Origin of the sequence: Ottowia sp. (assembly GCF_047975795.1) — a bacterium.
Classification (GTDB): domain Bacteria; phylum Pseudomonadota; class Gammaproteobacteria; order Burkholderiales; family Burkholderiaceae_C; genus Ottowia.
In genome coordinates, this window is record NZ_JBKEEE010000074.1 from 1 (window position 1) to 50,913 (window position 50,913).

The 50,913-nt window shown below is 59.6% G+C and carries 43 protein-coding genes, 1 tRNA gene and 2 pseudogenes; 32 read left to right on the forward strand and 14 right to left on the reverse strand.

From position 1 onward, the window contains the following. The 5 genes from ACK5NW_RS11065 to ACK5NW_RS11085 all read left to right on the forward strand — a co-directional run. The coding region (locus tag ACK5NW_RS11065; protein WP_416927992.1) for a hypothetical protein at positions 1–674 on the forward strand (674 nt) is incomplete at its 5' end. Next, positions 671–1,531, forward strand: coding sequence for a hypothetical protein (locus tag ACK5NW_RS11070; protein ID WP_416927995.1), 861 nt, complete (start codon positions 671–673; stop codon positions 1,529–1,531). The genes ACK5NW_RS11065 and ACK5NW_RS11070, both read left to right, overlap by 4 nt. Positions 1,532–1,734: 203 nt before the next feature. Further along, the gene (locus ACK5NW_RS11075; RefSeq protein WP_416927997.1) at positions 1,735–2,895 is read left to right on the forward strand and encodes a BMP family ABC transporter substrate-binding protein; all 1,161 of its coding nucleotides are present in this window, start codon (positions 1,735–1,737) and stop codon (positions 2,893–2,895) included. Between the two features lie 181 nt (positions 2,896–3,076). After that, the gene (locus ACK5NW_RS11080; protein WP_416927999.1) at positions 3,077–4,159 is read left to right on the forward strand and encodes a BMP family ABC transporter substrate-binding protein; all 1,083 of its coding nucleotides are present in this window, start codon (positions 3,077–3,079) and stop codon (positions 4,157–4,159) included. Between the two features lie 113 nt (positions 4,160–4,272). Continuing rightward, the gene (locus ACK5NW_RS11085; RefSeq protein ID WP_416928001.1) at positions 4,273–5,217 is read left to right on the forward strand and encodes an IS1595 family transposase; all 945 of its coding nucleotides are present in this window, start codon (positions 4,273–4,275) and stop codon (positions 5,215–5,217) included. Between the two features lie 22 nt (positions 5,218–5,239). On the opposite strand, the gene ACK5NW_RS11090 is transcribed toward ACK5NW_RS11085, so the two are convergent. Further along, complete coding sequence (locus tag ACK5NW_RS11090; protein ID WP_416928003.1) at positions 5,240–5,992, reverse strand: hypothetical protein; 753 nt, start codon at positions 5,990–5,992, stop codon at positions 5,240–5,242. An 8-nt stretch (positions 5,993–6,000) separates the two neighbouring features. Further along, positions 6,001–6,537 carry a hypothetical protein gene (locus tag ACK5NW_RS11095; protein ID WP_416928004.1) on the reverse strand — a complete coding sequence of 179 codons (537 nt, stop codon included), beginning with the start codon at positions 6,535–6,537 and terminating at the stop codon, positions 6,001–6,003. Positions 6,538–6,815: 278 nt separating this feature from the next. Here ACK5NW_RS11095 and dcd point away from each other — a divergent pair, with 278 nt between their 5' ends. Next, a complete protein-coding gene (gene dcd / locus ACK5NW_RS11100) occupies positions 6,816–7,391 on the forward strand; it encodes a dCTP deaminase (protein WP_416928006.1) in 576 nt (191 codons plus the stop codon). 56 nt (positions 7,392–7,447) lie between these two features. Here dcd and ACK5NW_RS11105 read toward each other — a convergent pair whose 3' ends face one another. From ACK5NW_RS11105 to ACK5NW_RS11130, 6 genes and pseudogenes are all read right to left on the reverse strand, one after another. Then, entirely contained in the window at positions 7,448–7,969 is a 522-nt protein-coding gene (locus tag ACK5NW_RS11105; RefSeq protein ID WP_416928008.1) for a hypothetical protein, read from the reverse strand. Between the two features lie 54 nt (positions 7,970–8,023). Then, positions 8,024–8,516: pseudogene (locus ACK5NW_RS11110) on the reverse strand (IS3 family transposase); the annotation flags it as partial. 101 nt (positions 8,517–8,617) lie between these two features. Next, on the reverse strand, positions 8,618–10,408 hold the full coding sequence (locus tag ACK5NW_RS11115) for a vWA domain-containing protein (RefSeq protein ID WP_416928010.1): 1,791 nt from the start codon (positions 10,406–10,408) through the stop codon (positions 8,618–8,620). Between the two features lie 125 nt (positions 10,409–10,533). Next, positions 10,534–11,454, reverse strand: coding sequence for an ABC transporter permease (locus ACK5NW_RS11120; RefSeq protein ID WP_416928012.1), 921 nt, complete (start codon positions 11,452–11,454; stop codon positions 10,534–10,536). Continuing rightward, the gene (locus ACK5NW_RS11125) at positions 11,454–12,515 is read right to left on the reverse strand and encodes an ABC transporter permease (protein WP_416928014.1); all 1,062 of its coding nucleotides are present in this window, start codon (positions 12,513–12,515) and stop codon (positions 11,454–11,456) included. Before ACK5NW_RS11125 ends, ACK5NW_RS11120 begins: the two co-directional genes overlap by 1 nt. Beyond that, positions 12,502–14,091 carry an ABC transporter ATP-binding protein gene (locus ACK5NW_RS11130; RefSeq protein WP_416928016.1) on the reverse strand — a complete coding sequence of 530 codons (1,590 nt, stop codon included), beginning with the start codon at positions 14,089–14,091 and terminating at the stop codon, positions 12,502–12,504. The genes ACK5NW_RS11125 and ACK5NW_RS11130 overlap by 14 nt, the downstream gene beginning before the upstream one ends. Before the next feature lie 394 nt (positions 14,092–14,485). Here ACK5NW_RS11130 and ACK5NW_RS11135 point away from each other — a divergent pair, with 394 nt between their 5' ends. Beyond that, positions 14,486–15,133: a DUF2726 domain-containing protein gene (locus ACK5NW_RS11135; RefSeq protein ID WP_416928018.1), complete on the forward strand. Its 648-nt coding sequence runs from the start codon at positions 14,486–14,488 to the stop codon at positions 15,131–15,133. A 154-nt stretch (positions 15,134–15,287) separates the two neighbouring features. After that, positions 15,288–16,247 carry a delta(1)-pyrroline-2-carboxylate reductase family protein gene (locus ACK5NW_RS11140; protein WP_416928020.1) on the forward strand — a complete coding sequence of 320 codons (960 nt, stop codon included), beginning with the start codon at positions 15,288–15,290 and terminating at the stop codon, positions 16,245–16,247. Here the strand turns inward: ACK5NW_RS11140 and ACK5NW_RS11145 are convergent. Together ACK5NW_RS11145 and ACK5NW_RS11150 are read right to left on the reverse strand one after the other, a co-directional pair. Further along, complete coding sequence (locus ACK5NW_RS11145; RefSeq protein ID WP_416928022.1) at positions 16,244–17,488, reverse strand: lytic murein transglycosylase; 1,245 nt, start codon at positions 17,486–17,488, stop codon at positions 16,244–16,246. The two genes, ACK5NW_RS11140 and ACK5NW_RS11145, sit on opposite strands and share 4 nt — an antisense overlap. Positions 17,489–17,588: 100 nt before the next feature. Further along, on the reverse strand, positions 17,589–20,282 hold the full coding sequence (locus ACK5NW_RS11150) for a GNAT family N-acetyltransferase (protein ID WP_416928024.1): 2,694 nt from the start codon (positions 20,280–20,282) through the stop codon (positions 17,589–17,591). A 354-nt stretch (positions 20,283–20,636) separates the two neighbouring features. On the opposite strand from ACK5NW_RS11150, the gene ACK5NW_RS11155 reads away from it, so the two are divergent. From ACK5NW_RS11155 to lon, 10 genes are all read left to right on the forward strand, one after another. Then, complete coding sequence (locus ACK5NW_RS11155; protein WP_416928026.1) at positions 20,637–21,197, forward strand: cytochrome b; 561 nt, start codon at positions 20,637–20,639, stop codon at positions 21,195–21,197. A 66-nt stretch (positions 21,198–21,263) separates the two neighbouring features. Next, the gene (locus tag ACK5NW_RS11160; RefSeq protein ID WP_416928028.1) at positions 21,264–21,842 is read left to right on the forward strand and encodes a YceI family protein; all 579 of its coding nucleotides are present in this window, start codon (positions 21,264–21,266) and stop codon (positions 21,840–21,842) included. Between the two features lie 136 nt (positions 21,843–21,978). Further along, a complete protein-coding gene (locus ACK5NW_RS11165; RefSeq protein ID WP_416928030.1) occupies positions 21,979–22,554 on the forward strand; it encodes a YceI family protein in 576 nt (191 codons plus the stop codon). Between the two features lie 272 nt (positions 22,555–22,826). Then, positions 22,827–23,984 (forward strand): efflux RND transporter periplasmic adaptor subunit, encoded by a 1,158-nt coding sequence (locus tag ACK5NW_RS11170; protein ID WP_416928075.1) that lies wholly within the window; start codon positions 22,827–22,829, stop codon positions 23,982–23,984. Positions 23,985–23,993: 9 nt separating this feature from the next. Continuing rightward, complete coding sequence (locus ACK5NW_RS11175) at positions 23,994–27,248, forward strand: efflux RND transporter permease subunit (protein ID WP_416928032.1); 3,255 nt, start codon at positions 23,994–23,996, stop codon at positions 27,246–27,248. A gap of 119 nt (positions 27,249–27,367) precedes the next feature. Beyond that, a tRNA-Leu gene (locus ACK5NW_RS11180) sits at positions 27,368–27,454 on the forward strand. A gap of 29 nt (positions 27,455–27,483) precedes the next feature. Continuing rightward, positions 27,484–28,800 (forward strand): trigger factor, encoded by a 1,317-nt coding sequence (tig, locus tag ACK5NW_RS11185; protein WP_416928034.1) that lies wholly within the window; start codon positions 27,484–27,486, stop codon positions 28,798–28,800. An 86-nt stretch (positions 28,801–28,886) separates the two neighbouring features. Continuing rightward, complete coding sequence (gene clpP / locus ACK5NW_RS11190; protein ID WP_416928036.1) at positions 28,887–29,498, forward strand: ATP-dependent Clp endopeptidase proteolytic subunit ClpP; 612 nt, start codon at positions 28,887–28,889, stop codon at positions 29,496–29,498. Between the two features lie 123 nt (positions 29,499–29,621). Further along, a complete protein-coding gene (clpX, locus tag ACK5NW_RS11195; protein ID WP_416928038.1) occupies positions 29,622–30,890 on the forward strand; it encodes an ATP-dependent Clp protease ATP-binding subunit ClpX in 1,269 nt (422 codons plus the stop codon). Positions 30,891–31,082: 192 nt separating this feature from the next. Beyond that, positions 31,083–33,527 (forward strand): endopeptidase La, encoded by a 2,445-nt coding sequence (lon, locus tag ACK5NW_RS11200; protein WP_416928040.1) that lies wholly within the window; start codon positions 31,083–31,085, stop codon positions 33,525–33,527. 62 nt (positions 33,528–33,589) lie between these two features. On the opposite strand, the gene ACK5NW_RS11205 is transcribed toward lon, so the two are convergent. After that, positions 33,590–34,966 (reverse strand): NAD(P)/FAD-dependent oxidoreductase, encoded by a 1,377-nt coding sequence (locus tag ACK5NW_RS11205; RefSeq protein ID WP_416928042.1) that lies wholly within the window; start codon positions 34,964–34,966, stop codon positions 33,590–33,592. Positions 34,967–34,985: 19 nt separating this feature from the next. Beyond that, on the reverse strand, positions 34,986–35,768 hold the full coding sequence (locus ACK5NW_RS11210) for an IclR family transcriptional regulator domain-containing protein (RefSeq protein ID WP_416928044.1): 783 nt from the start codon (positions 35,766–35,768) through the stop codon (positions 34,986–34,988). A 136-nt stretch (positions 35,769–35,904) separates the two neighbouring features. Between ACK5NW_RS11210 and pobA the strand changes: the two genes are divergently transcribed. Next, positions 35,905–37,107, forward strand: a complete 1,203-nt coding sequence (pobA, locus tag ACK5NW_RS11215) for a 4-hydroxybenzoate 3-monooxygenase (RefSeq protein WP_416928046.1) — start codon at positions 35,905–35,907, stop codon at positions 37,105–37,107. 3 nt (positions 37,108–37,110) lie between these two features. Here pobA and ACK5NW_RS11220 read toward each other — a convergent pair whose 3' ends face one another. Beyond that, positions 37,111–38,037, reverse strand: a complete 927-nt coding sequence (locus ACK5NW_RS11220; RefSeq protein ID WP_416928048.1) for a LysR substrate-binding domain-containing protein — start codon at positions 38,035–38,037, stop codon at positions 37,111–37,113. Positions 38,038–38,203: 166 nt separating this feature from the next. Here ACK5NW_RS11220 and ACK5NW_RS11225 point away from each other — a divergent pair, with 166 nt between their 5' ends. From ACK5NW_RS11225 to ACK5NW_RS11270, 10 genes and pseudogenes are all read left to right on the forward strand, one after another. Beyond that, entirely contained in the window at positions 38,204–38,935 is a 732-nt protein-coding gene (locus ACK5NW_RS11225) for a substrate-binding domain-containing protein (RefSeq protein ID WP_416928050.1), read from the forward strand. Then, entirely contained in the window at positions 38,932–39,960 is a 1,029-nt protein-coding gene (locus ACK5NW_RS11230; protein WP_416928053.1) for an amidohydrolase family protein, read from the forward strand. Before ACK5NW_RS11225 ends, ACK5NW_RS11230 begins: the two co-directional genes overlap by 4 nt. A gap of 2 nt (positions 39,961–39,962) precedes the next feature. Continuing rightward, positions 39,963–40,646 carry a 4-carboxy-4-hydroxy-2-oxoadipate aldolase/oxaloacetate decarboxylase gene (gene ligK, locus ACK5NW_RS11235; protein WP_416928055.1) on the forward strand — a complete coding sequence of 228 codons (684 nt, stop codon included), beginning with the start codon at positions 39,963–39,965 and terminating at the stop codon, positions 40,644–40,646. Positions 40,647–40,656: 10 nt separating this feature from the next. After that, positions 40,657–41,589 carry an amidohydrolase family protein gene (locus ACK5NW_RS11240; RefSeq protein WP_416928057.1) on the forward strand — a complete coding sequence of 311 codons (933 nt, stop codon included), beginning with the start codon at positions 40,657–40,659 and terminating at the stop codon, positions 41,587–41,589. Positions 41,590–41,729: 140 nt separating this feature from the next. Beyond that, positions 41,730–42,098, forward strand: a pseudogene (gene ligA, locus ACK5NW_RS11245) (protocatechuate 4,5-dioxygenase subunit alpha); the annotation flags it as partial. Between the two features lie 150 nt (positions 42,099–42,248). Continuing rightward, complete coding sequence (locus ACK5NW_RS11250; RefSeq protein WP_416928077.1) at positions 42,249–43,097, forward strand: class III extradiol dioxygenase subunit beta; 849 nt, start codon at positions 42,249–42,251, stop codon at positions 43,095–43,097. Positions 43,098–43,140: 43 nt separating this feature from the next. Continuing rightward, on the forward strand, positions 43,141–44,100 hold the full coding sequence (locus ACK5NW_RS11255; protein ID WP_416928059.1) for a Gfo/Idh/MocA family oxidoreductase: 960 nt from the start codon (positions 43,141–43,143) through the stop codon (positions 44,098–44,100). A gap of 42 nt (positions 44,101–44,142) precedes the next feature. After that, entirely contained in the window at positions 44,143–45,174 is a 1,032-nt protein-coding gene (locus ACK5NW_RS11260) for a TRAP transporter substrate-binding protein (RefSeq protein WP_416928061.1), read from the forward strand. 151 nt (positions 45,175–45,325) lie between these two features. Beyond that, positions 45,326–45,844 (forward strand): TRAP transporter small permease, encoded by a 519-nt coding sequence (locus tag ACK5NW_RS11265; protein WP_416928063.1) that lies wholly within the window; start codon positions 45,326–45,328, stop codon positions 45,842–45,844. Further along, positions 45,844–47,163 (forward strand): TRAP transporter large permease, encoded by a 1,320-nt coding sequence (locus tag ACK5NW_RS11270; protein WP_416928065.1) that lies wholly within the window; start codon positions 45,844–45,846, stop codon positions 47,161–47,163. The genes ACK5NW_RS11265 and ACK5NW_RS11270 overlap by 1 nt, the downstream gene beginning before the upstream one ends. 327 nt (positions 47,164–47,490) lie before the next feature. Here ACK5NW_RS11270 and ACK5NW_RS11275 read toward each other — a convergent pair whose 3' ends face one another. Then, positions 47,491–47,820 carry a hypothetical protein gene (locus ACK5NW_RS11275; protein WP_416928067.1) on the reverse strand — a complete coding sequence of 110 codons (330 nt, stop codon included), beginning with the start codon at positions 47,818–47,820 and terminating at the stop codon, positions 47,491–47,493. Positions 47,821–48,090: 270 nt separating this feature from the next. Between ACK5NW_RS11275 and ACK5NW_RS11280 the strand changes: the two genes are divergently transcribed. From ACK5NW_RS11280 to ACK5NW_RS11290, 3 genes are all read left to right on the forward strand, one after another. After that, positions 48,091–49,071: a plasmid recombination protein gene (locus ACK5NW_RS11280; RefSeq protein WP_416928069.1), complete on the forward strand. Its 981-nt coding sequence runs from the start codon at positions 48,091–48,093 to the stop codon at positions 49,069–49,071. A 167-nt stretch (positions 49,072–49,238) separates the two neighbouring features. Further along, on the forward strand, positions 49,239–49,556 hold the full coding sequence (locus ACK5NW_RS11285) for a hypothetical protein (RefSeq protein ID WP_416928071.1): 318 nt from the start codon (positions 49,239–49,241) through the stop codon (positions 49,554–49,556). A gap of 107 nt (positions 49,557–49,663) precedes the next feature. Next, positions 49,664–50,851 carry a replication endonuclease gene (locus ACK5NW_RS11290; RefSeq protein WP_416928073.1) on the forward strand — a complete coding sequence of 396 codons (1,188 nt, stop codon included), beginning with the start codon at positions 49,664–49,666 and terminating at the stop codon, positions 50,849–50,851. Positions 50,852–50,913: the final 62 nt, after the last annotated feature.

The window sequence follows — 50,913 nt, forward strand, 5'->3', positions numbered from 1 at the left end:
TAAGCACCAAAGATCAAATGGTGGTGTACATCATGGGTTGGCTGCTGGCCGGTTACCTGTTTGCGCACCAGTTGCTCAGCGTGTGGCGCAAGCCCGAATCTGCCCTGCTGTATCTGATGCAGCCAGCCTCTACGCTGGAAAAATGGCTGCTGATGGCCAGCACCCTGCTGCTGGGCTTTACGCTGCTGTACAGCGCGGTGTTCGCGGCGGTGTTTTCAGTGGCCAGCGAACTGGGCCACCACCTGAACGTGCTGACCTGTCAGACGCAGTCGTATTGCGAGCTGTCTTCGATCAAACCGGCCGTCACTTTTGTGCCGCTGCGCCCGCACCCCATGGTGCTGAACGTCATGGGCTGGCATGCCCAAGCGGCCTGGGCGCTGGTGTACGTCGCGTTAACCGGCTACGCCGCCGCCGGGCTGGTGATGTTCAAACACCACGCGGCCTTGCGCACCCTGGTGCTGGCCATTGGGCTGTGCATCGCCTTGTTTTTGGTGCTAATTCCGGTGGGCGGCGAGGTGAACTTTAAAGTGCTGGGCGTCTGGTTACAACCGGCAGAACTGCGCGTCTGGGCTTCATGGGCCGCCTATACCCTGTCCCTGACCTGCTGGCTGGGTGTGCCTGCCTTGTTCTGGCTGGCCAGCTACCGCGCACTGCGCGAAAAGGACGTGGCATGAGGCGCAACCAACGTTGGGCGCTGCCCTTGGTGCTGCTGGCCTTTGCAGTGTTGGCAGGCAGCATGATGCTGTCGGCAATGCTGTTTCCTGACCAATCAACATCCAGAACTTACCGCTGGCCTGCTGCTGATACCGCCACCCTGCGCCGGGTGGTGGTGGCACCCGCCGTGGGCCGTGGAGTGCAGACACAACTGGAATGGTCGGACGATGCAGCGCTGGAAATCACCGCCAACGAAAATCAATCGTTTGAACCGGCCTTGGTCTTGCGCCAGCAAGGCGATACCTTGTACATCGACCAGCGCCTTCCAGTGCCTGCCTCAAACGAACGGCGGCACCGTCAAATTAGACACCTGACGCTGCGCCTGCCCATGCAGGTCCATCAGATCGAGGCCGATGAAATCAGCCTGCACGAAAGCGCCCCAATGCGCCTTGCACTGCAAGGGCGCAGGGTCAATGTCAATCTGGCTGGCCTGCACCGCAACATTGAGCACCTGCGCATCACAGGGCTGAACGATGGGTGTGAACTGCTGGCAAGCTGGCGCGGCCCCCGCCTGACAGTGCGCGCAGGCCAGGTGCACCAGTTGCAAATCGAAACCTTGTCAGGCCACGTCGAGCTGAATGATTTTGGTGGTGTTGATGTCGTCACACTGCACAGCCCGCCCGAGACAACTTTGCTCGTGGACAAAGTGGGCGATTTGCCCAAGCTGCAATGGCACGCCTTGTCATCCGAGCGCAGCGCTGCGCTGAATGAACTGTCCAGGCAACGTGCCGCAGCATCGGTCGGGACAGCCAGCGACGATGACCATGCATGTCCATCGCCTGACATCAGGATGAAACGCAGCCCTGCAATGAATTAGAAAACAGGCTGTTTTCGCAATATTGGCTTATTAGCTATTAAAAATATAGTCATTTAAAACATTGGGGCAGTTACGTCAAACGCGCCAAGCACATCGCCGCACCCGGTCAGCATCGGCATCCACCACCCAGCCTCCACCATAATGACGGCTTTCAACGATCTGGCGCAAGGAGCCTCCGCATGACCGCAAGCATGACTGCAAACATGAACCATTTGCACAAGCGTTCGTTGTTGAAACTGGCCGCACTGGCCGCCGCCGCCAGCGCCCTGATGGCCTGCGGCAAGAAAGACGAACCCGCGCCCGTTGCCACACCGGCCCCGGCAGCATCAGCCGAAGCGCCCGCCCAGCCTGAGCCGCTGAAGATTGCCTTTGCCTACGTCGGCCCTGTGGGCGACGGTGGCTGGACGTTTGCGCACGACAACGCCCGCAAGGCGCTGGAAAAAGAATTCGGCAGCAAAATCACCACCACCTACGTCGAAAGCGTGCCCGAAAGCGCCGACGCCGAGCGCGTCATCCGCGACATGGCCAGCAACGGCCACAAGCTGATTTTTGGCACCACCTTCGGCTACATGGAACCCATGCTGAAAGTGGCCGCCGACCACAAGGACGTGAAACTCGAGCACGCCACCGGCTACAAAACCGCCGAAAACATGCGCACCTACGACAGCCGCACCTACGAAGGCGCGTACATGGCGGGCGTGATCGCCGGGGCCATGACCCAAACCGGCACGCTGGGCGTGGTGGCCTCGATCCCGATTCCGGAGGTCATCCGCAACATCAACAGCTTTACCCTGGGCGCGCAAAGCACCAACCCCAACGTCAAAACCAAAGTGGTGTGGGTCAACGAATGGTTCAACCCGCCCAAGGAAACCGAAGCCGCCACCTCGCTCATCAACGGCGGGGCCGACGTGCTGATGCAAAACACCGACTCGTCCGCCGTGCTGCAAACGGCTGAGAAGATGGGCAAGCGCGGCTTTGGCTGGGACAGCGACATGACCGCCTACGGCCCCAAGGCGCACCTGGGATCAGCCGTGATCGACTGGACGCCCTACTACATCAAGGCCGTCGGCGATGTGCTCAATGGCGCTCCATGGGCACCTGGCCACACCTGGTGGGGCGTGAAAGAAGGTGCCATCGACCTGGTATCGCTGGCCGGAGACATCCCCGCCGAAGCCAAAACCAAACTCGACGAAGTCAAGGCCGGGTTGAAGGCTGGGACATTCCATATCTGGAAAGGCCCCCTCACCGACAACACCGGTCAGGAAGTGCTGGCTGCGGACGCCGTGGCCGATGACGACTTCATGCGCGGCATCAAGTTCTACGTGCAAGGCGTCGAAGGCACGGTGCCGGGCGGCGACAAGTAAATCAAACATCGCGCCGGACGATATTTCGGCACATCCAGCGCGGCGCTTGGGGTCACAGACCCACGTTTTCTCATGCCCAGTCGCCAACCCCACTGCATGCGACAATCCCGCCCCGCGTGGCACCCCTTGCTCCAGGATGTCGCGCGTCGTTTCAGATCCCGGGGCCATGTAGAGGACCACCATGTACAAAAACCTCGCTGCCGCGCTTGTGGCTGCCTGCTTTTCGCTTCCCACCTTTTCGCAAATCCAGCCTGCGCCCGCGTCGGCTGCCATCAAGGTGGCGTGGGTGTATGTGTCGCCCATTACTGAAGCGGGCTGGACGCAGCAGCACGATCAGGGGCGGCGCGCGGTCGAAAAGGCGCTGGGCCATCAGGTGCGGACCACGCATGTGGCCAACGTGCCCGAAGGGGCCGACGCCGAGCGCGTGATCCGCGACTTGGCGCAGCAGGGCCATCAGATCATTTTTACCCCCAGCTTTGGCTATATGGAGCCAACGTTGCGGGTGGCGCGTGATTTTCCTGATGTCAAGTTCGAGTCCATCACCGGCTTAAAGCAAGCCCCCAATGTGGCCACAGCCAATGCACGCTACTACGAAGGGCGCTATCTGGCGGGCGTGGCTGCCGGGCGCATGACCCAAACCGGTCTGGCCGGCTATGTGGCCGGTTTTCCCATTCCTGAGGTGTTGCAAGGCATCAATGCCTTCACGCTGGGTATGCGCAGCGTCAATCCCAAAGCCGAAGTGCGCGTGGTGTGGTTGAACGAGTGGTTTAATCCAGCGCGCGAGCGCCTGGCCGCGCAGGCGCTGATGGATCAGGGGGCCGACGTGCTGGCGTTTCACACCGGCTCCACCGCCGTCATGGCGACGGCTGAAGAGCGCGGCAAACTGGCCGTGGCCTACCACTCCGACATGCGGCGCATGGCCCCCACAGCGCAAATCGTCGCAGTCACGCACCAGTGGGGCGACTATTACACCCAGCGCGTGCGCCAGGCACAGGCGGGCACCTGGCGCAGCGGTAATGTGTGGGGCGGGATCAAAGAAGGCATGGTGCGTGTCGAGGCTTTTGGCCCCAAAGTGCCCAAGGCCGTGCAAGATGAGGTGCTGAAGTTGCAAGCCGATATCGCCGCAGGCCACCTGCACCCGTTTCACGGCCCCATCAAAGACAACGCAGGCACCGAGCGCGTGCCGCCAAGCCAGACGCTGGACGATGCGCAAATTCTCGGCATGGACTGGCTGGCTGAGGGCGTACGCGGAAGTCTCAAATAAGTCAGACTCGACCTGGTGTCCTGAGTTGCAAATGTTTTCAAGCAAAATACGGGAATTATATACTTGACAAACCCTGATGCATAGGGCACACTTCAGTCATCGGAGCACAAACCATGGCTGAACCAATCCTCAACCAACCCCACTTCCAAGACGCAGACAAGGCGCGCGAGTATCTGGAAGCCCTGCGCTGGCCCAATGGCGTTGTGTGCCCGCACTGTGGCTCAATCGGTGAGCACTACAAGTTGCAAGGCAAAGCCCACCGCCCCGGCGTTTACAAGTGCACCGATTGCGCCTCTCAATTCACCGTCACGGTCGGCACCGTGTTCGAGCGCAGCAAGATCGCCCTGAATGTCTGGCTCCAAGCCGTGCACCTGATGTGCGCCAGCAAGAAAGGCATCAGCGCCAAGCAGTTGGAGCGCATGCTTGGCGTGACCTACAAAACGGCCTGGTTCATGTCGCACCGCATCCGTGAGGCCATGACGGCTGAATCGGGTGGCCTGCTGGGCGGTGGCGGCTCCACGGTTGAGGTTGACGAAACCTATTGGGGAAACACCCATCAATCCAAGATCGGCAAACTGGTTGGCACCAAACAGGGCGGCCACCAGAAAGAAAAGATTGTCTCGCTGGTTGAACGCGGCGGTAAGGTGCGCTCGATTCATGTCGAAATGGTCACGGCGGCCACGTTGAAGGAGGCCATCGCCAAGAACGTGGACAAGAACACCCACATTCACACCGACAGCCACTACGGTTACCGCAAAGCCACGCAAGGCTACGCGAGCCATGAAACCGTGAACCACACCATCCAAGAGTACGCTCGTGGCAACGTCACGACGAACACCATAGAAGGTTATTTCTCAATCCTTAAGCGTGGGCTGGTCGGCACGTTTCATCACGTCGGCGAGCAGCACTTGCAGCGTTACGTGCATGAGTTTGACTTCCGCTACAACACCCGCAGCGCCCTCGGCTACAGCGATACTGACCGCGCCAATCTGGCGCTCAAAGGGATCGCTGGCAAGCGGCTGACGTATCAAAGGACTTGTTCGCAACGGGCCGTCTAAGTTTGAGCGGCTAATCGCCAAACTAATGCGATAGCTCTTGCGCTTCTTGTTTAATGAGCGATTCAAAGGCAAGTTCATCAAAAATCAGTGCTCGATCTGTGTAGTAAGCAGCTCGTTCAAACTGCTTCTTGCCTACAGCAGCTTGGTTTTCAGCAACCGCAATAACATTTACCGGACGCTTGTCCGACTTGTATTTTTCATGAATTACTTCTGCCTCAAGAAGTCGCGCAGAGGATGTGGCAGCTATAATTATTATTGGCGTTTTTGTCTCGATCAAATAATCAGCCACAAATCCGCCAGCTATAGGAAGCTCAGCGTTTTGCTTAGCTGGCGCATTCATTTCATTCACGATATTATGAACGATAGCTTGCAATCGTTCACGAAAGTCATTCTGAACTCGTTCACCGCGCGGCATGGATACTGCATATAACTGCTGAGCGACTTCGGCTACACGAAATATATACAATGGAATGTCTGTCTCGGAAGCTGTAGTGACGGATAAAATCTCATCGTCATCGAGTCCAACTGGTGATAAAAATTGAAGCTCTTCCATCCACCGTGCAAACGCCTCGCTTTCTATATCTCCACCATTGACAGCGGCAAAGAACGCAGCCTCCCCATTGTCATCGATCGTAAAGCCGCCATCGTTCTTGCGAACGCGAACGACGACCTGATCGCCACCCTGGTACTGAAGTGGCGTAATCACTCGTGCTAAGCGCTTGCTCTCTATTTCAACCTTAAAAAGGTCGCAAATAGATTTCTTTAAGTAATCCATAACAAAGCCTAAGCAATTAGCTTCATTTGGCCGCCATCACTAGATTCCGGCAACGCTATCCCACATTTTATACAAAATAATTTAATAAGCTCAATTCTATCGAGAGGATCGCGTGGGTCAAGTAGTTTTCCATAATCTTTTGTTATATCGAACTCTGGCGCGCCTGGTAGCTGCCTATTTAGATAATCAGAATTCGTTTTGCACGGAAGTTTACAATGAATTCCTTTATGACTTGGGTGCCAATGAAATTCAAAAATCGGATAAAAACCACCTCCAGAAATCTTCAAAAACAGGTTTGCAAGAAATAATCTATCTGTTAATTCGTTTCCATCGCGCCAAAGCATAAACGCGGCATGATTGCCGGAAACGTCGATAAAACCCGTTGTGTGAACACGCGCACCTCCAACCTTGTGATACGGTCGAGGATGTTTGTTCCGCTTGTGCGTCTTAAAATCAGGAAACTTTGAAAGCCGTTTTTCCTCGGCTTTCTGGAGTCGTAGCTGTTTAGGGATCATGGCAAGAACTTTGGCGTACCATTGCATCATGCCACCCGTTCAACAGCCCGTGAACCACCAAAACGTCAAACCCCGCTCGCGTGAGGACAATGTGTTGCGCAGAATGCTCAACACCCCGCCTCAGCCCAAGCAGGCACCAAAGCCAGCCGCGGCCAAGACGCCCAAGAAGTAGCCGCTAGGTCAACGGCCTACCGTAGCCCGTTGCAGGCTATGGTTTGTTAAGTATATATCTCCCCAAAATACAGCTTTTGCGCAAGAACAACAAGCGTAATCAGCTACTTAATCTATAGCAATTTATTGCCTACATCATGAGCATCAAAAGCGACCGCTGGATCCGCCGCATGGCCGAGCAGCACGGCATGATCGAGCCGTTTGAACCCGGCCAGGTGCGCCAGTCTGCCGACGGACAAAAAATCGTCAGCTACGGCACCTCAAGCTACGGCTACGACATCCGCTGCGCGCCCGAATTCAAGATCTTCACCAACATCCACAGCACCGTGGTCGACCCCAAGAACTTCGACGAAAAGAGCTTTGTCGATTTTCATGGCGACGTCTGCATCATCCCGCCCAACAGCTTTGCGCTGGCGCGCACCATGGAGTACTTTCGCATCCCGCGCAACGTGCTCACCGTGTGTCTGGGTAAAAGCACCTACGCGCGCTGCGGCATCATCGTCAACGTCACCCCTTTCGAGCCGGAATGGGAAGGCTACGTCACGCTGGAGTTCAGCAACACCACCCCCCTGCCCGCCAAAATCTACGCGGGTGAAGGCTGCGCCCAGGTGCTGTTCTTTGAAAGCGATGCCGACGACGTGTGCGAAACCAGCTACAAGGATCGGGGCGGCAAGTACCAGGGCCAGGTGGGCGTGACGCTGCCCAAGGCTTGAGTCGGCGTGTTGCAGTGGCGTCGGTCAGCCAAGCGCCAACCAGCATATTGCATCGTTCAAGCCACAGGCTTGGCGTGAAAACGTCCCGCCTTTCGGATGTCTGCATAAGCGGCGTTGAAATCCGCCTGGTAGCCCGGCCCCAGCATGATCGGGTTGGCGATGATGCCGTCGCACACGTAGTGGCTCAGATAGTCAAACACACCGGTTTCAAACAGGAAAGGCGGCGCATCCACCACTTGGTCAAGCGGCGTGGTCAGCGCCTTGACGGCATAGGCGTTTTCAGCATCCTGATCGAGAAAAATGGCACGAGTCTTGCTATGGCGAAGGTAAATCCACTGCGCCACCCGCACTGTCCGAATGGCTTCAGCCACATCCGGATCCACGGCCCGGCCCTGGACAGCAAGTTCGGTTATGGCGTGATCGATCAGCGTGGGCTTGTCCTTGGCGAGCGCACGCGCAGCGGCCAGGTCGTTGATGAGCGAATCGCTTGCCGGCGTGCTCGAAGCGTTCAAGACCTGCTGAAGCACGGCGGTATAGCCATGAATGAAGCGCATGGCCTGATCGTGTGGGAGAAGCATTTTTTGCGCTGGCCTTATTGACCTTGCCCTCGGAATGTGAATTCCATAGCCGAGTCACATTTTCGCTGTTTTCGGCTGTGCCGCGAGCCAGCATTGCTCGTATTGCATGGGACTGATGTAGCCCAGCGTTGAATGCAGCCTGCGGCTGTTGTACCAGAGTAGCCAGTCTATGGTTTCCGTCTTTGGCTGCACGACGGGTTTCAAACCGCATGCCGTGCAGCCGTTCCACCTTGAGTGAGCCGAACAGGGCTTCGCTGCACGCATTGGCCCAGCAGTCGCCCTTTCGGCTCATGGAACTGCGCATGCCGTATTCCTTGAGCAGGTTCTGGCAGTCACTGCTGCCATATTGGCTGCCACGGTCACTGTGGAAGATCAGGCCGCTGCGCTTGTCCGGACAACGGCGGAACCACGCCATACGCAGAGCATCCATGACCAACTGGCGTGTCATGCGCTCACCCAGGCTCCAGCCCACCACCTGGCAGCTGATCAGGTCGATGACCACGGCCAGGGACAGCCAACCCTCATCGGTGGCGATGTAGGTGATGTCCCAGGAAGTGGCGCAAGTCTTCGATCACTCGTTGCGCGGCAAGGTGCGTAGGACGTGGCCCGAAGCGGCTTGCCATGCAACATCTGCTCGTTGTAGGAGGTTCATCTGGACTGCGCCTGCGCCAGGTCGATCAGGCGCACAAATTCGGCACGGTATCCGTAGCGGTCACTGCCCTGATTCTCAAAAGCCAGTGCTCGGGCATCAGCGTAGCTCCAGGTGCCGGTGTGGCGGCCACCGCGCAGCAACTGGCCAAAGATCGCCACGGCTGTGGCAAAACGGAATTCGGTGTCGGTGGATGCCAGCGGCGCGATGGCCTGGCGTGCGATAGGCGTGTCGATCAGCGTGCTGCTGGGCTGGCCGGGCAGCTTATAGCGCAGGCGCAGGTGCGCCAGCTCATTGGCTTTGGCTTTGGCTTTGGCTTTGGCTTTGGCATTGGCATTGGCATTGGCATGAGGGTTATCCGCTTTCTTGGCCTGGGCGTAGCGCAAAGGGTCGATGCTGCCTTTGGCACCGCTGAGCGTCAGTTCGTACAGCGCGGTGACCGTGTGGCCTGCGCCGATGTCGCCCGCATCCACCTGGTCGTTGTTGAAATCTTCGCGACGCAACTGGCGGTTTTCGTAGCCAATCAGACGATATTCTTTGACTACAGCTGGGTTGAATTCGATCTGCACTTTCACATCTTTGGCAATGGTGGCCAGCGTGGAGGTCATTTCGTTGACCAGCACCTTATGGCCTTCCATCAGACTGTCGATGTACGAATAAGCGCCGTCGCCCACGTCGGCAACCTGCTCCATCATGGCTTCGTTGTAGTTGCCGGTGCCAAAACCTATGGTGGACAGCGAAATACCCGACTTGCGCTTTTGTTCAACCATGCTTTTAAGCTGCCGGACGTCGGCCACACCGACGTTGAAGTCGCCGTCGGTGGCCAGCAAAATGCGGTTGATGCCGCCCTCGATCAGGCTCTGCTGCGCAGCGCTGTAAGCCAGTTGAATGCCCGAAGCCCCGGCCGTGCTGCCACCCGCGTGTAAGGCATCGATGGCGGCTTTGATTCTGGCCTTGTCAGCCCCTGAGGTAGGTTGCAACACCACCTGTGTGCCCGAGGCGTAGGTCACCAGCGAGATGCGGTCTTGCGGCCGCATCTCGTCCACCAGCAGTTTCAGTGACGATTTCAGCAAGGGCAGTTTGTCCTGACTGTTCATCGAGCCAGACACATCCACCAGAAACACCAGGTTGGCCGGTGGCAGGCTTTGTTTGGCTACGTCCTGGCCTTTGATGCCAATGCGCAGCAGCACGCGTTCGGCGTTCCAGGGTGCGGGAGCCATCTGGGTGTGTACTGCAAAAGGCCGCCCGTCGCTGGGCTGGGCATAGTCGTAGGGGAAATAGTTGATCAGCTCCTCCACGCGCACCGCATCGCCTGGAGGCAAGGTGCCCGCATTCAACATGCGCCGCACATTGCTGTAGCTGCCTGTGTCGACATCAATGCTGAAGGTGGACACCGGAGCTTCTGCCACCAGTTTGACGGGGTTGTCGGTGATTTGGGCATAGCGTTCGGTAGAAGGGCCGGGGACTGCACTGACCGAAGGTGGCGTGCTGGGTTTAAAAAGACGCCCTCTTTCTGGCACGGGGCCAGGTGCATGCAAGGCTGGGGGTGGTGCGACGGCAACCATCGCAGGTGCGGCGGCAGGCGCATACGCAGGGGCTTCTTGCACTTGGGTACGGGCAGCAGTTTGGTTAACCCTGCGGCGCTCCAGTGGGGTCTGCGCGCTGCCGTCAAGCGCTGGCGAAGCAGCCGTTGCGCCTGACACCACCGCATCGGGCGCACTGCTGGAGCAGGCTGCGAGTTGAACGGCGATCAGAACAGCGAACAAACGGCGCGTGCCGAGGTATGTCATGGTGACTCCTTGGTGTGTGAAAGTGAATAACCCATGCTTGAACGCTGTGCTGCGCAAAACGGGGTTAAACATTGTTGAGGCGTGTTAGCTTTATTTGTAACTAAACGCTTTCGCGCTGGCGCGATTTATCCCTCGGGATCAAACCGCTTGCCCAGCGACGCGGGCATGTTGGCGCGAATCCACGCTGGGTTGCGCGAGATCAGCGCCAGCACCACGATGGTGGCCAGGTACGGCAGCATGGTCAGCAATTGACTGGGCACCTGTACGCCGTGGCTTTGCAGGTGAAATTGCAGCATGGTCACGCCGCCAAACAGGTAAGCGCCCAGCAGCACGCGCGCCGGTCGCCAGGTGGCAAAGGTGGTCAACGCCAGCGCAATCCAGCCCTTGCCCGCCACCATGCCTTCGACCCACAGTGGCGTGTAGATGACCGATAAATACGCCCCGGCCAGCCCACACATCGCCCCGCCAAACACCACCGCCGCCAGCCGAATCCGCCGCACCGGGTAGCCCAGCGCGTGCGCCGACTGGGGCGATTCACCCACCGCACGCAATACCAGTCCAGCGCGGGTGCGGTACAAAAACCAGACCAGCCCCGCCGCCAGAGCCATGGCCCCATACACCAGCGGGTGCTGCTGAAACAGCGCCGGGCCGACAAAAGGCGCATCGCCCAAACCGAACCAGTGGTATTGCGGTCGCTCGGGCAACTTGGCCTGCACATAGTCGATGCCTGCAAAAGCCGAAAAACCCACGCCAAACAAACTCAGCGCCAGCCCGGTGGCGTACTGGTTGGTGCCCAGCCAGAGCACCAGCGCGCCAAACATCGCTGCCAAGCCCGCACCTGCCGCCATGCCAGCAGCAAAGCCCAACCAGTCGTGGCCGGTGTGCACCACCGTGGCAAACCCAGCAATGGCCGCGCACAGCATCATGCCCTCGGCCCCTAGGTTGACGATGCCTGCTTTTTCGTTGATCAGCAGCCCCAGCGCGGCCAGGGCCAGCACCGTGCCTGCATTCAGCGTGGCGGCGATGAGCAGAGCAGTGGCGTCCATCAAACGCTCCTGCCCCAGCGCACGCGGTAGTTCACCAGCGTGTCACAAGCCAGCAGCGCAAACAACAGCAGCCCCTGAAACACCCCGGTCAGAGATTTGGGCAACCCCAGGCGCGACTGCGCCAGCTCGCCGCCGATGTAGAACATGCTCATCAAAATGGCCGACAGCACCATGCCCAGCGGGTGCAGGCGACCGACAAAGGCGACGATGATGGCAGCAAAGCCGTAGCCTGCGGGCACGTAGGGCGTCAACTGGCCCAGCGGCCCCGCCACTTCCAGCGCACCGGCCAACCCGGCGCAGCCGCCGGAGACGAGCAGCGCCATCCACAGCGCGCGGCGCGACGAGAACCCCGCATAGCGCGCCGCCGCCGGAGCCAGCCCACCGACTTGCTGAGCCAAACCCGCACGCGAGCGAAACAGGTACACCCACAGCAACGCACTGCCTGCCAGTGCCAGCAACAGCCCCACGCTGGCGCGCGATCCGGCCATCAGCCGCGGGATTTGCGTGGCCGCGTCAAAACTGCGCGTTTGCGGAAAGTTGTAGCCCGCCGGGTCTTTCCACGGCCCATAAACCAGATAGCCCAGCACCTGCACGGCCACATACACCAGCATCAGGCTGACCAAAATTTCGCCCGCATTGAATTTGTCGCGCAGCAGCGCCGTGATGCCCGCCCACGCCATGCCGCCCAGCACCCCAGCTAATAACACGGCCACCACAATCCAGCGGCCCGTATCCGGCCCAGCCTGCAAGGCCACGCCACCTGCGGCCACCGCACCGATGATGAATTGCCCCTCAGCCCCGATGTTCCACACATTGGAGCGAAAGCACACTGCCAGCCCCAGCGCGATCAGCAAAAGCGGCGTCGCCTTGACGCCCAGCTCGCCCAGCGCGTAGGCCGATTTGACCGGCTCCCAAAAGAACACCTGCAACCCGCGCACCGGGTCTTTGCCCAGCAACGCGAACAGCACCACGCCAATCAGCACCGTCATGGCCAACGCCAGCAGCGGTGAGGCCCAGGCCCACAGGCGCGACGGCGCGGGACGGGGTTCAAGCCGCAGCATGGGCTATGTTCTCCGTGCTTGCCATGTCTTGGGCATCGAGGGTATGCAAATGATGCTGCACGCCCTCATGCCACAGGCCGCTCATCCATGCGCCGATTTGCGCCACCGTCGCATCGCGCCGCGCCACCGCAGGCGACAGATGTCCTTTGGCAATGACATGCAGGCGATCGCACAGCGCAAACAGCTCGTCCAGTTCTTCGCTCACCACCAGCACGGCACCACCGATGTCACGCAGGGCCAGAATTTCAGCATGAATCTGTGCCGCCGCGCCCACATCCACACCCCAGGTGGGCTGCGAGACGATCAATAACTTGGGCTGGGCGTCGATCTCGCGCCCCATGATGAATTTCTGTAAATTGCCACCCGACAACGACCGCGCTGAGGCACCTGGCCCGGCAGCCTTGACGCCAAAGCGCTCGATCAGGCCCGCCGCTTGCATGCGCAACGCACCCATGCGCAACCAGCCCCCGGTGCCCACCGCTTCACGCCGCGTCAGCAGCAGGTTGTGCGCCAGACTCAGCTCAGGCACCGCGCCACGGCCCAGGCGCTCTTCGGGCACAAAGTGCAGGCCCAACGCACGGCGACGCTGCGGCGGCCACCGTCCCGCAGCCTGATGGCCAATCAAGATGGCAGCGGCTGGTGCCCGCTGGTCTTCGCCCGACAGCGCCAAAAGCAATTCGCGCTGGCCATTGCCCGACACCCCCGCAATGCCCACCACTTCGCCCGCGCGCACTTGCAGCGACACGTCGTGCAAATCAACACCGAAAGGTACATCACGCTTCAAATCAAGCTGGTGTACCTGAAGCACCACCTCGCCCGGCTGGCGCGCGTGGTGCTCCAGCGCAGGCGGCTCGGCCCCAATCATCATGCGGCTGAGCGAGGCGTTGCTTTCTTCACGCGGATCACACACGCCCGTCACCCGGCCCGCGCGCATCACCGTGCAGGCCGTACACAGGGCGCGGATTTCGTGCAACTTGTGGCTGATGTACAAAATGCTGCACCCCCCAGCGGCCAACTGGCGCAGGGTCACGAACAGCTTGTCCACCGCCTGCGGCGTCAGCACCGAAGTCGGTTCATCCAGAATCAGCAAGCGCGGCTGGGTCAGCAAAGCGCGAATGATCTCCACCCGCTGCATTTCGCCCACGCTCAATGCATGCACTGGACGCGCGGGGTCAATGTCCAGGCCGTAGACCGCAGCGGTATCGGCAATACGGCGCGTCACCTCGGGCAGGCTGAGCGATTTGTCCAGCCCCAGCCACACGTTTTCAGCCACGCTCAACGTCTCGAACAGGCTGAAATGCTGAAACACCATGGCAATGCCCATTTGGCGCGCTTGTTGCGGGCTGTGCACGTGCATGGGCTGGCCGTCAAAGTACAGCGCACCGGCGTCGGGTTTCACCGCGCCGTAAATGATCTTCATCAGCGTGCTTTTGCCTGCGCCGTTTTCGCCCAGCACGGCGTGGATCTGGCCTGGCTGCACCGCCAGCGCCACGCCGTCATTGGCCACCACGCCGGGATAGTGCTTGGTGATGCCGTGCAAGTGCAGCCGTGGCGTATGGCCCTTGCTTTCAGGCATAAAACTGGCCGCTGTCGCTGGTGAAATAAGCGTCATGTGCTATCAAAACTATAATTTTATCGTCCAGCCATTTGCCCCAGCTATTTGCGTCTGCTGCCACGCAATGGAGTCAATCCGTAACGCCGGGCAATGTAGCACCCCAATGGTCATTTTCCAGGCGCGTTGCCCACCACTAATGGTTTTGCCCAGACCAGGTGCATCATGGAGGTGAGCCACGCTGGTGGCTAAGCAGTCGCAACCAGTATGCTTGCGCAACCCGTTATCAGACAGACGTGTGCTTTCGTCGTGATAGCGCCGCTCCCCTTGTCTGATGGCAGCAACGCAGGCATCATCGGCACTTCAGGTGGAGCGAAGCAAGTGTTTGCCACCCATTGTTTTTGGAGAGCAACTTTTCATGAGTTGGGAGTGGGCGGCTTTGACCGCCATCAAAGGCCGCAAAAGCACCACAAAAAGTGCAGGCAACAGTACGAGCCGTAGCGCCCGCAAAGACAGCTATGCCTTGACGGTCACCCTGTCGTCTGCACATCGTAAATTGCTGGCCTATCTGCAAGAGGCTTTTTCTGGGCAAGTGGTACTGACTGCCCAACCTTTGTCGCGCCTGGTGGCGGTAGATCAAAGCGACAACCCGACACGCGCGCAAAAGCGCCTGCGCGAACAGGTGATCGACTTCGTCGTGGTGGACGCCAAAGGGAAAACCGCCTGGGCTTTTTATGTAGACACCCCGAGCGACGAAGACAATGAAGCCAGACAGGGCGAGCTGGCCCTCATGCGCCGGGTGCTGGCTACGGCGGGCATTCGACTGCTGCGGCTGAAAAAATCGGTGCGCCATCTGCCGCCACCGACCGAATGGCGCAAAAAACTACAGGCCACTTCGCAAAGCGCACCTCATGAGAATGCCGATACCGAAGAAATCGTCGGCTGGCTGGACGATGTGCCCGTACTCACCAAGGCTCTGCGGTTTGATCCCGATGGACAACTGGTGACCGAAACCTTGACGCCACCCACAGCCACCAGCGCGCTACAATCGCCAAGCCTGCCCTAAAAACCCACCACCATCCTGCACAAGGGCCTTGTTGATCAAGCACGGGCATGTTTTAAGCCACGCCCATGGCCAACGACTCAAGCCTCTTGTTGCCGGGCCAATCACATGGACTTGGGCTGCATGACACCACGTACACCGCCAACGCCGGGATACCATGAACGCGATGAACCACTTGCTCACCTCGTCACAAACGGCTGCTCACCTGCCCTGGCCTGCCCTGGTCGACGAATTGCAGGCCCTGCTGCGTGACAGCACGGTACGCGTGCCGCCACGCATCATCCTGCCCACAGCGGACGGTGCGTCGCTGTTTGCCATGCCGGGCTGCGATGCACGCGTGGCGATGACCAAGCTGATCACCTTCACCCCGGCCAACGTGGGCACGGGCACGCCCACCATCCAGGGCGACGTGACGGTGTTCGATGTGGCCAGCGGCACGCGGCAGCTGGTCATGGACGGCCCCACCGTCACCGCACGGCGCACGGCAGCCGTGTCGGCGCTGGCAGCGCGCTGGCTCTCGCCCAAGCTGACAGGCCCCATGCTGGTGGTGGGCGCGGGGGTGCAGGGACGTGCACATGTCGAGGTGTTTGCCACCGCGCTGGGGGTACGGCATTTCAAAGTGCATTCGCGCAGCCGCGCCAGCGCCGAGGCACTGACCAATCACGCACGCAGCCTGAGCGCCGAAACCGCCATAACCGCTGAAGTGGTAGGCGATGCCAACGCCGTCCTGGCCGACTGCCCACTGGCAGCCGTGTGCACGCCAGCGCAAGAGGTGGCACTGCGTGCCTTGCCGCGCACCGATGCCTTCATCACCGCCGTGGGCGCGTTTACACCGCAAATGGTGGAGCTGGACGCGGCGCTGTGCCGTCACCTGGCCGCGCAAGGCCGCATCGTGCTGGACACGCGCGACGCCGAGCATGAGGCGGGCGATTTGATTCAGGCTAGCATCGACATGACCCCCTTGCCCACGCTGCAAGACATCGTGCGCGATCCGCTCGACACCAAACCAAGCGGGCCAGTGTTATTCAAAAACTGTGGCTGGGCAGGCTGGGATCTGGCCGCCGCCCGGCTGGCGCTGCGCTGCGCAGAGGCTGAACGCGAGGCAGCCAAGACCTAATCGCCGTACAGCGCGCGCAGCAGTTTTTGCCCCGCGCGGCCATCAGCCTTCCATCCCAGGCGCTGCTGTTCGACCTTGATGGCTTCGCGCGTTTTGGCACCAATCATGCCATCGGCGCTGCCGATGTCGTGGCCGCGCGCCAGCAACAGAATTTGCAGCTCGCGATTTTGTGCGCGCGACAAGCCCACGTCGTCGGTGGGCCACGGCGTGGCAAAACCTAGACGGGCATTGGGCTGGGCCATCAAATCGGACAGATGCGCAATCGCCAGCGCATAGTTTTCGCTGGCGTTGTAGCTGTACAGCGCATCAAAATTGCGCCCCACCAAAAACGCCGGGCCGCCACGGGCGGGCACCAGCAAGCCTGCTTTGGGCAAGCTGTCCGGCAGCGGGTTGCCACCCGCCAGCGTCAGGCCCGCGCGTCGCCAGGCGTTGATAGATTTCTTGGCCTTGCGGCTGGCCCCGCCGGTATCAAAGCCCGGCGGCAGGCGCACCTCGAAGCCCCAAGGCTCGCCCCGGCGGTAACCCGCGTTTTGCAAAAACTTGGCGGTGGATGCCAGCGCATCGGGCACGCTGTCCACAATGTCGCGGCGGCCATCGCCGTCAAAATCCACCGCGCTGCGGAAAAACGTGCTCGGCATGAACTGGGTTTGCCCAAACGCTCCGGCCCACGAGCCGGTCAGCTTCTCGGGTGCAATGTGGCCTTCTTGCAAAATGCGCAGCGCCGCGGCAAATTCGCCCCGAAAGTAACTTTGCCGCCGCCCAAAGCACGACAGCGTGGCCAGCGACTGCACCAGCGAACGCCCGCCCAGGTTCTGTCCAAAATTACTTTCCACCCCCCACACACCCACGATGATATTCGCCGCCACACCGGTTTGCTGCGCCATTTGCTGCAACTGCGGCTGCCAGCGCGCATAGGCAGCGCGGCCATCGGCCACGCGCTCGTCGTCCACCAGCACGGCCAGATAGTCCCACACCGGCATGGTGAATTCCGGCTGACGATTGAGCAGCGGCAGCACCGTGGCGTCGGGTGCCAGTGTGTCGGTGTAGCGCGCAAACGTGTCGGCCGTGATGGCCTTGAAGGAGGATGAGCGATGCAAGCCGTTCAGACACGAACGAAACTGGGCCGCATCCAACGCGGGCGGCGGCTCTTGCGCGTATGCAGTGTCAGTCAGCGTCAAAGCTGTCAACAGCGTGCTGCAATAAACTCGAAATAAAAGAGGTGATTGAAATGCGCAAGTCATTCAAAAATGATAGCTTATAGTGCTTTATGCACAAGTACCCAGGGCAAAAATCACGTCGTGTTTTAAGCCGCAACCTGGTCTGCATCACAGCCAAGCCACCTCAGCCTTTGCGCCCCACCTGCAAATCCAGCGTCAGCAGCAGCGTAGTGGGTGGGCCGGGCTGAGCCTGCTCGGTAAAGCCCAGCTTTTTGCCCAGCTGGCGCATGCGATGGTTTTCGGGCAGAGCGATGGCCGTGAGGTACTGGGTGCCGATGGCGCGCATGTGGCCAATCAGCTTGTCCATCAGCAGGCGGCCCAAGCCGGTGCCGATCAGATCGTGCAAGATGATGACGCCGAATTCGGCGCTCACGTTATCAGGATCGGCCAGTGCGCGGGCCACGCCCAGGGTACGTTCCTCTCCGTTTGCGTCGGTCACCGTGGCGACGAAGGCCATTTCGCGTGTGTAGTCGATTTGCACCAGGCGAGCCAGTTCGCTGCGCTCCAGATTGCGGCGGTTGTAGAAAAAGCGCAGGCGGATGTCTTCGATATCGAGTTGCTCGAAGAAAGCGCGGTGGCGCGCTTCGTCTTCGGGGCGGATGGGGCGCAGGGTGATGGTCTGGCCTTGCCATTGGGCGGTTTCGGTCAAACCTGCCGGGTAAGGCTGGATGGCAAAGTGGGCGGCACCGGCCGGGCACTGGCTGCTGACGCGCACGCGAGCGTCCAGCGCAATGGCCCCTTCGTGGTTGACGATCAGCGGGTTGATGTCCAGCTCGGCAATTTCGGGCACGTCGGCCAGCAGTTGCGACACGGCTTGCAAGGTGGTGACCACGGCCCCCAGGTCGGCGGCGGGTACGTCGCGGTAGGCGTTGAGCAGGCGCGCCACACGGGTGCGACCGATCAGCGCGCGCGCCAGTGGCGCGTTGAGTGGCGGCAGGGCCATGGCGCTGTCGCGCACCACTTCGACCGCGGTGCCGCCTTGGCCAAACAAGATGACGGGGCCGAACACGGGGTCGATGCTGGCACCGATGATCAGCTCGCGCGCTTGCGGGCGACGCACCATGGCCTGCACGGTGAAGCCGTCGATGCGCGCCTGCGGCTCGGCCGCACGCACACTTGCCAGCATGGTGCTGGCCGATTCGCGCACCAGCTCTTCGCTGTGCAGGTTGAGCACGACGCCGCCTGCGTCGGATTTGTGCGAAATGTCTTCGGACAGAATTTTGAGCACCACCGGAAAGCCGATGCGCGCCGCCTCAGCGGCTGCGGCCTGCGGGTCGGCAGGCACGGTGCGGGTGGCGACCACGGGGATGCGGTAGGCCTCGCACACGGCCTTGGCTTCAGGCTCGGTCAGCATGTCGCGGCCGCTGGCCAGCACCTCGCGTACCAGGGTGCGCACGCGGTCGGTGTCGGGCCGGTGGTGGGCAAAGGCGTGTGCGGTGGGCGGGGCCTCGGTCAGCTCGGCCTGGTTGCGGGCGTAGCGTTGCAGCATGCCGATGGCGCTGACGGCCTGCTCGGGCGTGTCGTAACAAGCGATGCCTGCGTCGATGAACAGATCACGTGCGGCCTGTACTGCCGGGCCACCCAGCCAGGCGCTGACCACGGGCAATGGCGGCTGGCCTGCGGTGTGAATGGCAGGCAACAAGGCTTGTGCGATGTCGGTAGCGGGCACGATGGCCGTGGGCGCGTGGATGAACAGCACGGTGCCTGAGTCTTGTGGGCGGCTGGCCAGCGCGTGCAGTGCATCCACATAGCGCTGGGTGGGTGCATCGCCAATGATGTCCACCGGGTTGCCGTGCGACCAGTTGGCGGGCAGCACCTTGTCCAGCGCGGCCAGGCTCTCGGGGGACAGCGCAGCCAGTGGCACATCGGCGCTGGCGGCGGCGTCGGCGGCCATCACGCCCGCACCGCCGCCGTTGGTCAGCACCGTCATCACCTCGCCAATGGGGGCCTTGAAGCGGGTGAGGATTTCGGCGGCGTGGAACAAGTCTTCCAGACTGTCCACACGCAGCATGCCCGCACGTGCGATGGCCGCGTCGATCACGTCGTCGGCTGCGGCCAGTGCGCCGGTGTGCGAAGCCGCGGCCTGCTGGCCCTGCGCGCTGCGCCCGGCCTTGACCACGATGACCGGCTTGTTGCGCGCTGCCGCCCGTGCTGCCGACATGAATTTGCGCGCGTCGTCCACCGATTCCATGTACAGCAAGATGGCGCGGGTGTGGGCATCGCTGGCCAGATAGTCGAGCATGTCGCCAAAGTCCACATCGGCGTGCTCGCCCAGCGAGACGAAGTGCGAAAAGCCGATGTGGCGCGCCTCGGCCCAGTCCAGCATGGCGGTGACCAGCGCGCCCGACTGCGACACAAAGGCCAGCTCGCCCGGTCGCGCGGCAATGTGGGCAAAACTGGCGTTGACCCCGGCGTGCGGTGACAGCAAACCCACGCAGTTAGGCCCCAGAATGCGCATCAGCGTGGGGCGGGCGGCGTCCAGCATCTGCTGCTTTTGCGCCGCTGTCAGCCCCGCACTGATGACCACCACCGCCTGCGTGCCCAGCCGCGCGAGTTGCTTGACCAGGTCAACCACGGTGGCGGGGGGCGTGCAGATCACGGCCAGCTCGGGCGCTTGTGGCAAATCGTTCAGGCGCGCATAGCAACGCTGGCCGCCCAGTTGCTTGTATTTGGGGTTGACCGGGAACAACTGCCCCGCAAAACCAGCCGTGTGCATGTTGCGCCACAACGTGCCGCCAACAGAAAAAGGTCGCTCTGACGCGCCGATCACGGCCACGGATTGCGGGTTGAATAAAGAGTCGAGGTGGCGAATGGTCATGATTTATGGACTGTAAATGGATTGCAAACCGAGTGCAAACTGAACGCAAATGGCACAAGGCGACAAGTAGCGCCCAGACCTTTTCAGGGTTTTAACGAATTGATGAAACAGGGTAACCGAGCTTGGCAACACCGGTTCATGTATTGTGTGGTTTTCTGTGGCCCGTTCCACAGCCAATGACCGGGTGCGTCAGAATGGCCCCAACATTGGTGCGGACATGGGGCGCAGCAAGTGCCCACTGCACAAAAAATCATTCAAAAAATTTGCAATACAACATCAAGCGGGCTGCGGTTTTTGGGGCCACCTGGTGACTAGACTGCCGCTTGATTTCGCTACGTGTATCAGGAACTTGAAATGAACGCTTCTTCCAGCGCCACCGGTCGCTACACCACCACGGCCATTGCGCTGCACTGGCTGCTGGCGCTGGCGCTGGTAGGCATTTTTGTGGTGGGGGTGGTGATGAGTGGCATGCCGTTTTCACCCCAGCGCCTCAAGCTCTACAACTGGCACAAGTGGGCGGGCATCACGGTGCTGGCACTGTCGGCGCTGCGGCTCGTGTGGCGTCTGACGCACCGCCCGCCCGAATTGCCCGCGCAAGTACTGGCCGTGATGCCCCCTTGGCAACGGCTGGCGCACCACGGCACGCATGGGCTGCTGTACGTGCTGTTTTTTGCCGTGCCGCTGATTGGCTGGGCTTACAGCTCGGCAGCGGGCTTTCCAGTGGTGTTGTTTGGCGTGTGGCCGCTGCCCGACTGGGTGCCCAAGGACAAGGCGCTGGCCGATGCCATCAAGCCCTGGCACGCGGTGGCCGCGTTCACGCTGGCTGCTCTGGTGGTGCTGCACGTGCTGGCGGCCATCAAACACCAGTTGATCGACCGCGACGGCCTGCTGGCCCGCATGATGCCGGTGCGCTGAAGGTCGCCCGTGTTCACTGCTTTTTCTCAACCGATGACCCCAAGGACGAACCACACCATGATCATGATGAGCCAGCCCACCACCCAATTTGCCCCCTGGCTGCTGGGCGCTGCCGCACTGCTGGCCACCGCACCCGCGCTGGCGCAGCAGCAACTGGTGCCCGCCGAAAGCAGCATCGCCTTTGTCAGCCACCAGATGGGCGTGCCGGTGGACGGGCATTTTCAAAAATTTGCCGCTCAGGTGGCGTTTGACCCCGCCAAACCCGCAGCGGCCCAGATCAAGATCACCGTCGACACCGGCAGCGCCACACTGGGCGTCAAAGAAACCGATGCCGAGCTGCCCAAGCCCGTGTGGTTCAACGTGGCGAAGTTTCCGCAGGCCGTGTTCCAGTCCAAAAGCGTGAAGGCATTGGGTGCGGGCAAGTTCGAGGTCACCGGACAACTGGCCATCAAAGGGCAGACCCGCGATGTGACGGTGCCGGTGCAACTGACGCAAAGCGGGGCCAAAACCACCGCCAGCGGGCAGTTCGACATGCAGCGCCTGACCTACAAGATTGGCGAGGAAGAATGGGCCGACACGTCGATGGTGGCCGACCAGGTGCAGGTCAAGTTCAAGCTGGTGCTGACTGGCATGGGCAAACTCTGACCGGTTGGGCACATTTGGTTAAACTTAACGAACAAAATTAACCTTCAGCGCTAGAACCAACTGCGCTGAAAGCTATCAAAACAGCAGCTTAAAACCGTCGCTTTTCCTCACCCCTCAACCTTGAAAGGAATTTTCCATGCGCCATGTATTCACCGCCTTGACCGCCGCTGCTGCGCTGGCCGTTGCTACCACGTCGGCCCAAGCTGCCGATTACGTCACCGAGCCAACGCACACCGCCGCCGCCTTTGAAATCAGCCACTTCGGTGCCAGCATCAACCGCGCCCGCTTCGACAAGGAAGAAGGCAAGATCCAGTTTGACGCTGCGGCCAAAACCGGCCGTGTGGAGCTGACGATCGACGTCAACTCCATCTCCAGCGGCGTGGCGCAGTTTGACAAGCACCTGAAAAGCCCCGACATCTTCGATGCCGAAAAATTTCCTACGGTGAAGTTCGTCGGCGACAAGTTCAACTTCAACGGCGACAAGGTCGCATCGGTGGATGGGCAACTCACCATCAAAGGCAAAACCCATCCGGTAACGCTCAAGGCCATTCAGTTCAACTGCTACCAAAGCCCCATGCTCAAGCGCGAAGTGTGCGGCGGCGAATTTGACGCCACCATTGACCGCACCCAGTTCGATTTGGGTTACGGCATGGGCATGGTGACCGGCAAGGACGTGCGCATCATCGCCACCGTGGAAGCCGTGCGCCAGTAAAGCGCCGCGCCCTCCGCCCCAACCCGCCGGGATCCCCTCGATCCTGGCGGGTTTTTTCATGGGCATCCGCCTCACATCCGTCTCAAGCCGTACAAGCCACAGAAGATGCCGAAATGACAAGGATTTCTTGACAGCCCAGCATCGGCTCACATAAATTACTAACCAGTCAGTCATTAATAACACTCACAGGATTTGCGGTGCAAACAAACAAAAATGGGCAATGGACTGCCAGGCGACGTGCGCTGTCTGCTGCGGCAGGCGCGGTGATGGGCATGGCAGGGGCGGCGCTGCTGGTCGGCTGCGACAAACCGCCACCGCCGCCTGAGCCGGAGCGCGCGGTCAAGCTGATCACCGTGGGGACTGAGCGCCTGACGGCCAGCCACGAATACGCCGCCGAAGTGCAGGCCCGGGTGGAATCGCGCCTGGGCTTTCGGGTGGCGGGCAAGATCACCCAGCGCGCGGCTGAAGTGGGTCAGCGCGTACGCGCCGGGCAGGTGCTGGCGCAACTGGATGCGCGCGACTACCAACTGGCTGCAGCGGCAGCGCGGGCGCAGGTCAACTCAGCCGCTACGCAACGCAATCTGGCGGCGGCTGATCTCAAGCGCTATCAGTCATTGCGCGACCAGGGTTTCATCAGCGGGGCCGAGATCGAGCGCCGCACGGCGCAGCTTCAATCTGCCCAGGCCACGCTGGAACAGGCGCAAGCGCAGTTGTCTACCCAGGGCAACCAGGCGCGCTACACCAGCTTGGTGGCCGACGCCAATGGCGTGGTGACTGGCGTGGATGCCGAGGTGGGCCAGGTGGTCGCTGCCGGCACGCCGGTGGTACGCATCGCCCAGGACGGCCCACGCGACGCGGTGTTTGCCGTGCCTGAAGACCGGGTGGGTGAAGTGCGCACGGGCCAGCCAGTGGAGGTAACCACCTGGTCGGACGATGCGCGCCTGAGCGGCACGGTGCGCGAGGTGGCCGCCAGCGCTGACCCCGTCACACGCACCTTTACCGTCAAAGTGGCCTTGGCGGGCCAAGCCCCGCCGCTGGGGGCCACGGTGCAGGTGCTGCCGGGCCGCGCCGACACAGCCGGTGTGGCAAGCGCAGCGGCCATCAAGCTGCCCACGTCAGCACTGCGCCGCGAAGGTGAAGGCTCGGCCGTGTGGGTGTTTGACCCAGACAGCAGCACCGTGCGTTTGCAGGCGGTGCAGGTGGTGGCCGCAGATGGCAACGCAGCCGTGATCGGCAGCGGCTTGCAGCCGGGCATGCAGGTGGTGACCAGCGGCGTGCATGTACTGGCACCGGGACAAAAGGTGTCGGTTTACAAGCCAAAAACAGCTTCTGAGCAGAGTAGCCAATCATTGGATGCCATAAAAAATGTAGCAACTGAAACACTGCCGATGGCTGCCGCTACATCCACCGCCCCTGCCGCTTCACGTTGAGCACGCCCCATGAGCACGCAACCTACCGCGCCCGGCCAGGGCGGCCTGGCGGCTGAGCCGAAAAGCAGTTTCAACCTCTCTCGCTGGGCGCTGGAGCACACGGCGCTGACGCGCTACCTGATGGTGGTGCTGATGGTGCTGGGCGTGGCGGCCTACTTTCAGCTTGGGCAGGACGAAGACCCGCCCTTTACTTTCCGCGTCATGGTGCTGCGCACCTACTGGCCGGGGGCCACCGCGCAGCAGGTGGCCGAGCAGGTCACCGACAAGCTGGAGCGCACGCTGCAAGAAGTGCCTTATGCGGACAAGATCCGCAGCTACTCCAAGCCGGGCGAATCGCAAATCATCTTCCAGATCAAAGACTCGTCGCCGCCCAAAGAGATACAGCAGTTGTGGTACACGGTGCGCAAAAAAGTCGGCGACATGAGTTACACCCTGCCGCAAGGTATTCAGGGGCCGTTTTTCAACGACGAATTTGGCGACGTGTACGGCGTGATCTACGCGCTGTCGGGCGATGGCTTCAGCTACGCCGAGCTGAAGGACTTTGCCGACGATGTGCGCCAGCAACTGCTGCGCGTGCAAGACGTGGCCAAGGTCGAGCTGTTTGGCGTGCAAGACGAGAAAGTGTTCGTTGAAATATCGCAACGCCGCCTGGCCCAACTGGGGCTGGATCTGAACCAGGTACTGAACCAGTTGGGCGCGCAAAACGCCATCGAATCGGCAGGCGCAGTGCAAACCCCGCTGGACGTGGTGCAGGTGCGTGTGCACGGACAGTTCAACGACGTGGCGCAACTGCGCGACATGCCGATCCGTGGTGCCACAGGCCATCAACTGCGGCTGGGCGATATTGCCGAGATCAGCCGTGGCTACGTCGACCCGCCGCAAACCAAGGTACGCGTGGACGGGCGCGAGGTGATTGCGCTGGGCGTGTCGATGGCCAAGGGCGGCGACATCATTGCGCTGGGTCAGGCGCTCAAGACCAGCAGTGCAGCGATTGAAAAAACACTGCCGCTGGGCGTGACGCTGGTGCAGGTGCAAGACCAGCCGCAGGCCGTGGCCACTTCCGTCAACGAGTTTCTGAAAGTGTTGATCGAGGCGGTGGTGATTGTGCTGGGGGTGAGTTTTTTGTCACTGGGGCTGCACAAGCGGTCTGGACACAACCCGCACCCGCTGCTGTTCTGGCGCCGCTGGACGCTGGACTGGCGTCCCGGTCTGGTGGTGGGCATCACCATCCCGCTGGTGCTGGCCATGACCTTTTTGGCCATGCAGTACTGGGGCATTGGGCTGCACAAAATTTCGCTCGGCTCGCTCATCATCGCACTCGGCCTGCTGGTGGACGACGCCATCATTGCGGTAGAGATGATGGTGCGCAAGATGGAAGAAGGCTACGACAAGTTCCGCGCCGCCACCTTCGCCTACGAGATCACCGCCATGCCCATGCTGACGGGCACGCTGATCACGGCGGCAGGCTTTCTGCCTATTGGCCTGGCCAAGTCGACCACGGGCGAATACACCTTTGCCATCTTTGCCGTGACGGTGGTGGCGCTGCTGGTGAGCTGGGTGTGCTCGGTGGTGTTTGTGCCTTATCTGGGCCAATTGCTGCTGCGCGTGCCGCCGCACGTGCTGGCCGCACGCGCCAAGGCGCTGAACAACAACGACCCGGCCGCCGCAGAAGAACCGCACGAGCTGTTCGACACCCCGTTTTACGAGCGCTTTCGCCGCACCGTGAACTGGTGCGTAGCGCACCGCTGGATCACCATTGCCGCCACCGCAGGTGTGTTCGCGCTGGGCATGGTGGGCATGGGCAAGGTGCAGCAGCAGTTTTTCCCCGATTCCAGCAGGCCAGAAATTCTGGTGGATTTGTGGTTTCCGGAAGGCACCTCGTTTGCCGCCAATGAAGAAGTGGCCAAACGCGTGGAAGCGCGCCTGGCGCAAGAAGCTGGCGTGACCAGCACCACGCTGTGGGTCGGCTCGGGCGTGCCGCGCTTTTATTTGCCGCTGGACCAGGTGTTTCCGCAAACCAACGTATCGCAGTTCATCGTACAGCCCACCGATCTGGCCGAGCGCGAGCGTCTGCGCCTGGCACTGCCCGCCATGCTGGCGCAAGAATTTCCCGAAGCGCGCGCGCGCATCAAACTGCTGCCCAGCGGGCCACCGGTGGCCTATCCAGTGCAGTTTCGCGTGATCGGGCCTGATCCGGTGCAACTGCGCACCTATGCCAATGAAGTGAAAATCGCCATGCGCGCCAGCCCCAACATGCGCGGTGTGAACGACAACTGGAACGAGGCCGTGAAGGTGGTGCGGCTGGAGGTCGACCAGGACAAAGCGCGCGTGCTGGGCGTGAGCAGCCAGTCCATCGCACAGGCGGGCCGCGTGATGCTCAGCGGCACCACCATCGGCCAGTACCGCGAGGACGACAAGCTGATCGACATCGTGCTGCGCCAGCCTTTGCCTGAGCGCGACGCCATCACCGATCTGGCCAACGCCTACTTGCCCACGGCCAGCGGCAAACCCATTCCGCTGACGCAAATCGCCCGGCCCGTGATGGCCTGGGAATACGGCGTGATGTGGCGCGAAAACCGTGAATACGCCATCACCGTGCAGGGTGACGTGATCGAGGGTCTACAAGGCGCCACCGTCACCGACGAGCTGCTGCCGCCCTTGCGCGAGCTGGAGGCGCAATGGGCACAGGCGGGCCACCCTGATTACCGCATCGAAGTGGCGGGCGCGGTGGAAGAAAGCAGCAAGGGATCCAGCTCCATCGCGGTGGGCGTACCGGCCATGCTGTTCATCACCTTCACACTGCTGATGCTGCAACTGCAAAGTTTCAGCCGCGCCATGCTGGTGTTTCTGACCGGCCCGCTGGGCATTGCGGGGGTGGCGGCTGCTCTGCTGGCGCTCAACCGGCCATTTGGCTTTGTGGCGCTGCTGGGGGTGATTGCCCTGATGGGCATGATCCAGCGTAACTCGGTCATTTTGATCGATCAGATCGAACAGGATCGCGCGCGCGGCGTGCCCGCGTGGGACGCGATTGTCGAGGCCGCCGTGCGGCGGCTGCGCCCCATCGCATTGACAGCGGCCGCTGCCGTGCTGGCCATGATTCCGCTGTCGCGCAGCGTGTTCTGGGGGCCGATGGCGGTGGCGATCATGGGCGGGCTGATCGTGGCCACGGCGCTGACGCTGCTGGCGCTGCCCGCCATGTACGCGGCGTGGTTCAGGATCAAGCGTGAAACCCCAGCAAACACTGCGGCAGAAACACCGGCGTAAAGCCAAGACCACAGGCAAGCGGCGCGTTGACGGCAGCAGGGTAAAATCTTGGGTTCGCCCAATTCCCATGGGCGGCGCAGCCTTGAGTTGACAGCCGTCCAGAACCATAGCTTTGCAGCGCGCGGGTGGCGAAATTGGTAGACGCACCAGGTTTAGGTCCTGACGCCAGCAATGGTGTGGGGGTTCGAGTCCCCCCCCGCGCACCAGATATCAACTTGAGGAACGAGAAACAACCATGGCCGTGAATGTGGAAACCCTGGAAAAGCTGGAGCGCAAGATCACGCTCACACTGCCCGTCGAAACGATCCAGAACGAAGTCGATGCCCGCCTGCGCAAGCTGGCGCGCACCGTGCGCATGGACGGTTTCCGCCCCGGCAAGGTGCCCATGAGCATCGTGGCGCAGCAATACGGCCATTCGGTGCAGTACGAGGTGATGAATGACAAGGTGGGAGAGGCTTTCTTTACCGCCGCCAACGAGGCCGAATTGCGCGTAGCGGGTCAGCCCACCATCACCGAAAAAGAAGGCGCACCTGAAGGACAGGTGAGCTTTGACGCCGTGTTCGAGGTCTTCCCCGAGGTCAAGATCGGCGATTTAACCAGCGCCGAGATCGAAAAAGTCAGCGCCGACGTGACCGACGAGGCCATCGACCGCACCATCGACATCCTGCGCAAGCAGCGCCGCAGCTTTGCCCAGCGCGCCAAAGACGCGGCGGCGGAAGAAAGCGACCGCGTGACGGTGGATTTTGCGGGCAAGATCGACGGCGAAGCATTTGACGGCGGCAAGGCCGAAGACTTTCAATTCGTGGTCGGCGAAGGCCAGATGCTGAAAGAGTTTGAGGAAGCTGTGCGCGGCATGAAGCTGGGTGAAAGCAAGACCTTCCCGCTGGCCTTCCCCGAGGACTATCACGGCAAGGACGTTGCAGACAAAACGGCCGACTTCATGGTCACCATCAAGAAGTTAGAAGCCGCCCACCTGCCCGAGGTGAACGAGCAACTGGCCAAGTCACTGGGCGTGAAAGACGGCACCGTCGAGGCGCTGCGCAACGACATCCGCAACAATTTGGCGCGCGAGGTCAAAAACCGCGTCGTGTCTCGCAACAAGCAGGCCGTGATGGACGCGCTGGCCGCCAAGGCCGAGCTGGATTTGCCCAAGGCCAGCGTGCAGGCCGAACTGAACCGCATGGTCGACAACATGCGCGCCGACCTGAAAGCGCGTGGAATGAAGGACGTGGACAAGCTGCCCATTCCCGAAGACAACTTCCGCCCACAGGCCGAGCGCCGCGTGCGCCTGGGGCTGGTACTGGCCGAGCTGGTGAAGGCGCAAAGCCTGCAAGCCAAACCCGAGCAGATTCGCGCCCAAGTGGAAGAAATGGCCGCCAGCTACGAAAAGCCTGACGAAGTGGTGCGCTATTACTACGCCGACAATAGCCGCCTGGCCGACGTGGAAGCCATGGTGTTGGAAAACAATGTCACCGACTACGTGTTGGGCCAGGCCAAAGTGACCGACAAGACCCTGGGCTTTGACGAGCTGATGGGCGAGCAGCCTGCCTGATCCTTTTCAAGGCGACCGTGATGGGGCTTGGAATCAGGCGGTTCCAGCCCCATTTGCTTGTTTGACGAGACCCCTATGGAGATTTCATGAGCGAATTTGACACCCCAAAGAATCTTGGCCTGATCCCCATGGTGATCGAGCAGTCCGGGCGCGGCGAGCGGTCTTACGACATTTACTCACGCCTGCTGCGCGAGCGCGTGGTGTTTTTGGTCGGCGAGGTCAACGACCAAACCGCCAACCTGGTGGTCGCGCAACTGCTGTTTCTGGAAAGCGAAAACCCCGACAAAGACATTTCGCTGTACATCAACTCACCCGGCGGCAGTGTCACGGCCGGCATGTCGATCTACGACACCATGCAGTTCATCAAACCCGACGTATCCACCATGTGCTTAGGCTTTGCCGCCAGCATGGGCGCTTTTTTACTGGCCGCCGGTGCCAAGGGCAAACGCTACAGCCTGCCCAACAGCAAGATCATGATCCACCAGGTGCTGGGCGGCGCGCGCGGGCAAGCCACCGACATCGAAATCCATGCCCGCGACATCTTGCGCACCAAAGAGCAGATGAACCGCATCCTGGCCGAGCGCACGGGGCAAGATTACGAAAAAGTGCAGCGCGACACCGAGCGCGACTATTTCATGACCGCCGACGAAGCCAAGGATTACGGCCTGGTCGATCAGGTGATCGCCCAGCGCCCCTGATGCAAAGGCCAGCGCATCGGCACCCACCCTGCCCCGCCGCCGTTGGCTGATGACAACGGCGTGCGGTGGCAGTGCCTGCATGATTGGTTATCATGCGCCGATCCATGTTGAAAATGCAAACTAATGGCCGATAAAAAGGGTTCTTCTTCCAGCGAAAAAGCGCTCTACTGCTCGTTTTGCGGCAAGAGCCAGCACGAGGTGAAAAAGCTGATCGCCGGTCCCTCGGTGTTCATCTGCGACGAGTGCATCGACCTGTGCAACGACATCATTCGCGAGGAAGTGCCTGCGGAGTCGGCCGCAGGCGACAGCAAGAGCGATCTGCCCACCCCGGCCGACATCAAGGCCAACCTCGACAACTACGTCATCGGGCAAGAAAAAGCCAAGCGCACGCTGGCCGTGGCGGTGTACAACCACTACAAGCGCCTGAAACACAAAGATGACGCCAAAGGCGGCGATGTCGAGCTGGCCAAAAGCAACATCTTGCTGATCGGCCCCACCGGCTCGGGCAAAACACTGCTGGCGCAAACGCTGGCACGCCAGCTCGACGTGCCTTTCGTCATGGCCGACGCCACCACGCTGACCGAAGCCGGTTACGTGGGCGAAGACGTCGAAAACATCATCAGCAAGCTGCTGCAAAGCTGCAACTACGACGTCGAGCGCGCTCAACGCGGCATCATCTACATCGACGAAATCGACAAGATCAGCCGCAAGGCCGACAACCCCAGCATCACGCGTGATGTGTCGGGCGAAGGCGTGCAGCAGGCGCTGCTCAAGTTGATCGAGGGCACCATGGCCAGCATTCCGCCACAGGGCGGGCGCAAGCATCCCAATCAGGATTTTTTGCAGATCGACACCACCAACATCCTGTTCATCTGCGGCGGCGCGTTTGCCGGGCTGGAAAAGGTGATCGAGGCGCGCACCGAATCATCGGGCATTGGGTTTGGCGCTGCGGTGCGCAGCAAGCAGCAGCGTTCGCTGACCGAGGTGTTCCACGAAGTGGAGCCGGAAGACCTGATCAAGTTCGGCATCATCCCCGAGCTGATCGGCCGCATGCCGGTGGTCGCCACGCTGGCCGAGCTGACCGAAGACGCGCTGGTGCAAATTCTGACCGAACCCAAGAACGCGCTGGTCAAGCAATATGGCCGCTTGCTGCAACTCGAAGGCGTGGAGCTGGAAATTCGCCTCTCGGCCCTCAAGGCCATCGCGCGCAAGGCACTGGCGCGCAAAACCGGCGCACGCGGTTTGCGCTCCATTTTGGAGCAGGCGCTGATCGACACCATGTACGACCTGCCGCATACCGCCAATGTGGCCAAGGTGGTGGTGGATGAAACTACCATCGACGACAACCAGCCCCCGCTGCTGGTGTACCGCGAAGCCGCCAAAAAGGCTTGAATTTCATATGCAAAACCAGCTTTACCGCTGGTACACAAAGCGTAAGAAGCTATATTTTTGATAGCATCAACCCGCTGTACGTGTCTTATACGGCGTTTTCATCCTGACCCACCGGCATATCCGTCTGTGGTCGTGGTTGAAAATGTGGCTGTGAGGCCTTATCTGGCCTAACTTGATACCCAAGGATTGCACATGTCCGCCACCACTCCCCTGCCTGCTATACCGATCGACCTGCCCATGCTGCCCTTGCGCGATGTGGTGGTATTTCCGCACATGGTGATCCCGCTGTTTGTGGGCCGTCCCAAGAGCATCAAGGCACTGGAAGCGGCCATGATTGCCGACCGGCGCATCATGCTGGTGGCGCAAAAAACCGCCGCCAAGGACGAACCCGCCGTGGGCGACATGTTCGAGGTAGGCTGCGTGTCCACCATCTTGCAAATGCTCAAGCTGCCCGACGGCACGGTGAAGGTGCTGGTCGAAGGCCAGCAGCGTGCCACCGTTACCCACATCGAAGACGGCGAAACCCATTTTCAAGCCACCGTGACCCCGCTGGAAGTGGATGCGGATGCGGCCCAAACGCCCGAGGTCGAGGCCCTGCGCCGCGCCGTGATGCAGCAGTTTGACCAGTACGTCAAACTCAACAAGAAAATCCCGCCCGAAATCCTGACCTCGATCACCAGCATTGACGAGCCTGGCCGCCTGGCCGACACCATTGCCGCCCACCTGCCGCTCAAGCTGGAAAGCAAGCAGCAAGTGCTGGATTTGGTCGACGTGAAGGGGCGGCTGGAGAACCTGTTCGAGCAGCTCGAGCGCGAGGTCGACATCCTCAACGTCGACAAGAGAATCCGCGGCCGCGTCAAGCGCCAGATGGAGAAAAACCAGCGCGACTTTTACCTGAATGAACAGGTTAAGGCCATTCAAAAAGAGCTGGGCGAAGGCGAAGAAGGCGCGGATATTGAAGAGATCGAGAAAAAAATCAAGGCCGCCCGCATGCCCAAAGACGCGCGCAAGAAGGCCGAGGGCGAGCTGAAAAAACTCAAACTGATGTCGCCCATGTCGGCCGAGGCCACCGTGGTGCGCAACTACATCGACGTGCTGGTGGGCCTGCCCTGGAGCAAGAAGACCAAGATCAAGCACGACCTGGGCTTTGCCGAAGGCGTGCTGAACGAAGACCACTACGGGCTGGAAAAGGTCAAGGACCGCATCCTCGAATACCTGGCCGTGCAGCAGCGCGTGGACAAAGTCAAGGCCCCCATCCTGTGTCTGGTCGGGCCACCGGGCGTGGGCAAGACTTCGCTCGGCCAGTCGGTGGCCAAGGCCACTGGCCGCAAATACGTGCGCATGGCTCTGGGCGGCATGCGCGACGAGGCCGAAATTCGCGGTCACCGCCGCACCTACATCGGTGCCATGCCGGGCAAAGTGCTGCAAAGCCTGAACAAGGTCGGCACGCGCAACCCGCTGTTTTTGCTGGACGAGATTGACAAGCTGGGCATGGACTTTCGGGGCGACCCGTCCAGCGCCCTGCTGGAAGTGCTCGACCCAGAGCAAAACCATACCTTTGGCGACCACTACGTCGAGGTCGATTTCGATTTATCAGACGTGATGTTCGTGGCCACCAGCAACTCGATGAACATCCCCCCTGCCCTGCTGGACCGCATGGAGGTGATTCGCCTGTCGGGCTACACCGAGGACGAAAAAACCAATATCGCCATCAAATACCTGCTGCCCAAGCAGATGAAAAACAACGGTGTCAAAGACGAAGAACTGGCCGTGGCCGAAGACGCGGTGCGCGACATCGTGCGCTACTACACGCGCGAAGCGGGTGTGCGATCGCTGGAGCGCGAGCTGTCCAAAATTTGCCGTAAAGTGGTTAAAGGTTTGCAGCTCAAGCAGATGAAAGTGCAGGTCAAGGTCACGTCCGACAACCTGAACGATTTTCTGGGCGTGCGCAAGTTCACCTACGGTCGGGCCGAGCAGCAAAACCAGGTGGGGCAGGTGGTTGGTCTGGCCTGGACTGAGGTGGGGGGCGATCTGCTCACCATCGAAGCGGCCACCATGCCCGGCAAAGGCAACGTGCAACGCACCGGCCAGTTGGGCGACGTGATGAAGGAATCGGTCGAGGCCGCACGCACCGTGGTGCGCTCACGCGCCCGCAGTCTGGGCATCAAGGACGAAGTGTTCGAGAAAAAAGACGTGCACATCCACGTGCCCGACGGTGCCACGCCCAAGGACGGCCCCAGCGCCGGCGCGGCCATGACCTGCGCCATCGTCTCGGCACTCACCGGCATTCCCGTGCGCGGCGATGTCGCCATGACGGGCGAGATCACCCTGCGCGGCGAAGTCACGGCCATTGGCGGCCTGAAAGAAAAGCTGCTGGCCGCTTTGCGCGGCGGCATCAAAACCGTGCTGATTCCTGAAGAAAACGCCAAGGATTTGCAGGAAATTCCGGCCAACGTGCAAAAGGGTTTGAAGATCATCCCCGTCAAGTGGATCGACAAGGTGCTTGAAATCGCCCTGGAACGCCAGCCCGTGCCCCTGACCGAAGACGAAGCGGTGGCGGGCGGCGTTAGTGTTGAAGCACCTGCTGCGCCCGCCAAAAAAACAACCGGCGAACGCCGGGGAGCCACCAAGCACTAAAGGCACCCCAAACACTCAAGGGCCAAGGGCCAGCCACCAACCCGCCCGGTGCCCATCACTCATCATGCCGCCAGCTTTTTAAGCACCCCTTGTGCGGCGCGCACCCCGCTGGCCAAGCTGGCAGTGAGCAGGTAGCCGCCAGTGGGGGCTTCCCAGTCCAGCATTTCGCCAGCACAAAACACGCCGGGGCAGGCGCGCAGTTCCAGATCCGGCGTCAGCGCTGACCAACGTACGCCGCCTGCGGTGCTGATGGCTTCTTGCGCGGGCCGCGCCGCATGCAAGGTGATGGGCAAGGCAGCAATGGCTTGCGCCAGAACCGCAGGGTCTTTCAGTTGATCCGGCGTCAACACCTCATGCAGCAGCGCGATGTGCACGGCGCTCAGGCCCAGGCGGCTTTTCAAGTGCGACGACAGGCTGCGGCTGCCGCGCGGATGGGTCACGGCGGCCAACACTTGGGCCGCTGTGCGGTCGGGCAGCAGGTTGAGGTGCATGGTGGCACGGCCCGTGCGTCCGATCTCGTCGCGTAACCAGCGGCTGGCGGCATAAATCAGACTACCTTCGACACCAGTGGCCGTCAGCACGAATTCACCACGCCGCACAAAGCGCTGGCTCAGGCTGTCCACGAACGACAGCACCACGTTCTTCAGTGGCTGACCTGCAAAGCGTTCGACCAGATAAGGTGACCAGCCGACGCGCGCCGTGCCATCGGGCAAGCAGCGTCCACTGACGTCAAAGCCGCAGTTGGCAGCCACCAGCGGTGCAATGTCTACACCCGCTTGTGCCAGCCACGGCACCCAGGCCCCGTCCGAACCCAATCGTGGCCAACTGGCACCGCCCAGCGCCAGAACCACTGCCGCTGCTTGCCGGTGCACGGATCCGGTCGCCTGCTCAAAGACGAATTGGCTTGTAATGCCTGAAGAATTAGCATGATCAGCGACTGGATCAGTCCCACCGCCTGCTTTCCACCCCACCCAGCGGTGCCGCATGTGAAAGCGCACCGGCGCTGCACATGGCGGCGCACCGTGCGCCTGTGGATTGCGCAGCCGGTGCAGCCAGGCGCGCAACAACGGGGCCGCTTTCATCTCGACAGGGAACACCCGGCCTGAAGTGCCCACAAAAGTCTGCACCCCCAGCCCTGCGGCCCAGTCACGCACCGCTTGCGGCCCAAAGCGGTGCAGCCAGTCACCCACCACCGCGCAGGTCGGATCGTCCGTGTACGCGCCAAAGCGGGCGATGAACGGTGCCAGCGGCTCGGAATGGGTCAGGTTCAAGCCCCCACGTCCGGCCAACAAAAACTTGCGTCCGGCTGAAGGCATGGCATCGAATACGTCGACCAATACGCCCGCATGCGACAGCACCTCGGCCGCCATCAACCCGGCCGGGCCAGCACCAATGACCAAGACTTTGGATGATGCAGCGTGTGCGAAAGAAGCGTTCATGCAGCGTGTCCGGTGATGACTACAGTTGTGCACGCATCTGCCGCGCAGCTTCTTGCAAATGCGGCAGCAGGGTACGTTGAAAATCGGCAGGGTCAACCACTGTGCCGGTCGCCACGGCGTTCAGCGCCGCCACCACGCGACCTTGCATGTCGCGCAGTGGCACAGCCAGCGCCTGCACGCCCAGTTCATGTTGGTCGGCGGCAAAACACCAGTCTTGCTGGCGCACTTGCGCAATGATTTTTTTGAGTGCGCTGGCCGTGGTGATGGTTTGGCCCGTCAACCGGGGCAGCGGATGGCGTGCCAGCCAGGCGCGCAACTCTGTACTGCTCAGCCCCGCCAGCAGCACCCGGCCTGTGGAGGTGGCGTGGGCGGGTAGCCGTGCGCCCAGGTGCAGGCCCTGAGCAGACAGTTCCGCCGCCTGCTGCGCGGGTGCGCTGTGCACCAGGCCACGCGCGACGATCACCCCTTCAGCGCCATCCAACACCACCACCGACAGCCCTTGCCGCGTGGCCAACGCCAATTGGTTGAGCATGGGTTGCACCAGTCGCGGCAGCCGCGCGGTGGCCAGATAGCTGCCGGAAAAGCGCAGTACCTTGGGCGACAGCCAGAAATAGCGCCCGTCGCTTTCCAGATAGCCCAGGTGCGCCAGCGTGAGCAGGTGACGGCGTGCGGCCGCGCGCGTCAGCCCGGCGCGCTGCGCGGCCAAGGTGGCGTTCAAGCGCTGGCGCTGGGTGTCAAAGCTTTCCAGCACGGCCATGCCCTTGGCCATGCCTGCAATGAAATCGGCGTCAGCAATTGGCATACACGGCATTCATCATTTGCGCGATCATCGCACACACTGAGCGATGATCGCGCAAAAGCTGCAAACCTCGCTGTTCAAGCGTGGGCCGTTTGCCTATCGTGATGACTTGATTCCAACCACCCAACGGAGACAACACATGAAAACCCAGGTTGCCATCATCGGCGCAGGCCCGGCCGGTCTGCTGCTCGGCCAATTGCTGCACACCGCAGGCATCGACAACATCATTTTGGAACACCGCAGCGCCGAACACGTGCTGAGCCGCATTCGCGCGGGCGTGCTGGAACAAGTGGCACTCGATTTGCTGGACATCGCAGGCGTGGGCCAGCGCGCGCATGCCGAAGGCTTGCCACACGATGGCATCGAGCTGCTGTTTCAGGGCCAACGCCACCGCATCGATTTGCACCAACTGTCGGGCGGCCAGCGCGTGACGGTGTATGGCCAAACCGAAGTCACCCACGATTTGATGCAAGCCCGCGCAGGCGCTGGCCTGACCACGGTATACGACGCCAAAGACGTGCAGCTGCAAGGCATTGAAAGCCCCTCTCCCACAGTGCATTACGTCAAAGACGGTCAGGCGCAGACGCTGCAATGCGACTTCATCGCCGGCTGCGACGGCTACCACGGAGTGAGCCGCCGCACCATTCCCCCATCAGTGCTGCGCCGTTACGAACGTGTTTATCCTTTCGGCTGGCTGGGCGTGTTGGCCGATGTGCCGCCGGTATCGCACGAGTTGATTTACGCCAACACACCGCGCGGCTTTGCGTTGTGCAGCATGCGCAGCAAAACCCGCAGCCGTTATTACCTGCAAGTGCCCGACGGCACACGGGTCGAAGACTGGAGCGACCAGCATTTCTGGGATGAGCTGCGCCTGCGACTGGACGCCGAAGCCGCCCAGCGCCTGGTCACCGGCCCTTCGATTGAAAAAAGCATTGCCCCGCTGCGCAGCTTTGTGGCCGAGCCAATGCGCCACGGTCGCCTGTTTCTGGCCGGCGATGCGGCGCACATCGTGCCGCCCACGGGGGCCAAGGGCTTGAATCTGGCCGCATCCGACGTGGGCTTTTTGTTCGACGCCCTGATCGAGCATTACCGCGAAGGCAGCAGCCTGGGCATTGACCATTACTCTGAGCGCTGCCTGCGCCGCGTCTGGCGGGCCGAGCGCTTTTCGTGGTGGTTCACATCCCTGATGCACCGCTTTCCTGAAACCGGTGAGTTTGGCCAGAAGATTCAGGAAGCCGAGTTGGGCTATCTGGTCGAATCGCACGCCGCCTCGACGGCACTGGCCGAAAATTACGTCGGCCTGCCCATGGAATTGCTGGCGCATGCGCGGCAGGTTGGCTGATGGCTACGGGCCATCAACGCGCGAATGGTCTGACCCCATGACCTGACGCAGCAGATCGACCACCGCCTGTTGCGTGCGGGTAATAGGGCGCTGCGCGCTGGTGGCCAGCCACGCCTGCACGTGCAGACCCGATGGCCCCAGGGCACGCATGGTGTAAGCCGCCGGGTCAGCCGCGCTGAGTACCGCATGCCGTGTCAGCACGGCCGCGCCCAGCCCCTCGGCCACCAGCTCCAAAATGGCGGGAATGCCGTCGATTTCCATCGCAATTTGCAAACCCAGTCCTTCGGCAGCCAGCACGGCTTCCATCTGCATGCGGATGGCGTTCGGGCGCGTGGGAATCACCATAGGCAACTGGGCCAGCGCTTTCCATGAGATGCGTCGGGCCTGTGTGCGCCTGGCCGCGCCCGCATTTTTCTCTCTGGCCTGTACCAGCACCAACTCTTCAGACATCAAGGGGCTGGCGTCCAGCCCGTCGGCCGAGCGCAGGTTGTAAAGCACGGCAATGTCCAGCCGCCCGGCCATCAGCGCATCGCGCGTGGCCACGCTCAAAGCCTCGGTGATGCTCAACTCAGCCTCAGGCAACTGGGCGCGAAAGGCCCGCACCAGCGGCACGGCATAGGCGCGCGCGACGCTGGGCGGCAAGCCCACGGCCACCCGGCCCGCCAGGCCGCCGCGTGCACTGGCCAACTCTTCATGTGCACGTGCCACCTGATGCAAGATGGCCCGCCCGTGCGCCAGCAGCAGCGCACCGCCGTCGGTCACCGATACACCGCGCCCGTTGCGCACCAACAGGTTTCGCCGCAACTCCACCTCCAACTGCCGCACCTGCCGCGACAGCGCGGGCTGTGCCACGTTGAGCGCTTGCGAGGCGCGGGTAAAGCTTTCCAGCTCGGCCACACGCACAAAGTACGCCAGTTGCTTCAAATCCATGACATCGCCCTAGGTTATTGCATCAGCTGCATGATATGCTGATTTGATATATCAGATAGTCAGTCAAGCCGCTTGTCGATAACGCCTTGGTTTCAAATAATGAACCACAACACAGGCCGCCCGTCCGCCAACAATCAGGCTGCCCAATCATCGAGGAGACGAACGAATGAGCGCACCGCTGCGCGGTATTTCATCCATGGCCACGCGCCAGTTGCTGGCTGAATTGGCTGCCATGTGGCAGCACTCGGGTGGCGTGCCCATCAGCATCGAGTCAGTCGGCGGCGTGGATGCGGCCCGCCGGGTGCAGGCGGGTGAGGGTGAGGCGTTCGATCTGGTTTTTCTGGCCTCGGACGCCATCGACAAATTGATAGCCGCCGGGCACCTGCTGGCAGGCAGCAAGGTGGATTTGGTGCACTCCAGCGTTGCGGTGGCGGTGCGTGCCGGTGCCCAGCAACCCGATTTAAGCACCAGCGATGCCGTGCGGCGCGCCGTACTGGCCGCGCCCTCGGTGGGTTATTCCACCGGCCCCAGTGGCACGGCATTGCTCAAGCTGTTCGATCGCTGGGGCATTGCCCCGCAGATGCAATCTCGCCTGGTGCAAGCGCCCGCGGGCACGCCTGTGGGCACGCTGGTGGCGCAAGGCGATGTGGCGTTGGGCTTTCAGCAACTGAGCGAGCTGATGCACCTGCCTGGCATCGACATCGCAGGGCAGCTGCCGCCGGACATTCAGATCACCACCACGTTTTCAGGCGGCATTGCCGCAGGCTCGGCCCGCACGGACGACGCTCGCCGCGTGCTGCATTTCATGGGCAGCGGTCAGGCCGATGCGGCCAAGCGTCGGCAGGGCATGGTGCCTGCGGGCGAGCCCAACACCTCTATTCAGGAGACAACGGCATGATCATCGACTGCCACGGCCACTACACCACTGCGCCCAAAGCGCTGGAAAACTGGCGCAACCAGCAGATTGCCGGCGTCAAAGACCAGGCGGCCAAGCCCAAGGTGGCCGACCTGAAGATCAGCGACGACGAGTTGCGCGAGTCGATCGAGGCCAATCAGCTCAAACTGATGAAAGAGCGCGGCTCTGACCTCACCATCTTCAGTCCGCGCGCCAGTTTTATGGCGCATCACATTGGTGATTTTGAAGTCTCGAGCACTTGGGCGGCCATTTGCAACGAACTGTGTTACCGCGTCTCGCAACTGTTTCCCGACCACTTTATCGGCGCGGCGATGCTGCCACAGTCGCCCGGTGTCGATCCGAAGACCTGCATCCCCGAGCTGGAAAAGTGCGTCAAGGACTACGGCTTTGTCGCCATCAACCTCAACCCCGACCCCTCCGGCGGCCACTGGACCAGCCCGCCGCTGACCGACCGCCACTGGTACCCCATCTACGAGAAGATGGTGGAGTACGACATCCCGGCCATGGTGCACGTCAGCACCAGTTGCAACGCCTGCTTTCACACCACCGGTGCGCACTACCTGAACGCCGACACCACCGCTTTCATGCAGTGTCTGCAGGGCGACTTGTTCAAGGATTTCCCGACGCTGAAGTTCGTCATCCCTCACGGCGGCGGTGCCGTGCCCTACCACTGGGGGCGCTTTCGCGGCCTGGCGCAAGAGATGAAAAAGCCCCTGCTGCAAGAGCACCTGCTGAACAACATCTTTTTCGACACCTGCGTCTACCACCAGCCCGGCATTGATTTGCTGACCAAGGTGATCCCGGTGGACAACATCCTGTTCGCCAGCGAGATGATCGGTGCCGTGCGCGGCATCGACCCGGCGACGGGCCACTACTACGACGACACCAAGCGCTACGTCGCCGTCACGCCCAATTTGACGCCCGAGCAGCGCTACAAGGTGTTCGAGGGCAACGCGCGCCGGGTATACCCGCGCCTGGATACGGCCCTCAAGGCCAAGGGGAAATGAAGATGCATGAACTCGGAGTCGTTTACCGCAACATCCAGCGCGCCGACCGCGCCACCTGCGACGCGCTGGCTGCACTGGGCAGCGCCACCGTGCACGAGGCCATGGGCCGCGTGGGCCTGATGAAGCCTTACATGCGTCCCATCCAGCAGGGCGTGCAGGTCTCGGGCACCGCCGTCACCGTTCTGCTGCAACCGGGCGACAACTGGATGATGCACGTGGCCGCCGAGCAGATTCAGCCGGGCGACATCGTGGTCGCCACCGTCACCGCCGACAACAGCGACGGCTTTTTTGGCGACCTGCTGGCCACCAGCTTCAAGGCGCGCGGCGCACGTGGACTGGTGATTGAAGCCGGCGTGCGCGACACCCAGGTGCTGCGCGACATGGGCTTTGCCGTCTGGAGCAAATACGTGTCCGCCAAAGGCTGCATCAAGGCCACGCTGGGTTCGGTCAACATCCCCATTGCCTGCGCGGGCGCGCTGGTCACGCCCGGCGATGTGATCGTGGCCGACGACGACGGCGTGGTCTGCGTGCCACGTGCGCTGGCCGCCCAGACGCTGAAAGCCGCCCAAACGCGCGAGGCCAACGAACAGGCCAAGCGCGACCAATTTGCCAGCGGCGTGCTGGGGTTGGATTTCTACAAGATGCGCGAGCCGCTGGAAAAAGCCGGTTTGCGTTACATCGACTGAAAGAGCGGCCATGAGCAAACCCACCACAGGCCCGTTCGAAAAGACCGCAGGTTGGCTCGACTGGTACGCCAGACCGACCAAGCCGCGCTTCAAGCTGCCCACAGGGGCGGTGGATGCGCACTGCCATGTGTTCGGCCCCGGCGCTGAATTTCCGTACGCGCCTGAACGCAAATACACGCCGTGCGACGCCAGCAAGGCACAGTTGTTTGCGTTGCGCGAGCACCTGGGTTTTGCGCGCAACGTGGTCGTGCAAGCCACCTGCCACGGCGCGGACAACCGTGCGCTGGTGGATGCCTTGCAGGCTTCAGGCGGTAAGGCGCGTGGCGTGGCCACTGTCAAGCGCAGCGTCACGGACAATGAGTTGCAAGCGCTGCACGCCGCTGGTGTGCGCGGCGTGCGCTTTAACTTCGTCAAGCGGCTGGTGGACTTCACGCCCAAGGACGAGCTGATGGAGATTGCCGCGCGCATCCACCAGTTGGGCTGGCACGTGGTGATTTACTTCGAGGCGGTCGATCTGCCCGAGCTGTGGGACTTTTTCACCCGCCTGCCGACCATCGTGGTGGTCGACCACATGGGGCGCCCTGACGTCAGCAAGCCCGTGGATGGCCCGGAGTTCGCGTTGTTTTTGAAGTTCATGCACGAGCACCCTAACGTATGGAGCAAGGTGAGCTGCCCTGAGCGTTTGTCCGTCACCGGCCCCAAAGCACTGGATGGCGAGCAAAACGCCTACCGCGACGTGGTGCTCTTTGCACGCCAGGTGGTCGATAGCTTTCCTGACCGCGTGCTGTGGGGCACCGACTGGCCACACCCCAATCTGAAAGACCACATGCCCGACGATGGTCTTCTGGTGGATTTCATCCCGCACATCGCGCCCACCGCTGAACTGCAAAAGAAGTTGCTGGTGAACAACCCGATGCGCTTGTACTGGCCAGAAGAGAAGTGATGCCCCCCCCGAATCGCTTCGCGTCTTCTCCCGCTCTCTGCGGGCGGGGGACAACGCCAGTTCGCGGCACAGGTCCGCGAACGGCGTTTGCTGGACTGGGCGACTCGATAGCCATTTGATTGCTTCAAGGAAACATTGCCATGGCACTTGAAAAACCGTATCTCGACGTTCCTGGAACGACCATTTTTGATGCCGACCAATCTCGCAAGGGCTATTGGCTGAACCAGTTCTGCATGAGTTTGATGCAGGCCGAGAACCGCGCTCGCTTCAAGCAAGGCGAAGATGCCTACCTGGCCGAGTGGCCGATGACGGATGAGCAGCGCGCCGCCGTGCGCGCGCGCGATTTGAACTGGATGATGCGTACCGGCGGCAACATCTACTTTCTGTCGAAGCTGGGGGCCACCGATGGCCTGAGTTTTCAGCAAATGGCAGGCAGCATGACCGGCATGACCGAGCAACAGTACCGCGACATGATGGCAGCCGGTGGCCGCAGCCCCGAGGGCAACCGCGTGGTCGGCGAAGGCGGCGACGCACAAGGTGCCATGGCGCAGTCAAGCGCCTGGATCGACTGGGAGAACGAACAACAAAAACAGCTTGCAGCGCAGGTAGAAAAATCGCATTCAGCTACAAAAAACAAAGCGACTGGCACGCATGCAAAGATCACCGCCTCGGTGTATTCGTCGCACGTACCGGCCATTGGCGCGGCCATTGACCACGGCAAAACACAAGAGCCGTACTGGAAGCCACTGTTCGCAGGCTACGAACCTTCCAAGCAGTGGATGCAGGGCAACCTGCCCGACGTGGTATTTCTGGTCTACAACGACCACGCCACCAATTTCGATCTGGGCGTGATCCCTACTTTTGCCATCGGCACAGCGGCCGAGTTTGAACCTGCCGACGAAGGTTACGGCCCACGCCCGGTGCCGAAAGTCGTGGGCCACCCGGAACTGGCCGCGCACATCGCGCAGTCGGTGATTCAGCAGGACTTTGACCTGACCATCGTCAACAAGCTGAAGGTCGATCACGGCCTGACGGTGCCGATGAACCTGCTATTCGGCTCGCCCGCCACCTGGCCGGTCAAGGTGATTCCGTTTCACGTCAACGTGGTGCAGTACCCAGTGCCTTCGGGCCAGCGCTGCTTTGCGCTGGGCCAGGCCATTCGCCGCGCCATCGAAAGTTTTGATGAGCCGCTGAAGGTACAAATCTGGGGCACCGGCGGCATGAGCCACCAGTTGCAAGGCCCGCGCGCGGGCCTGATCAACGCCGAGTGGGACAACCGCTTTCTCGACCGCCTGATTGCCGACCCAGCCGATCTGGCGACCATGCCGCACATCGACTACGTGCGTGAAGCGGGTAGCGAAGGCATCGAGCTGGTGATGTGGCTGATAGCCCGCGGGGCCATGGCCGACGTGGCAGGTGGCCCCCCACCCCAGCTCAAACACCGCTTCTTCCACGTGCCCGCGTCAAACACCGCCGTCGGACATTTGATATTGGAAAACATGGCCTGAACGCCAATACAAAACCCCAAATAGCTATTTATTCAGGAGCAACATGAGCAAAACCATCAAAGTGGCATTGGCCGGGGCCGGAGCCTTTGGCATCAAGCATCTGGACGGCATTCAAAACATCGACGGCGTGGAGGTGATCTCGCTCATCAGCCGCGATCTGGACAAAACCCAAGAAGTGGCCGCCAAGTACGGCATTGGTCACGTCAGCACCGATTTGGCCGACAGCCTGAAGCTCAAAGAGGTGGACGCGGTGATTCTGTGCACCCCCACGCAAATGCACGCTGCGCAGGCGCTGGCCTGTCTGGAAGCTGGCAAGCACGTGCAGGTGGAAATTCCGCTGTGCGACAGTCTGACCGACGGCGAGAAAGTCGCTGCCGCGCAGCGCCAAACCGGCCTGGTAGCGATGGTGGGCCACACGCGCCGCTTCAACCCCAGCCACCAGTGGGTGCACCAGCAAGTCAAGGCGGGCAAATTCAACGTTCAGCAAATGGATGTCCAGACTTACTTTTTCCGCCGCACCAACATGAACGCGCTGGGCCAGCCGCGCAGCTGGACCGACCACCTGCTGTGGCACCACGCCGCGCACACGGTGGATTTGTTCGCCTATCAGGCCGGTGCGCCGATCGTGCAGGCCAATGCCATTCAGGGGCCGATTCACCCCGAACTGGGCATTGCCATGGACATGAGCATTCAGCTCAAGGCGGCCAACGGGGCCATCTGCACGCTCAGCCTGTCATTCAACAACGATGGGCCGCTGGGCACGTTCTTCCGCTACATCGGCGACACGGGCACCTACATCGCGCGCTACGACGATCTGGTCAACGGCAAGGAAGAAAAAATCGATGTCAGTCAGGTGGCGGTGTCGATGAACGGCATCGAGCTGCAAGACCGCGAGTTTTTTGCCGCCATCCGCGAAGGGCGCGAACCCAACGCCAGCGTGGCCCAGGTGCTGCCCTGTTATCAGGTCTTACACCAGCTTGATCGGCAACTGCAAGCCGCCTGACAATTCACCTTTTAGCTTTACATCAATTCAAGGAGACAACCCATGCCCATGATTCGCCGCCGTACCGTCATGACCGGCCTTGCTGCCAGTGCCGTTGGAATGCCTGCATGGGCGCAAGACAAAGTCACTTTGCGCCTGCACCAGTTTCTGCCACCGCAGGCCGTGGTGCCCAAACTGGCCATCACGCCCTGGGCCAAAAAGATTGAAAAAGACAGCGGCGGCAAGATCAGAATCCAGATGTTTCCCAGCATGCAACTGGGCGGCAAACCGACCGAGCTGTTCGACCAGGCCAAGGACGGTGTGGTGGACATGGTTTGGGTGGTGCTGGGCTACAGCCCAGGGCGCTTTCCCAAGGCCGAGGTGTTTGAGCTGCCGTTTCACACCGGTCGGGCCGAGCCGGGGTCGCAGGCGTTTTACGAATTCATCCAGAACAATGCCATGGACGAGTTTACCGACGTCAAACTGCTGTGCGCGCACGTGCACGGCCCCGGCCTGATTCACAGCCGCGCGCCAGTCAACAAGCTGGAGGACATGAAAGGGCTGCGGGTGCGCGGTGGCTCGCGCGTGATCAACATCATGCTCGAGCAAATTGGTGCCGTACCCGTGGGTATGCCGGTGCCCACCGTGGGCGAGGCGCTGTCCAAAGGCGTGATCGACGCCACCACTATCCCGTGGGAAGTGGCCCCTTCGGTGAAGGTGCAGCAAATCGTCAAGAACCACACGCAATTTACAGGCAACAAGGGGCTGTACACGCAGACCTTCGGCCTGGTGATGAACAAGGCCCGCTACGACAAACTGCCTGCCGATTTAAAGCGCGTGATCGACGCCAATTCAGGCGCTGCCACGGCCGCCATGTTTGGCCGCGCCATGGACGAGGGCGACAAGGTCGGCCTGGCCGCGGCACAAAAGGCGGGCAACAACATCATCACGCTCGACGCGGCTGAAACCGGGCGCTGGCAACGCGCCGCCTCAGGCGTGCGCGCCGCCTGGTACAACGAAGTCAAGGCCAAAGGCATCGACGGCGAGAAGGTGGCTGCGGCCGCCGAAGCGCTGGTGAACAAGTACAACAAGTAAACCACCCGCCAAGCGCCACCACGCCCATGAAAAGCCCTCTTTGGTTGATGGGTGCCTGGTGCGCCCGCAGCCAGACGCGCGGGGTTTGAGCACGTAGCTGCATGGGTAAAAGTGCAAAGGCGCAAAAAGCGCAAAGGGGCAAGGAAAGCACATGAACCGCTGGATATACGGGGTGGCGCGCGCAATGGCCTGGGCCGGAGGGCTGGTGCTGGTAGCCATCACCGCGATGAGCATCGTCAGCATTGCAGGCCGCGCGTTGATTCAGTTCGGCTTGGGCCCGGTACCGGGCGATTTTGAGCTGGTCGAAGTGGGCACCGCCATCGCGGTGTTCTGCTTTTTGCCCTGGTGCCATTTGATGCGCGGCCATGCCGTGGTGGATGTGCTGTGGCGGGTGTACCCCGCCCCCATGCAGCGCGTGCTGAATGTGGCCACCCAGGCGCTGATGCTGCTCATCTGGATGCTGCTGGTCTGGCGCATGGTGCATGGCTTGATGGATTACCACGGCAACGGCGAAACCAGCTTCATCCTGCACATGCCCGTCTGGTGGGGTTATGCCGCCTGCATGGTGCCTGCGGTACTGGGCACTCTGGTGTACGTGTGGACGCTGCTGGAATCGTTAGGCGTTGTCGCACCGCCCGAGCAAATGCAGTTCAGCGCAGGAGGCCACTGATGGAGCCGATGACCATGGCCCTGTGGGGCATTGCCGCCATGCTGGTGCTGATCATGCTGCGCGTGCCGATTGGCCTGTCGATGCTGGCGGTGGGGCTGGTCGGTTCGTGGCAGGTGTATGGCAGCGTGGGGCCGCTGGTGGCCAATTTGAAGACGTTCACTTTCAGCAGCTTTTCCAGCGCATCGCTGTCGGTGGTGCCGCTGTTCTTGCTGATGGGCCAGTTTGCTGCGCTGGGCGGCATGTCCACCGCGCTGTTCAAGGCCGCCGAAGCCTTTATTGGCCACCGCAAAGGCGGCGTGGCCATGGCCGCAGTGGGGGCGTGTGCGGGCTTTGGGTCAATTTGCGGCTCGTCACTGGCCACCGCCGCCACCATGGGGCAAGTGGCCTTGCCCGAGCTGCGCCGCGCCGGCTATGCGGGCAGCCTGGCCACGGGCGCACTGGCGGCAGGCGGCACGCTGGGCATCTTGATTCCGCCCTCTATCGTGCTGGTGATTTACGCCGTGCTGGCCGAGCAAAACATCGCCAAGATGTTCACTGCCGCCATCGTGCCCGGCGTGCTGGCCGCCGTGGGCTACATATTGGTGATCGCCATTCAGGTGCGCCTGAACCCCAAACTGGCAGGCACGATGGAGCCTGCCACGCGCAAAGAGCGCATCGACGCACTGCTGGCCATCTGGCCCGTGGCGCTGATCTTCTTGCTGGTGATTGGCGGTATCTACGCCGGTATCTTCACCCCCACCGAAGGCGCTGCCGTGGGCGCGGGCGGCACGGGCTTGCTGGCCTGGATCAAAGGTGGCTTAAGGCGTCAAAGCCTGCTGGCTTCGCTGGAGGCCACCGCCAGCGGCACCGGCATGGTGTTCTTGATCGTGCTGGGGGCCGCTGCCTTCAACAATTTTTTAGCGCTATCCCAACTGCCGCAAGAGCTGGCCTTCTGGGTCGGCGACCAGGGCTTTTCGCCCTACACAGTGTTGTGGGCCATTCTGATTTTTTATCTGGTGTTCGGCTGCGTCATGGATTCGCTGTCCATGATCTTGCTGACGGTGCCCATCTTCTTTCCCATGGTCTCCGGACTTGACTTCGGCTTGCCGCCGGAAGAAATGGCCATCTGGTTCGGCGTGTTGGTGCTGATCGTGGTGGAGGTCGGCTTGATTACCCCGCCCGTGGGCATGAACCTGTTCGTCATCCAGGCCATGGCCCCCGACATCAAAATCACCGATACCTACCGCGGCGTCTGGCCCTTCGTCGCCAGCGACTTGGCGCGCGTGGTGATTCTGGTGATGTTCCCCGCCATCACGCTGTTTATCCTGCAATGGTCATAAAAAAAGCGGCCCGAAGGCCGCTTGATTTTTGTCGACTGGCGGAGAGGGCGGGACAACCGTTCCCGCTCCTAAAAACCTTTGCAAATCAACTACTTAGGTGGCAGTTGTTGTAAAAATTTTGCTACCGATGGGCTGCATTGTAGCAAGGTTTTTGACTGCTCTTTGAAGTTGCTGAATTTTCTTTAAAAAACTTTCTCTTACCACAAAGAAAGAACTTGAATTTATTACATTGCTATTATTTTTAAGGTCGTTGGATCTAGCCAAAGGCTGGAACCAATGACCCCCAGCCCTGGGGGCCCCAACCCTTAAACACCATCTGAGGGATGTTCAGTTTTCCAACCGTTGCTCTACTTCAAGCAATGCTTTTCTGAATATTGAAGGAGGCTCTTCATTTTCAGTTACTGATATAAGATGCTTTATAACAGGCAAAGACATTGACTTATATTCTGGAAATTCCATCAGTTGATAAGTAGCAACAGCTTGTTGAACCGCAGTAAGAATTTGTCCTTTCTCATCTCGCCCCGAGAACCAAATAAATACCGCCCGAAATTGATCAAACCTTTTATTTTTCTCTTCTCTATTTCTTGAATCCAAATACTTATAAACACCGAACAAGAAGACCAATGAACTACTAAAAATAGTGAGATAAGGCAGCATAGGAGTAATCTTTCAAATAAAAATCAGAAGCAAATTATACAAGAAACATAAAAAATTAACTAGTTGGATTGTGTGCCTAGTGGGTCGGCTAGACCCTGCACTATAGGAAAGCTGTAAAGCTGGTTCCAGTAGCTTGCTGGCTGTTTGCATTGGTATTGCCGAAGGCCGAACAAAAACCCCTGGGGGTTTGCATAGTGAGTGAATAAAAGCCGTTGCTTTTATGAAACCGCCTGCTATTATAAAAATAAGAATAATAATAACAGGTGATATATGTTTGCAATACTAAGAACAAAAAGAATAAAAGACTATACAGCCGTTTCAAATATGTTTAAACATAATTTGAGACAGAAGTATGCAACCAATGTAGACAAAAGCAGAAGCCCATCAAACAAAGTCTACATAGATAAAATAATATCTAGTAGTGAACTCAAAAGCTACTACGATGAATTAGAAGTACAAGAAAAATCAAACAGTGTAAAAGCGATTGAATTGGTTTTAACTGCCTCCCCTGAGTTTTTTGAGAACATCTCAAAAGATAAATTAGAGGCTTGGAAAAAATCACAAGTTGATTTTTTAAAAGCAGAATACGGAAAGAGGCTAAAATTCTTGGTATGCCATGAAGATGAGACAAGCCCCCATTTTCATGCAGTTATCTCATTAGAAGAAAGAAAGATACACAAATACAAAAACCAGAAGGGTGAGTTCTTCAAAGAGAAAACAACACTTAACTCTAGGCACTTCAATAGAGAGTATTTGATTGCCTTGCAGTCAAAGTATGCACAGCATAACAAGCGATTTGGCTTAAATCGTGGATTGCTTAACTCAAAGGCAAGGCATAAAGAGCTTAAAGAGTTTCAAGCAGATGTTAAAAAGTCTCTCTCCCTTAATGTTGATGAAGCAATAGAAGAAGCCTTTGATAAAGCATTAAAAGCAAAATCAAGAATGGGCTACATCAAATATACTGATGCAAAAGCTTTTTTTATTCACACAGTCAATAGATTGACCAGAAAAAACAAAAATCTTAAAACTGCTTTGCAGTCTTCCAAAGACTATTGGAAGAAGTCCAAAGAAGCTGATGCAATTAAAGCTAAAGAAAAAGATTTATCAAATCTAAGGGCTGAATATTTTGAGAGTGTTTCAAAGTATCAAAATATTGTCAAAGAGAATATAGAACTTAAACAGCAAGTAGCAGAATATAAAAACAAGGAAGAAGAAAAAAAGCGAATAATAATTATTATACAAAGCCATTGACAAAACAAAAATTATGAAATACCAAAAATATATAGATTAAATTGTTATTCATCTGTGTTTTAAACATCTGCCTTAAGTAAGCAGAATAAAAAGCTCCAGAAATGGGGCTTTTTTATTGACTTATTTTATTGCTCTGTTATTTTATAAATACTTAAAACACAAATCATATGGATAACAATGAACAATATTTCAATTTAATATCAAACATCAGCATTGACAATGCTTCAATTTTTGAAAAGTTTATCAAACTCCACGAACAAGCAGAAGCCTGCCAGGTCAAACAGATTGAAAAATCAGACCCTCTCAAACAATTCCTAAAAGCTCATAAAGACTTTATAAACCTCATCCCTGAGATTTTACAAAGCTATGTCCTCTATGTTGTAAAGAATGAATTTAAAAACGATGTAGGGGCTTATCGTGCTTCTGTGCCCATGTTTGAAAAGCTATTCACCCAAGAATATGCAGGCTTGCAAACAGGCTCATAGACAAGAAAAAAGACGATAGCCATAGGAAGCACAACAGTGAGAGAAAAGAGCTTCTCCTATGGGCCTGCCAGCTCCTCAAGCTGGTAGGAAGTGGCAGAGGTGGTGCATTGCCTTTGGCTCTGGTCAATGAATACAAAGAGAGCCTAGAAGCTCAAGAGGCCTTTATCAATAACCACAGGTTAATTGGCTTAAATGGCAAGTCTTACAAGCTTAGCAAGAATAAAAGAAAGCAGAGAAATGCCCAGAATTACCGAATATCAAAGACATTTGAACAGATCGCAGAGGATAAGAAATTTACTTTCTCTTTTATTACTTTAACCCTTCCACCAGAGTATCACCCGAACCCAAAGTTCGGACACTGCTCATATTCTGGCAAAACTCCAAGCCAAGCCAAAGCAAAGATAAATAGCTATTGGGAGTTAATTAGAGCAAATCTTGCAAAGGCAGGATTAAAGGTTGGTGATGATTTCTTCGGTCTTCAAGTTAATGAAGCTCACAAAGATAGCACATTGCATAAGCACTTGATGATTTACCATAGCAAGAAGAATATTGCTCTAATTCATCAAGTCATAAAAGATGTTGAACATAGAGAAAGGCAAGCAATTGCAAAAGCCCAAGGCATTTCAATTAAAAAAGTCAAATTCAAATTTGACATTAAATTGAACAATGGGAAAGCAAAGGCAAGCTCTTACCTATTCAAATACATATCAAAAAGCCTAGATAACAAAGAAACCTTAACCGTTGAAGCTTGCAGAAGCTTCTATTCTGCCCGTGCATTTAATCACTTTGGCCTAGACGGAAAAATAAATACATTCAACCATCTTTGTTCTAATTACAAGAGCTACGAAAAAATATTGACTCAGAACCTTATTGATGTTTTTTCTAGTCGTGATTTATACAGCTTTTTAATTCATCACAAAGATAAATTCAAGTCTATATCTAATGATGTCATATTTTTAGGTGTTGCTTATGAAGAGCAAGGAAACATCACATTGATTGAGAAGAGGCAATATTGCCTATTTGAATGCCCTGACAAAAATGATACTGCTTTAAATGATGTGTCAACCGTAATAAATTACAGTATTGCAAAAGCCAGGTTTTCATATTGCACATTGCAGAACAAGGCAAAGCACTACAGCCATTTAGTCAATGAATATTTAATAGACAAGAAAAGCAAAGGTTTTAATGTTATCTTGAAAGATGGCTTTTCAATATCAGAGCATTTCAAAAATTTAAGAGATAAAGAACTAGGGAAGGTCTGCACAACCCCCGCTGCAGGGCGAGGTGACGCGTGAATGTTCACATGGCGAAACGAGCGTTGAATTTCTCATCGTTTTGCGCTGTTTTTGGTTCGCTT

Excerpts from the sequence above, each read along its gene's own strand:
- ACK5NW_RS11070 (WP_416927995.1), top strand. The coding sequence starts at position 671 with ATGAGGCGCAACCAACGTTGGGCGCTGCCCTTGGTGCTGCTGGCCTTT.
- ACK5NW_RS11075 (WP_416927997.1), top strand. The coding sequence starts at position 1,735 with ATGAACCATTTGCACAAGCGTTCGTTGTTGAAACTGGCCGCACTGGCC.
- ACK5NW_RS11080 (WP_416927999.1), top strand. The coding sequence starts at position 3,077 with ATGTACAAAAACCTCGCTGCCGCGCTTGTGGCTGCCTGCTTTTCGCTT.
- ACK5NW_RS11085 (WP_416928001.1), top strand. The coding sequence starts at position 4,273 with ATGGCTGAACCAATCCTCAACCAACCCCACTTCCAAGACGCAGACAAG.
- ACK5NW_RS11090 (WP_416928003.1), bottom strand. The coding sequence starts at position 5,992 with ATGGATTACTTAAAGAAATCTATTTGCGACCTTTTTAAGGTTGAAATA.
- ACK5NW_RS11095 (WP_416928004.1), bottom strand. The coding sequence starts at position 6,537 with ATGATGCAATGGTACGCCAAAGTTCTTGCCATGATCCCTAAACAGCTA.
- dcd (WP_416928006.1), top strand. The coding sequence starts at position 6,816 with ATGAGCATCAAAAGCGACCGCTGGATCCGCCGCATGGCCGAGCAGCAC.
- ACK5NW_RS11105 (WP_416928008.1), bottom strand. The coding sequence starts at position 7,969 with ATGCTTCTCCCACACGATCAGGCCATGCGCTTCATTCATGGCTATACC.
- ACK5NW_RS11115 (WP_416928010.1), bottom strand. The coding sequence starts at position 10,408 with ATGACATACCTCGGCACGCGCCGTTTGTTCGCTGTTCTGATCGCCGTT.
- ACK5NW_RS11120 (WP_416928012.1), bottom strand. The coding sequence starts at position 11,454 with ATGGACGCCACTGCTCTGCTCATCGCCGCCACGCTGAATGCAGGCACG.
- ACK5NW_RS11125 (WP_416928014.1), bottom strand. The coding sequence starts at position 12,515 with ATGCTGCGGCTTGAACCCCGTCCCGCGCCGTCGCGCCTGTGGGCCTGG.
- ACK5NW_RS11130 (WP_416928016.1), bottom strand. The coding sequence starts at position 14,091 with ATGCCTGAAAGCAAGGGCCATACGCCACGGCTGCACTTGCACGGCATC.
- ACK5NW_RS11135 (WP_416928018.1), top strand. The coding sequence starts at position 14,486 with ATGAGTTGGGAGTGGGCGGCTTTGACCGCCATCAAAGGCCGCAAAAGC.
- ACK5NW_RS11140 (WP_416928020.1), top strand. The coding sequence starts at position 15,288 with ATGAACGCGATGAACCACTTGCTCACCTCGTCACAAACGGCTGCTCAC.
- ACK5NW_RS11145 (WP_416928022.1), bottom strand. The coding sequence starts at position 17,488 with ATGACTTGCGCATTTCAATCACCTCTTTTATTTCGAGTTTATTGCAGC.
- ACK5NW_RS11150 (WP_416928024.1), bottom strand. The coding sequence starts at position 20,282 with ATGACCATTCGCCACCTCGACTCTTTATTCAACCCGCAATCCGTGGCC.
- ACK5NW_RS11155 (WP_416928026.1), top strand. The coding sequence starts at position 20,637 with ATGAACGCTTCTTCCAGCGCCACCGGTCGCTACACCACCACGGCCATT.
- ACK5NW_RS11160 (WP_416928028.1), top strand. The coding sequence starts at position 21,264 with ATGAGCCAGCCCACCACCCAATTTGCCCCCTGGCTGCTGGGCGCTGCC.
- ACK5NW_RS11165 (WP_416928030.1), top strand. The coding sequence starts at position 21,979 with ATGCGCCATGTATTCACCGCCTTGACCGCCGCTGCTGCGCTGGCCGTT.
- ACK5NW_RS11170 (WP_416928075.1), top strand. The coding sequence starts at position 22,827 with ATGGCAGGGGCGGCGCTGCTGGTCGGCTGCGACAAACCGCCACCGCCG.
- ACK5NW_RS11175 (WP_416928032.1), top strand. The coding sequence starts at position 23,994 with ATGAGCACGCAACCTACCGCGCCCGGCCAGGGCGGCCTGGCGGCTGAG.
- tig (WP_416928034.1), top strand. The coding sequence starts at position 27,484 with ATGGCCGTGAATGTGGAAACCCTGGAAAAGCTGGAGCGCAAGATCACG.
- clpP (WP_416928036.1), top strand. The coding sequence starts at position 28,887 with ATGAGCGAATTTGACACCCCAAAGAATCTTGGCCTGATCCCCATGGTG.
- clpX (WP_416928038.1), top strand. The coding sequence starts at position 29,622 with ATGGCCGATAAAAAGGGTTCTTCTTCCAGCGAAAAAGCGCTCTACTGC.
- lon (WP_416928040.1), top strand. The coding sequence starts at position 31,083 with ATGTCCGCCACCACTCCCCTGCCTGCTATACCGATCGACCTGCCCATG.
- ACK5NW_RS11205 (WP_416928042.1), bottom strand. The coding sequence starts at position 34,966 with ATGAACGCTTCTTTCGCACACGCTGCATCATCCAAAGTCTTGGTCATT.
- ACK5NW_RS11210 (WP_416928044.1), bottom strand. The coding sequence starts at position 35,768 with ATGCCAATTGCTGACGCCGATTTCATTGCAGGCATGGCCAAGGGCATG.
- pobA (WP_416928046.1), top strand. The coding sequence starts at position 35,905 with ATGAAAACCCAGGTTGCCATCATCGGCGCAGGCCCGGCCGGTCTGCTG.
- ACK5NW_RS11220 (WP_416928048.1), bottom strand. The coding sequence starts at position 38,037 with ATGGATTTGAAGCAACTGGCGTACTTTGTGCGTGTGGCCGAGCTGGAA.
- ACK5NW_RS11225 (WP_416928050.1), top strand. The coding sequence starts at position 38,204 with ATGAGCGCACCGCTGCGCGGTATTTCATCCATGGCCACGCGCCAGTTG.
- ACK5NW_RS11230 (WP_416928053.1), top strand. The coding sequence starts at position 38,932 with ATGATCATCGACTGCCACGGCCACTACACCACTGCGCCCAAAGCGCTG.
- ligK (WP_416928055.1), top strand. The coding sequence starts at position 39,963 with ATGCATGAACTCGGAGTCGTTTACCGCAACATCCAGCGCGCCGACCGC.
- ACK5NW_RS11240 (WP_416928057.1), top strand. The coding sequence starts at position 40,657 with ATGAGCAAACCCACCACAGGCCCGTTCGAAAAGACCGCAGGTTGGCTC.
- ACK5NW_RS11255 (WP_416928059.1), top strand. The coding sequence starts at position 43,141 with ATGAGCAAAACCATCAAAGTGGCATTGGCCGGGGCCGGAGCCTTTGGC.
- ACK5NW_RS11260 (WP_416928061.1), top strand. The coding sequence starts at position 44,143 with ATGCCCATGATTCGCCGCCGTACCGTCATGACCGGCCTTGCTGCCAGT.
- ACK5NW_RS11265 (WP_416928063.1), top strand. The coding sequence starts at position 45,326 with ATGAACCGCTGGATATACGGGGTGGCGCGCGCAATGGCCTGGGCCGGA.
- ACK5NW_RS11270 (WP_416928065.1), top strand. The coding sequence starts at position 45,844 with ATGGAGCCGATGACCATGGCCCTGTGGGGCATTGCCGCCATGCTGGTG.
- ACK5NW_RS11275 (WP_416928067.1), bottom strand. The coding sequence starts at position 47,820 with ATGCTGCCTTATCTCACTATTTTTAGTAGTTCATTGGTCTTCTTGTTC.
- ACK5NW_RS11280 (WP_416928069.1), top strand. The coding sequence starts at position 48,091 with ATGTTTGCAATACTAAGAACAAAAAGAATAAAAGACTATACAGCCGTT.
- ACK5NW_RS11285 (WP_416928071.1), top strand. The coding sequence starts at position 49,239 with ATGGATAACAATGAACAATATTTCAATTTAATATCAAACATCAGCATT.